This is a genomic window from Bradyrhizobium sp. USDA 4452 (assembly GCF_054063575.1).
Genome location: NZ_JBSSGK010000001.1, coordinates 5,914,459 through 5,972,129, shown reverse-complemented (window position 1 = coordinate 5,972,129; position 57,671 = coordinate 5,914,459). Strand labels below are relative to the sequence as shown.

General features: G+C 60.5%; 38 protein-coding genes, 1 tRNA gene and 6 pseudogenes (1 of these 45 running past the window's edge). 13 read left to right on the top strand and 32 right to left on the bottom strand.

Annotated elements, in window-relative coordinates; genetic code table 11:
- Positions 1-576: 576 nt before the first annotated feature.
- Both ACVISU_RS28325 and ACVISU_RS28320 read right to left on the bottom strand, forming a co-directional pair.
- On the bottom strand, positions 577-1,839 hold the full coding sequence (locus ACVISU_RS28325) for a serine hydrolase domain-containing protein (protein WP_456709055.1): 1,263 nt from the start codon (positions 1,837-1,839) through the stop codon (positions 577-579).
- A gap of 102 nt (positions 1,840-1,941) precedes the next feature.
- On the bottom strand, positions 1,942-2,622 hold the full coding sequence (locus ACVISU_RS28320; protein ID WP_456709054.1) for a molybdate ABC transporter permease subunit: 681 nt from the start codon (positions 2,620-2,622) through the stop codon (positions 1,942-1,944).
- Positions 2,623-4,529: 1,907 nt separating this feature from the next.
- Between ACVISU_RS28320 and dctA the strand changes: the two genes are divergently transcribed.
- From dctA to ACVISU_RS28300, 4 genes are all read left to right on the top strand, one after another.
- The gene (dctA, locus tag ACVISU_RS28315) at positions 4,530-5,834 is read left to right on the top strand and encodes a C4-dicarboxylate transporter DctA (protein ID WP_456709053.1); all 1,305 of its coding nucleotides are present in this window, start codon (positions 4,530-4,532) and stop codon (positions 5,832-5,834) included.
- Positions 5,835-6,916: 1,082 nt separating this feature from the next.
- On the top strand, positions 6,917-9,589 hold the full coding sequence (locus ACVISU_RS28310; protein WP_456709052.1) for a PAS domain S-box protein: 2,673 nt from the start codon (positions 6,917-6,919) through the stop codon (positions 9,587-9,589).
- On the top strand, positions 9,586-10,254 hold the full coding sequence (locus ACVISU_RS28305; protein ID WP_456709051.1) for a response regulator transcription factor: 669 nt from the start codon (positions 9,586-9,588) through the stop codon (positions 10,252-10,254). Before ACVISU_RS28310 ends, ACVISU_RS28305 begins: the two co-directional genes overlap by 4 nt.
- A 93-nt stretch (positions 10,255-10,347) precedes the next feature.
- Entirely contained in the window at positions 10,348-10,734 is a 387-nt protein-coding gene (locus ACVISU_RS28300) for a response regulator transcription factor (RefSeq protein ID WP_456709050.1), read from the top strand.
- A gap of 737 nt (positions 10,735-11,471) precedes the next feature.
- Here the strand turns inward: ACVISU_RS28300 and ACVISU_RS28295 are convergent.
- The 5 genes and pseudogenes from ACVISU_RS28295 to glmS form a co-directional block, all read right to left on the bottom strand.
- Positions 11,472-12,685: pseudogene (locus ACVISU_RS28295) on the bottom strand (IS5 family transposase); the annotation flags it as partial.
- Positions 12,686-13,140: 455 nt separating this feature from the next.
- Positions 13,141-13,938 (bottom strand): effector protein NopP, encoded by a 798-nt coding sequence (locus ACVISU_RS28290; RefSeq protein ID WP_456709049.1) that lies wholly within the window; start codon positions 13,936-13,938, stop codon positions 13,141-13,143.
- 455 nt (positions 13,939-14,393) lie between these two features.
- On the bottom strand, positions 14,394-15,137 hold the full coding sequence (locus ACVISU_RS28285) for a hypothetical protein (protein ID WP_456710916.1): 744 nt from the start codon (positions 15,135-15,137) through the stop codon (positions 14,394-14,396).
- Positions 15,129-16,357: pseudogene (locus tag ACVISU_RS28280) on the bottom strand (glycoside hydrolase family 127 protein); the annotation flags it as partial. The pseudogene ACVISU_RS28280 and the gene ACVISU_RS28285, both read right to left, overlap by 9 nt.
- Before the next feature lie 1,138 nt (positions 16,358-17,495).
- Positions 17,496-19,322: a glutamine--fructose-6-phosphate transaminase (isomerizing) gene (gene glmS, locus ACVISU_RS28275; RefSeq protein WP_456709048.1), complete on the bottom strand. Its 1,827-nt coding sequence runs from the start codon at positions 19,320-19,322 to the stop codon at positions 17,496-17,498.
- A 906-nt stretch (positions 19,323-20,228) separates the two neighbouring features.
- Here glmS and gmd point away from each other — a divergent pair.
- Entirely contained in the window at positions 20,229-21,314 is a 1,086-nt protein-coding gene (gene gmd, locus ACVISU_RS28270; RefSeq protein ID WP_456709047.1) for a GDP-mannose 4,6-dehydratase, read from the top strand.
- Positions 21,295-22,320 carry a GDP-L-fucose synthase family protein gene (locus tag ACVISU_RS28265; protein ID WP_456709046.1) on the top strand — a complete coding sequence of 342 codons (1,026 nt, stop codon included), beginning with the start codon at positions 21,295-21,297 and terminating at the stop codon, positions 22,318-22,320. Before gmd ends, ACVISU_RS28265 begins: the two co-directional genes overlap by 20 nt.
- A 246-nt stretch (positions 22,321-22,566) precedes the next feature.
- On the opposite strand, the gene ACVISU_RS28260 is transcribed toward ACVISU_RS28265, so the two are convergent.
- The 5 genes from ACVISU_RS28260 to ACVISU_RS28240 all read right to left on the bottom strand — a co-directional run bounded on the left by ACVISU_RS28260 (position 22,567) and on the right by ACVISU_RS28240 (position 29,723).
- Positions 22,567-23,706 carry an MFS transporter gene (locus tag ACVISU_RS28260; RefSeq protein WP_456710915.1) on the bottom strand — a complete coding sequence of 380 codons (1,140 nt, stop codon included), beginning with the start codon at positions 23,704-23,706 and terminating at the stop codon, positions 22,567-22,569.
- A 612-nt stretch (positions 23,707-24,318) separates the two neighbouring features.
- Positions 24,319-24,519, bottom strand: a complete 201-nt coding sequence (locus ACVISU_RS28255; RefSeq protein WP_456709045.1) for a hypothetical protein — start codon at positions 24,517-24,519, stop codon at positions 24,319-24,321.
- Positions 24,520-24,589: 70 nt separating this feature from the next.
- On the bottom strand, positions 24,590-24,859 hold the full coding sequence (locus ACVISU_RS28250; protein ID WP_456709044.1) for a hypothetical protein: 270 nt from the start codon (positions 24,857-24,859) through the stop codon (positions 24,590-24,592).
- Positions 24,856-25,806 carry a sulfite exporter TauE/SafE family protein gene (locus tag ACVISU_RS28245; RefSeq protein ID WP_456709043.1) on the bottom strand — a complete coding sequence of 317 codons (951 nt, stop codon included), beginning with the start codon at positions 25,804-25,806 and terminating at the stop codon, positions 24,856-24,858. Before ACVISU_RS28245 ends, ACVISU_RS28250 begins: the two co-directional genes overlap by 4 nt.
- Before the next feature lie 812 nt (positions 25,807-26,618).
- Positions 26,619-29,723 (bottom strand): efflux RND transporter permease subunit, encoded by a 3,105-nt coding sequence (locus ACVISU_RS28240; RefSeq protein WP_456709042.1) that lies wholly within the window; start codon positions 29,721-29,723, stop codon positions 26,619-26,621.
- Positions 29,724-30,531: 808 nt separating this feature from the next.
- Here ACVISU_RS28240 and ACVISU_RS28235 point away from each other — a divergent pair.
- Positions 30,532-30,607, top strand: a tRNA-Ile gene (locus ACVISU_RS28235).
- A gap of 711 nt (positions 30,608-31,318) precedes the next feature.
- Here ACVISU_RS28235 and ACVISU_RS28230 read toward each other — a convergent pair.
- Positions 31,319-32,104, bottom strand: coding sequence for a class I SAM-dependent methyltransferase (locus tag ACVISU_RS28230; RefSeq protein ID WP_456709041.1), 786 nt, complete (start codon positions 32,102-32,104; stop codon positions 31,319-31,321).
- 135 nt (positions 32,105-32,239) lie between these two features.
- Here ACVISU_RS28230 and ACVISU_RS28225 point away from each other — a divergent pair, with 135 nt between their 5' ends.
- Positions 32,240-32,524, top strand: a complete 285-nt coding sequence (locus tag ACVISU_RS28225; protein ID WP_456709040.1) for a hypothetical protein — start codon at positions 32,240-32,242, stop codon at positions 32,522-32,524.
- A gap of 1,056 nt (positions 32,525-33,580) precedes the next feature.
- A complete protein-coding gene (locus tag ACVISU_RS28220; protein ID WP_456709039.1) occupies positions 33,581-33,928 on the top strand; it encodes a hypothetical protein in 348 nt (115 codons plus the stop codon).
- Between the two features lie 632 nt (positions 33,929-34,560).
- Here the strand turns inward: ACVISU_RS28220 and ACVISU_RS28215 are convergent.
- From ACVISU_RS28215 to sfnG, 7 genes are read right to left on the bottom strand one after another with little or no spacing between them, the layout of a single operon-like run.
- On the bottom strand, positions 34,561-35,757 hold the full coding sequence (locus ACVISU_RS28215; protein WP_456709038.1) for an acyl-CoA dehydrogenase family protein: 1,197 nt from the start codon (positions 35,755-35,757) through the stop codon (positions 34,561-34,563).
- A 22-nt stretch (positions 35,758-35,779) separates the two neighbouring features.
- The gene (locus ACVISU_RS28210; RefSeq protein ID WP_456709037.1) at positions 35,780-36,568 is read right to left on the bottom strand and encodes an ABC transporter ATP-binding protein; all 789 of its coding nucleotides are present in this window, start codon (positions 36,566-36,568) and stop codon (positions 35,780-35,782) included.
- 60 nt (positions 36,569-36,628) lie between these two features.
- Positions 36,629-37,960 carry an ABC transporter substrate-binding protein gene (locus ACVISU_RS28205; protein ID WP_456709036.1) on the bottom strand — a complete coding sequence of 444 codons (1,332 nt, stop codon included), beginning with the start codon at positions 37,958-37,960 and terminating at the stop codon, positions 36,629-36,631.
- Positions 37,953-39,023, bottom strand: a complete 1,071-nt coding sequence (locus tag ACVISU_RS28200; protein ID WP_456709035.1) for a branched-chain amino acid ABC transporter permease — start codon at positions 39,021-39,023, stop codon at positions 37,953-37,955. The genes ACVISU_RS28205 and ACVISU_RS28200 overlap by 8 nt, the downstream gene beginning before the upstream one ends.
- Positions 39,024-39,026: 3 nt before the next feature.
- Entirely contained in the window at positions 39,027-39,917 is an 891-nt protein-coding gene (locus ACVISU_RS28195) for a branched-chain amino acid ABC transporter permease (protein ID WP_456709034.1), read from the bottom strand.
- Positions 39,917-40,834, bottom strand: a complete 918-nt coding sequence (locus tag ACVISU_RS28190; protein ID WP_456709033.1) for an ABC transporter ATP-binding protein — start codon at positions 40,832-40,834, stop codon at positions 39,917-39,919. Before ACVISU_RS28190 ends, ACVISU_RS28195 begins: the two co-directional genes overlap by 1 nt.
- 16 nt (positions 40,835-40,850) lie before the next feature.
- On the bottom strand, positions 40,851-41,951 hold the full coding sequence (gene sfnG, locus ACVISU_RS28185) for a dimethylsulfone monooxygenase SfnG (RefSeq protein ID WP_456709032.1): 1,101 nt from the start codon (positions 41,949-41,951) through the stop codon (positions 40,851-40,853).
- 821 nt (positions 41,952-42,772) lie between these two features.
- Between sfnG and hisN the strand changes: the two genes are divergently transcribed.
- The 3 genes and pseudogenes from hisN to ACVISU_RS28170 all read left to right on the top strand — a co-directional run bounded on the left by hisN (position 42,773) and on the right by ACVISU_RS28170 (position 44,193).
- Positions 42,773-43,564 carry a histidinol-phosphatase gene (gene hisN / locus ACVISU_RS28180; protein ID WP_229160701.1) on the top strand — a complete coding sequence of 264 codons (792 nt, stop codon included), beginning with the start codon at positions 42,773-42,775 and terminating at the stop codon, positions 43,562-43,564.
- Positions 43,565-43,708: 144 nt separating this feature from the next.
- Positions 43,709-43,825: pseudogene (locus ACVISU_RS28175) on the top strand (DeoR family transcriptional regulator); the annotation flags it as partial.
- A gap of 86 nt (positions 43,826-43,911) precedes the next feature.
- The gene (locus ACVISU_RS28170) at positions 43,912-44,193 is read left to right on the top strand and encodes a hypothetical protein (RefSeq protein WP_456709031.1); all 282 of its coding nucleotides are present in this window, start codon (positions 43,912-43,914) and stop codon (positions 44,191-44,193) included.
- Positions 44,194-44,975: 782 nt separating this feature from the next.
- On the opposite strand, the pseudogene ACVISU_RS28165 reads toward ACVISU_RS28170, so the two are convergent.
- The 10 genes and pseudogenes from ACVISU_RS28165 to ACVISU_RS28120 form a co-directional block, all read right to left on the bottom strand.
- Positions 44,976-45,243: pseudogene (locus ACVISU_RS28165) on the bottom strand (IS5/IS1182 family transposase); the annotation flags it as partial.
- Positions 45,244-45,422: 179 nt separating this feature from the next.
- Positions 45,423-46,325, bottom strand: a complete 903-nt coding sequence (locus ACVISU_RS28160) for a terpene synthase family protein (RefSeq protein ID WP_456709030.1) — start codon at positions 46,323-46,325, stop codon at positions 45,423-45,425.
- Complete coding sequence (locus ACVISU_RS28155) at positions 46,322-47,872, bottom strand: hypothetical protein (protein WP_456709029.1); 1,551 nt, start codon at positions 47,870-47,872, stop codon at positions 46,322-46,324. The genes ACVISU_RS28160 and ACVISU_RS28155 overlap by 4 nt, the downstream gene beginning before the upstream one ends.
- A 277-nt stretch (positions 47,873-48,149) precedes the next feature.
- On the bottom strand, positions 48,150-49,148 hold the full coding sequence (locus ACVISU_RS28150) for a polyprenyl synthetase family protein (RefSeq protein WP_456709028.1): 999 nt from the start codon (positions 49,146-49,148) through the stop codon (positions 48,150-48,152).
- Positions 49,149-49,280: 132 nt separating this feature from the next.
- Complete coding sequence (locus ACVISU_RS28145; protein ID WP_456709027.1) at positions 49,281-50,624, bottom strand: cytochrome P450; 1,344 nt, start codon at positions 50,622-50,624, stop codon at positions 49,281-49,283.
- On the bottom strand, positions 50,624-51,469 hold the full coding sequence (locus ACVISU_RS28140) for an SDR family oxidoreductase (RefSeq protein ID WP_456709026.1): 846 nt from the start codon (positions 51,467-51,469) through the stop codon (positions 50,624-50,626). The genes ACVISU_RS28145 and ACVISU_RS28140 overlap by 1 nt, the downstream gene beginning before the upstream one ends.
- Positions 51,456-51,764 carry a ferredoxin gene (locus tag ACVISU_RS28135; protein ID WP_456709025.1) on the bottom strand — a complete coding sequence of 103 codons (309 nt, stop codon included), beginning with the start codon at positions 51,762-51,764 and terminating at the stop codon, positions 51,456-51,458. The genes ACVISU_RS28140 and ACVISU_RS28135 overlap by 14 nt, the downstream gene beginning before the upstream one ends.
- Position 51,765: 1 nt before the next feature.
- A complete protein-coding gene (locus tag ACVISU_RS28130) occupies positions 51,766-53,055 on the bottom strand; it encodes a cytochrome P450 (protein ID WP_456709024.1) in 1,290 nt (429 codons plus the stop codon).
- Between the two features lie 94 nt (positions 53,056-53,149).
- Positions 53,150-54,352, bottom strand: coding sequence for a cytochrome P450 (locus tag ACVISU_RS28125; RefSeq protein WP_456709023.1), 1,203 nt, complete (start codon positions 54,350-54,352; stop codon positions 53,150-53,152).
- 1,296 nt (positions 54,353-55,648) lie between these two features.
- Positions 55,649-55,856: pseudogene (locus ACVISU_RS28120) on the bottom strand (DUF3606 domain-containing protein).
- A gap of 104 nt (positions 55,857-55,960) precedes the next feature.
- Here ACVISU_RS28120 and ACVISU_RS28115 point away from each other — a divergent pair.
- Positions 55,961-56,114: pseudogene (locus ACVISU_RS28115) on the top strand (DNA ligase); the annotation flags it as partial.
- A 219-nt stretch (positions 56,115-56,333) separates the two neighbouring features.
- Here ACVISU_RS28115 and ACVISU_RS28110 read toward each other — a convergent pair.
- A complete protein-coding gene (locus ACVISU_RS28110; RefSeq protein ID WP_456709022.1) occupies positions 56,334-56,516 on the bottom strand; it encodes a hypothetical protein in 183 nt (60 codons plus the stop codon).
- A gap of 154 nt (positions 56,517-56,670) precedes the next feature.
- A protein-coding gene (locus ACVISU_RS28105; RefSeq protein ID WP_456709021.1) for a methyl-accepting chemotaxis protein crosses the window boundary here: on the bottom strand, positions 56,671-57,671 show its 3' portion. It continues 985 nt past the right edge of the window; the window shows 1,001 of its 1,986 coding nt (coding positions 986-1,986); its start codon lies off the right edge, out of view; it ends in the stop codon at positions 56,671-56,673.

Here is a 57,671-nt window from a genome sequence, read left to right as displayed (position 1 = left end):
ATGATTTGCCAATCCTGGCGACCACGTCATACTCGCTTTTGCGTCGGAACACGCGCGCGCATGCCCTAACTAAAAGGAGTGGAGCAGGTGACGAGCACCGCGCCAGCCGTCCGTCTCAATCAGACTTGTTCTCCGCGGACCAATTGGGGGTCGACCGCGTCCTTGTCCGACTGCGGAAACACGCCAAAGTGGCAGCCCAGCGCCGAACAGAGGGCGATACCGAGTCGTGCAGCGCACATGCTTTAATTTGCAAGGCGGATCGATCCGATCTGTCTGTCTTGCAATGTGGCTACGCACGGCATCACCACGGGATCGGGTGCGAAGGGCTGGATGTTCTTGAGTCTAGGAGCGCACCGCGCGAGCCAATCGATGGCAAGCCGCGGTCCTCTTAGCGTATCACGACACCGCACTCGCCTCGAGAATCGCTTCGCGATGCGGAGGCGTCGCGTTCGTCCTAGCACCGCGCAATCCGGCCGAGGATAGTGGGAGCCGGCGCTGACGTTCAGTCATCGGTGTCCAGCTCACCGGTTTCCAACCACCCCAAACTGTCGTCGGGCTCTTTCAACGCCGGGCGAACTATCGAATTATTGCGGCATAGACGATGTACTGGACTTGTTCGCGATAGTACTTCCGGATTTCTCCGGGCGCGGCCGTTCCGACCACCACGACCAGACGTTCCTTTGGGTCGCAGAAGAATTGTGTTCCGTAAGCGCCGGTCCAGGTGAACTCACCTGGATTGCCCGGAACCGCCGAGAGACCCTCTCTTATGCGTACAGCCACTCCGAGTCCAAAGCCGAAGCCGGCACGATGTGCCTCCACATTGGAGACCTTATTCCTGATCTCCGGCCCGAGGTGGTTGGAGATCATGTGGCGCACCGTCTTCGGGCCGAGAATGCGCTGCCCATCGAGCTCCCCACCGTTGAGCAACATTTGTCCGAAGCGCACGTAGTCACCGACTGTCGCAAACGCGCAGGCTCCTCCGCAGTCAAACTTTGTCGGACTCTCGAGGAGCTCGATCTCTTGTGGCTTTCCCGTCAGCGGGTCGTCTGGAAACGGATGCGCGAGGCGCTCGCGTTGCGATATGGACAAATGGAAGGTGGCATCCTGCATGCCGATCGGCTTCCACAGGTTTTTGGCAAGATAGTCACCCAATCGTTGTCCGCTGACCTGTTCCACGACAGCTCCGAGCACGTCGGTTGAGAAGCCGTATTCGAATTCCGTCCCCGGTTGGCGGGCTAGCGGCAACTTGGTAATGGCATGGATGAAAGCCTGCTTGTCGCCCTTTACCGGCGGGGCTGCAAATTCCGGGTAGAGACGCGCCACTTGGTCTGGGCTATCTGGAGGCGCGCCATAGGTGAGACCTGATGTGTGTCGATAGAGATCGTGGATGTAGATCGGAGAACTCTGCCCTAGATATTCTAACGAACCGTCAGGCCGTGGCACCGCCACCTTCATGTTTGCGAATTCCGGGTAATAGTCCGTAAGCCTGCCCCGTAGAGGCAGGCGACCTTGCTCCATGAGGGTGAGGCCGGCAACGGCCACCATCGGCTTAGTCATAGATGCGAGCGCGAACATCGCATCGAGCCGCATCGACGATCCTTTTGCAGGATCAAGTTGGCCGTACGCCTTGTAGTGGATCAGCTTGCCGTCTCGGGCGATTGCAACCACCGCGCCCGGCACGCGTTTGTCTTCGATCTCACGAGCGAAGAACTCGTCTAGCTTGGCAAGACGCTGCTGAGAAACTCCGACATCATCGGCCATGACCTCGGGCAGAGGCGCTGGATGCACTGAATTAAAACTGATTCCAGCAACCGCTGCGGCCATAACAAGCTTGTTCATTCTATCCTCGCCATTAGACGGAGCTGGCTTGGGCTGCTCCAGCTCTGGCAAGTCTGGTTTGGCAAGCGGAAAGCCCCTCGATCCGGCTTGGCGTGCCTACGCTCATGTGCTTCTACTGGCACAGCGTCTGTCGAGGAGAGCTAAAGTGAAGATGACTGCAAAAGCGAACATCACCATACCGCCCGCAACCACACTCGCCTCGCGCCAGCGTGATGCTTGGACGTAGTCTATGACGTAGGCTGACAACACCTTAGTGCGCCCGGGAATATTGCCGCCGATCATCATCACGACGCCAAATGTGCCGATCGTATGAGCGAAGCCAATCACAGCGGCTTTGACAAACTCCAATCGCGCCAGCGGCAAACCGATTGTAATGAAGGCATACAATGGAGAAACCCGCGCCGCAGCTTCCAGCGGAGGGCCGCCCATCGCAACAAAGGCGTTGCGGATTGGCTGCACCACCAAAGGCAATGCCGAGAGCACCGATCCGACTACGATTCCTGCGAAGGTAAAGGCGAGCGAGCGTTCGCCCCAGAAAGAAGCGAGAAGCCCGCCCGGCCCGCTGGGGCCGAGCAGCACGAGGACGCAGAAACCGAGTGCCGTCGGCGGCAGCACCAGCAGCAGCGTGATGATCGCTGCCACGGCCTCGCGCAGAGCAGTCTTTGAACGCGCTAGCCACCACGCGAGCGGCGCACCAATCACCAGGAGGATCATGGTCGTCACGCTGGCGAGCTCGACCGTAAGCGCAACGGATTGCCAAATCTCTGCCGAAAACGCATTCATCGCCGTCAGCTCCCCAACGAGAGACGGCCGCCGTCTCGGGGCAGTGATCGCCTGCAGGTCCGGCGCGCCGAGGCATGGGGCCCACAGCGCCTCTTAGTCGCGCGGAACTTCGTGGCGGCCACCACGTTGACGTGCGTCGTTCTCGCAACCAAGAGCAGCGTCGCAAGCTTCATAGGAAACTCCTGTTACGGGGCCGCTTCGACCGATCTTGACGGACCGATCTTGACGGCGGCAGCTCCTCGCTCATCGTCCAGCAATCCCTGTGCCGCTTGCGCAATCTGGTGCACCCTAGGCCCAACGTGAAAAAAATACGCACGGACGACGAGTTCGCGGTGGAGTTGATCCTGCGCTCTGTCAGGTTTCCGGCATCTTTGTTCCCGAGCAGACAGCGACCGCACAATGACTGGCGGAGTTTGACACCCTCAGGGTTGCTATTGGATCTTACGGCGCTTGATGATCAATCGACGCGATCCTCAAGTGGATTCTGTTTCGAAAAGTGCCCCGGCCGCTTAAAGTTCGCTCGAACGCGGGCGCGGCTGAGCGCGAGCACAACCCGCCCCATTTCCATTTACGATAATGGACGCGGGCTGGTAGCAAGGATATCGGAATTAATGCCTTTGCTTGACAGTGCCGGAAACGACCATCAAGCAGAGATGCCTCCATCCGGCAATCATGTGCGCACCATAATCAGCGGCCGCATAACCTTGCGACATGCAGCTAGTTGCGCTGGGACCGGGACCTGCCGCCAAGAACGGTTTGCAGCGAGCCTACAGAGCGTCCGGGAGGTGCCGTAGGTGATAGTGCTTCGGGCGCGAATATCTTTTCGTTCGCGCGTTTCTGCGACTCGCCGAAGAAGACGTCACGGTGGTCAAGATCAGCGTCGGTCTTGACGATGTCGATGGTGCAAACGCCACACCCGCGGCGCACCAATTGCCGAAGCGCGCCTCTGCGCGATTTGCGATAGTGGCAGCCCCCCGGGGTGCATGGATAGCGTGAAGGCGCGTTGCTCAAGCATCGTGCATGCTTGGACAATCCGATAAAAAAACGACGGAATCAGCGCGCCCATTCCTCTTGCTCCGCGCCGCATGCGCTGTGCTCGGAGATTCTTATCAAACCACGATTCGGCTCTGTAGTGCGCGCCCACATGCGGGAGCTATAGAGCATGTGCGGTATTCCCATTTCTGGCCAACCGCGCGTCGAGCAGCGACGACGGTAGCCCCGTCTTGAGGGGCCACGTTGCCGCTGAACTCGGCAACACACGGCAGGACTCTCAAGGGCCATAAGATTCCTTCTTCTTGGACGACCTCTGCGGGCTCCCAGATGTCCGCCTTCTGCTGAACTGTGCGGTCACTTCACCTGGAGACAAATGCCCCGCGAACGGACATGCTTTGCCGCTAGCGAAAATGTGGCGCCTCCATCACAGAATTTGGAGGCAATCGGGTTTCAGATCTTCTGATGTGCCAGACTTCCATCGTGTGAATGCCTACGATCGAAACTATCGATTTTACCAATCTCACGCAGTGTTGCATCAGTCTCATCAGTCGGCGCATACCGATCACGCCAAGCTTCTAGGTCGAGACGAGCCCGCGCTACCCCCGGCCGACCAAAGATACGCATTATGCTGCAACGTCATGTTCGGGCTTGCAACCGTGGTCCGAGCACCTGGACCGAGCCAATGGCCAGAGACGGCTTATCCGCGGACACTTGATTCGCCGCAGATCGGACATCTGGTGCATATCTTGCTTAGCGAAAAAAGATAACGTAACTGAACGCCTGCCTTTGGGATGACGCGCCGCCTCTCGGATCGTCTTCACTCGACACGGCTAAAACAACGAGCCTCGCATGAATGCTGTCGCCTCTCAACGACGCGGCGGCTTGCATTCGTGCATATTCGGGAAGGAAGCGTCATGACCACCATGGCAACCGCGGCACCCGCGCGCGCGTCGCAGACTTGGTATAAGATCCTCTACGTCCAGGTGTTGATTGCCATCGTGGTTGGTGCCTTGGTCGGTTGGCTGTGGCCATCTGTCGCGACCAACGATTGGGTCAAGGCGCTCGGTGACGGATTCATCAAACTCATCAAGATGGTGATCGCACCGATCATCTTTTGCGCCGTTGCATCCGGCATCGCGCACATTCAGGATGCAAAGAAAGTCGGTCGCGTGGGCGTCAAGGCATTGGTCTATTTCGAGATCGTCTCCAGCTTTGCGCTGCTATTGGGCCTTATTATGGGTAATCTGATCCAAATCGGTCGTGGCCTTGCACTCAAGCCGGACGCGGCAGCGGTCGCCAATTACGTCAAGCAAGCGGAAGCGTCTAAGAGCGTCGATTTCATCCTCAACATCATTCCCGATACCGTGGTCGGCGCGTTCGCTCGCGGTGATGTTTTGCAGGTACTCCTGTTCGCGATCCTGTTCGGTTTTTCTCTGATGGCACTAGGAGAACGCGGGGAGCGGCTGCGCGGTATGATTGATGACGTCGCGCACGCGGTGTTCGGCCTAATCGGCATCATCATGAAAGCGGCCCCGATCGGGGCCTTCGGCGCCATGGCCTTCACGATTGGCAAGTTCGGGCCGGCAGCGCTCGGCAATCTGATCGGTCTGATCGCGCTATTTTACGTGACGGCTGCGCTTTTTGTGGTGGTGGTGCTCGGCGTTATCGCACGCATTGTCGGCTTTTCGATTTTCAAGTTCATTGTCTATATCAAGGACGAGCTTTTGATCGTGCTCGGCACTTCGTCCTCGGAAAGCGCGCTGCCGCAATTGATGGAGAAGCTTGAGCGGCTGGGCTGCTCCAAGCCCGTGGTCGGCCTGGTCGTCCCAACTGGGTACTCCTTCAACCTCGATGGCACCAACATTTATATGACGCTTGCCACATTGTTCATTGCCCAAGCGCTCGGAGTCGATCTCACCTTTGGCCAACAGCTCACGATCTTGCTCGTGGCAATGCTGACCTCCAAGGGGGCAAGCGGCGTCACCGGCGCGGGCTTCATCACGCTCGCCGCAACATTGTCGGTCGTCAACCCAGCGCTAGTACCGGGTATGGCAATCGTGTTCTCGATCGACAAGTTCATGAGCGAGGTACGCGCCCTTACCAACATCACTGGCAATGGCATTGCAGCCGTGTTCGTATCCTGGTGGGAAGGCGAGCTAGAGCACGCGACGTTGCAGGCCCGGCTTGACCGGCCTACCACTTTCGACACAGGGCGGTAGACCCCGAATGTTGGTCGCCGTCATTGCAAGACGCGTCGAATTCAAGCGCAACCGCATTTACGATACTTCGTAGTTCAAGTCGGCACCGTGCCTGATCTGCGAATCGGAGCTTTCTCCCACGGCATCCCAGAACGCAGCTCTTGCTCCGCGTTACGCCCCCGGCGGTCGCCGGGGAGGGGTGACCGCACGCGATGAGGAGCCGCAGTTTTAGAAAGTTATTTTCAAGCGTAATCCTTCGAGGTCAGGCTTCTGGCCAGCCGAGCGCCCGTGCAACATTGCCGAGCCAGGCAGGAAGACTACGAAGGAACGTATCCAGCGTGACGGACCAAGGTGTTGGCCTGCCCACAAATGCCCATGTGCGTGGTCAACACACTTGCCTCGCCCGGCCGACGTGGCGGTAGCATCTTCCGCGTGCAACTTAGTACTACGGTGCGTATCAGATCCGATGGATGTGATCAGCGTGGACTAGATTGTCACCTTGACTGAGACGAGGCGGCTCGCAGAAGCAAGTGTCGGCTCGGCCCTCATATACTCGCTCTGGATTCCGGCTGACGGCTCGTCGGCACCGAGCCTGGGCGTACATGGCCGCGAGGCATAGATAGCAGTTGCATAAGTTCGCCTTGCTATCTCGGCACATCACATTACGCTCCCTTCCGCATGATCGATCGCGAGATGCGTGGTCCTGCAGCTTGCACCTGCCCTTTCCGGGTTCGATAAGGGGGCTGCTTTTTCAGCCGCGACGTCCTGGCTGAACTGAAGTCCTTGTCCTCGTCGTGGATGCCACTGGGTCGCGGCGGCGGTCCTCGGCCGCAGCCTCGAATGCCTGCCCCGAGGTCACCGGCGGCGGAGGGAAGACCGACAACCCAGCCTCGATTGTACAGAGGTCAGCGCGCAATATTGAAAGGTTTAGGACAACTATACGTACGTTTGTAATGCGTCTTCCTTCGGCGCGTGCTGAGTTCAACACTAGGCAATCAATCTCGGAACCGCGCACGAGCGTCTGTCGGCACGGAAAGGATTGCCTTATTTTTGCCTAAAATGTTATAGCTCTCCCGCCGGAGAAAAGGCCGGACGATATAAAAATGCCTAGCCAGATCAGCAGCTTGAAAGTTTCAGCACCTCAGTTTACCTTCGGCAGCATAACGTTAGCCGTAGTAACGCTGGCTTGCCTGTACCTTCACGCGCCGTTCGCTGCGACGGCGTTCGCCTATTTGTTAGTCGTATTGCTGTTTTCGTTGATGGGCAGCCTCATCGCGTCATCCGCGCTTTGTGTCGTGGCCATCGCAGCTCTCGCTTACTACTTTGCGCCGCCAGCGTTCAGTCTGCGGATCGATGATCCACAAGATCTTCCGGTGGTCGTTGCGTTCTTCATTGTCTCGATCATCGGAACGCACCTGATCGGAAAGGTCCGCCAAGAAAGCCAAGCCGCGCGTGAGGCCGCAGCCAAGCTCCGGATCAGCGCGGCCGATCTGGAGGACCGCGAGAAACGCTGGCAAGCAATCTTTGAACACAATCCAGCGATGTACGTCATGGTCGACGAAGCCGGTACCGTCCTCAATACCAATACGTTCGGCGCGGCACAGCTCGGCTATGCGCGTTCCGAACTGATCGGCCATTCCATCCTGGGAGTCTTTCTGGAGGAGGATCGCGAGTTAGCTCGCGAATGCATTCGCGCCTGCCTTGAAGATATTGGTCAATCGCGAACCTGGGAGGCCCGGAAGGTCAGGAACGATGGCTCGGTACTGTGGGTACGTGAAAATGCCAAAGCCATGCTGTGGGCTGATGATCGGCCTATTGTTCTGATATCCTGCGAAGATATCACGGAACGGAAGCGGACCGAGTTTGCCCTGCAGAGGAGCGAAGCACATTTGGCCCAGGCGCAGGAGCTGAGCAATACGGGCAGCTTCGGCTGGAACGTTGTCACCGGCGAGGTCTTCTGGTCAAAGGAGACGTTTCGAATATTTGAGTTGGACCCGCAGACCGTTCCGTCGCCGCACCTCGTCGTCGAGCGCACCCATCCAGATGATAGGGCTTCGGTTCAAGAGGTCATTGATCGGGCGATGCGAGATCTGAAGGATTTCGAACATGAATACCGGCTGCTGCTGCCGGACGGCTCCGTGAAGCACATCCATGCGCGGGCACGAGCCACGAGAACCGCCAGCGGTGATATTGAATTTGTCGGAGCAGCGACGAATGTTACCGCGGAGCGACAAGCAGAGCAGAAGCTGCGCCGCAGTGAAGCCTACCTCGCCGAAGCCCAGCATCTCAGCCACACGGGCAGTTGGTCCTGGGACGTTCGTGGGCTCGATTTTGTGTATCGCTCCGCCGAGGTCGATCGTCTGTTTGAGTTTGATCCGCAAGAGACTGTATCAATAGAGACCATTCGCTCGCGCATCCATCCAGACGATCTCCCCGGGCTCCAGGAGGTGCAGCGCCAGGCTATCGAGCTCAAGGAAGATCGCTTCGAGTATGATTTTCGACTCCTTCTAAAAGACGGCGGGATAAGGCGCATACACTCCGTTGCGCACATCGTACTCGGCAACGATGGTTGCGTGAGCGAACTGATCGGAACGCATATGGATGTGACCGAGCAATACGCCGCCAGAGAGCGCCTGGAAAACACACTGGCTGCGCTGCGCGAAAGCGAGCAGCGCTTTCGCGATTACGCCGAGACGGCTTCCGATTGGCTCTGGGAGACGGGGCCGGATCACCGGGTTACGCGCTTATCCGAGCACACCAGCGCTGCGGGAATCTTAGCGACAGGATTGATGGGCCTGCTCCGCTGGGACATTGCGTGCGATGTCGAAGAGGAACCTGAGAAGTGGCAGCAGCACCGGGCTACACTGGAGGCGCATCTGCCGTTCCGGGATCTCATCTACCGTACTGTCAACCGGACCGGATCTCCGATCTACGTTCGGACGAGTGGCAAGCCCTTTTTCGATACGAACGGCAAGTTCCTCGGTTACCGCGGCGTCAGCACCGACATCACCGCCATTATTCGCGCAACTCAAGCCGAACAACAGTTGCGAAAGGCACATGCGGAACTTGCGCATGTGACACGTGTAACAACGTTAGGAGAGCTGACAACCTCCATTGCCCATGAAATTAACCAGCCACTCGCCGCAATCATCAGCAACGCCGACGCGTGCCTTGGCTGGATGGGCCGCGAAACTCCCGATCTATCGGCGGCGCGCTCTTCGGTTGAGTGGATCATCGAAGACGCAATACGGGCAAGCGAAGTGATCCGTCGCGTGCGCGCTCTTGCGAAGAAAGGCGAGATCGAGATGGTGCGGCTCGATATCAATGAGGTTGTTAGAGACGTCATTGCGCTGGTGACCCGAGAGCTTGTGAGCCACCAGGTGGCGTTAAGAACCGAGCTGATGGCAGCGCTGCCTACGATTCTGGGTGACCGGATTCAGCTGCAGCAAGTGATCATCAATCTGGTGATGAACGGGATCGAAGCCATGGACGCAGTTAGGGATCGAAAGCGTGAGTTGCTGATTCAGTCGTCTATGGACGATATGGGGCATGTGCAGGTGGCCGTGACAGACTGGGGCGTCGGGATCGCCGAAGATGATGCGGACCGCGTGCTAGAGCCTTTCTTCACCACGAAATCCAGCGGCCTTGGAATGGGTCTTTCGATCTGCCGGTCGATCGTTGAGGCTCACGGAGGACGGCTGTCAGTGGTGCGCAAGCAGGAGCCGGGCGTGACATTCCAGTTTGCCCTGCCGTTGCATGAGGAGATCGTCTCATGACGCGACGCTTTGACTCGTCAAGCAATCCCGAGGCTTCGACAAAGGCCATGGTCTTCGTCGTCGAGGATGACATTTCCATGCGTCGGTCGCTCACCAACCTTTTTCAATCGGTAGGATTGGACGTCGTTGCATTTGGATCGGCCCGCGAAATGCTGCAGAACGCACTTCCGGATGTTGTTAGCTGTCTGGTTCTTGATGTCCGGCTCCCAGGTTTGAGCGGCCTCGAGTTCCAAACCGAACTGGCGAAGTTGAACATACATATTCCGATCATTTTCATTACCGGCCATGGTGACATTCCCATGAGCGTCAGGGCGATGAAAGGAGGCGCGGTCGATTTTCTTACCAAACCGTTTCGCGATCAGGAATTGCTTGACGCGGTGATCGCCGCGACCGAGCGCGACCGCAAAAGACGGGAGGCCCAGCAAACCGTCGCAAACCTGCAGTCCCTTCTTGAGACCCTAAGCCCGCGCGAACAAGCGGTGATGAAGCTGGTCGCTTCCGGCCTGATGAACAAGCAGGTAGCCGCTGAGCTTGGGCTCGCCGAGATTACGGTCAAGATCTACCGGGGACACGTAATGAGGAAGATGCGTGCCCGCTCGCTGGCCGATCTGATCAGAATGGCTGAGACTCTGGGGATCGGCGCCAATCGTCCTGAACAAACCTAAGTATGATTTTACAATTTCGTCCCTCGAGCCCACTTTTCATCCAGGGTGGCTAATGCCTCGGCAGCCGTTAGTCCCGCGCCAGGAGGGATCGTCTTGTCCACGCCTTTGATTTCTGTCGTAGACGACGACGCATCCGTCCGTGCGGCGACGGAGAACCTATTGAAATCGCGCGGCTACATCGTTCAAACGTTTACATCGGCGGAGGACTTTTTGAGATCGCCGCGGTTGAAGGAGACCTCCTGCGTAATTACGGACGTGCAGATGCCGGTTATGAGCGGCTTGGATCTGCTGGCGGAAGTGCGGAATCGCGGTTACGGGGTGCCGTTCATTTTCATTACTGCCTTTCCGAACGATCGCGTGCGCGCCTCAGCTCTGAGCGCAGGAGCGGTTGGCTTTTTGGCCAAGCCCTTCGCCGGACATGCACTGATCGAGCACCTCGATGCCGCACTGAAAGAAAACCGCAACGGAGGATGCACTTGAAACGATCAGCCGGCAGCGAGTCATTTCAGCCCGAATGTCGAGATCCGGTCGCGAGCTCGGTACGATCTTATTGAAGCGGCCTGTGCGAAATCAGGTGGCCCAGCGCCAGTCGATGTCGCATTGCCTTCTTGGCCCGTGAGCTGCCCAGGCATCAGGCCGCTCAGAACGACGTTGCCACCAAGGGTCGGAGTACTTGGCACTTCTAGGCTCCGCTCGTCCCTTCTTTTTGGCACTTCGGGGAACATTGCGCAGAGGGTGTTCGACAAAGCTCAAGCGCGAAAGTTCTGCGCGAGCTGCTTCCGCCACAGCGCCAGTCGCCGCATTTTTCCCTGCCTGCCATCGCTCCGTGCTTTCTTCAGACCACCCTTAGAGCGGCCTCCTCGACGCTCCCCAACCCCTGCACATGTTAGATGGTGTACAAGACCTCCGCAGCCAAGCCGTCCAGATACTCAAGGGAAACGCGCGGCCGCCAGCGGCGGCCGGGCGCATCTTGTTCTGATCTGACGTAGCCCATCGCCGGATGCGAGCAACTCCATCTATTGGATTGCGCACCGGATCGGCTGCTCAGTAGGAGCGAAGCCGGGCGACGCAGCTGTACTCTAAGCGGTATCTCGCTCAAAAACACCAGGCTCTCTTCCGGCGGCGGGCCGCAATAGGCCGCTTAGTTACTGAAGATTTCGCGAAGAGCGGCGCTAGCTAGTCTAGATGACGATCTTATGTAAGATCCTCTCGTTACAGTTGTGGCGGACGGCGGAGAGGATGACGTTGGCGGCATCGCCGGCGCGGCGTTTGAGGTCGCAGCGGCCGAGGTGACCATCGGTCTTCGATGGCGGAGCGGCCGCCAGCTCGCGCTTGGTGACCCCGAAGACGCCGCGCTTCTGGCCGGAGATGAAGACCCGGCGGGGATTTTATGCGTCATGGCCGCGGTACCCCTTGTCAACATAGGCCCGTTCGATCGCACAGGCGGTGAGTGTCTCGGTGCAATCGATTACGTCCCGCAAGGTGCGACCGTCGTACGGGTTATCGGGTAGCGCACTGGCATGCAGCACGAACAGGCCGCCGGGAGCCCGGCGGTTGTTGGTGACGATGGAGGCTTTGACACCGAACTCGTAAGGCGCGGCTGCTTTGCCCTTGCCGCTGCACTCGACCTCGGAAGCATGGAAGGAATACAGCTTTCAGCCGCGCTGGCGCTGCTGCTGCGAGCGGATCTGGGAAGCCGGCTGAGCGAGAGGGCGAAGGTGTTCTCGAGTACGGCCAGGCCTTCGATCTTGCGGCGGATATCGCGGATGATCCGGCCCAACCGGCTGCGCAGGATGCGAACTGCCGCTGATGCCGCTTGAATTGCTTGGCGTGGGCGTAGCGTCCCGCCATCATGGCCGCGGTCTTGGCAATGCGAAGATAGGACTGCCGCAGCTTGACCCCATGCTTCCTCGCCAGGCGGTTGAGCCCATTGATCGCCGCGTGCAGCAGCTTGACATTGGTCGGGAAGGTGATGGCCTTCGGCTGCACGGCGGTATCGACCGTGACCCGCTTGAAGTCCTGACTGGGCAACGCGCCGGCCTCGTGCACCACCCGCAGGCTCTCGGCCAACAGCAGCTCCGGCTTGTCGCCGAGCCGCTTGCGCCAGTGGCTCAGGTCCGAGCGCTTGTGCAGGAACGCATGCTGAAAGAACTCTTCGCCGGTGAAGTACTGGAAATATAGGTCGTGGACCCAGCGCTCGCCCCTCTCATCGGACAGGCCGTAAATGTGCTTGAGCAGCAGCAGCCCGATCATGAAGCGGTCGCCGTCCCCGGTCGACCGTTCTCGCTATAGAGCGGCGAGATCTCGCCGTCGATCCAGTCCCAATCAACCCACCCTGCCGGCGAGCTGAAACAGCTCGTGCTTCATGTTGATGATCCCTGGCCCGGAACAGATCGCCCGATCCCGTTGCTTTGGGCTTCTTCGGTCGCATCGCCACCTCCGATGCGAGCACGGAATCATGACTGGCGATTCGACCGATTCCTGAAAATGAATTTGCAGGGTTCCGATGCCCGAAACATCAAACTTCTGCAGCCCCAAAACAGGCCACAACGAATAATGCAATCTCACCTCAGTCGCTTAGCCGCTCTTCACGGTCGACGCGTTAAATGGCCGGAAGCGGACACGATGACGCTCGCGCCTGCCATAGGCAATCCGCTCGTGCCGTCTGGCGGCAGTCGAAAACCCCGGCTGCAAGCCGGGGTTTTCTGCTGCGCTATTCATAGCCAACCAACTCTCGTAACCGCCGCGGTGCGGTGAGCCACGGTGCACCTCACGCATTGAGCCGAATTGGATTCGGCTTCGTTCAGTCCTGGGCTCGATCGTAAGCCGCAGGTGTTGGTTTATCTGCGCTCCTGCACCTCCTTTCATGGAGGTGCAGATCTCACGTCACATAAAGTCTCCATCCGAGTCGGGCTCTGAAGAAGATTCGGTATCGCTCTCCACTTTGGAGAGATACCTCGAAGAACTGGTTGCACGCTGCCATCCACCATCCCTGTATCGCCATTGGCTGGACTGGCTGGGATCGAGCACCATATCATTTTGATCCACTTCAACGAAGCCCATTTGTTCTGCACGAGTTCTCGCTTCGTCATTAGCAGGACGCCAGTTCACCAGCGGCCGTTCGCCGTCTTGCCGTAGCTGGTGCTCGAGCAGAATATCGCCAGCGTTGCCGACGAGCGGATGAGCAACCTGAAAATCCACGATCGAGGTGACGTCAGTGCGTCCGGGGAACCGTTCTCGCCACTGTTGGCTGTAGAACTCACTCTCCATGGAAAATCCCGCTTCCGTTCTTTGAAGACCGACGCTCCTGTTTCCTAGTTGGTAGCTGTAATATCGGGCGGCGTCAGAATCCCTTCGGATCCCAAAATTGCTAGCGACATCCGCCGTGCGCCTGGCTCTTTCGGATACATATTCCGAGTACTCCTGCGGATTGTTGGCGATATGATTGATTTCGTCGCCATGAAAGTTCCTCACCTCTCGCCGGAATCTGGCTTGGTCGATTTCAATGACAGGAGGGCTTGAGCTGAGATAATAATTCGGCTGCGACGATGAGCTGGCACCGGACTCGTGCAATCGCATTCTAGCGAACGCGTCGGAAAAGTCGTCGGCATTCCCGTGACTGCCTGAGTGATGATACTCATCATCGGATGGAACACCCGACCAGTTGTTAATTCCATTGTACATGACGACCAGACTCCTATCGATGTCGCATTTTGTTCAGGTCCCTCCGACCTGCCAAGGCCTGTTAGGCCGTGTGGAGCTGATAGGCAGCCTGGCTTACGAAAACCTGACGTGGATCCCTCTAATCGTACTTCACTCTGGCTTGTCACCGTGCTTGCTTCAAAACACTCACGGCTGACACGCTCAAGCCATCGGCATTTAGTTGGCTTGATAAGGCCGAGAGCAAGTCCGAGAATGCCTCTTCACCAACAACTGGGTCGTTCGATGTTGGCCTGCTGATTCAAGCGGCTCGTTCGCGTTCCAACGGCTCGTCGCACCGCCTGATATCCTGTTCTTCGTTTCGATAGTTCAGTGGAGCTCGAGGACGGGCTGACTTAAATAGATTGGCGACGTCCTGGCTTTGACCGGCGATATCGCCTAGCTAATTGCGACTCATGGCAGCAGGCCCCTTGTCAGCGTCAGCGCTCATTTATCCAAATCCGCATTTCGCCTTCACCGCGGTTCGCCCAGCTGAACCAGGGGATGAATGTCAACCGCTTCGGTTCTAGCTGTCCAGGCACCCTGTCGTAATGATAAAGTGGCGCTTCTTCGGATTGCGTGTGTTGAAGTCGCGCTCCGTCCGCCTGCAGCAAAATCTTGCCGTTGAAGAGACCAGTTCCGTCGACAAGGGAAAAACGGCTGCCTGCATGAAGCCAAACGTTGTGTAACTCGGTCCCGTTGTCGACTTCCTCAAGGCAATAAACTAGCGGGCCACGCTCTATGGCCACCTTGCCAGCCAAATTACGAACTTGCGGATGGCCGTAAACGCGACGTACTTGCATCGGCAGCAATAGTTTGACGCGATCTCCCTGCCTCCATGTCCGGTGAATATGCAAATAGCCACTTCGGGGCTCGCAATCGATACGCTCTCCATTCAGACTCGCCTCCGGCGCGCTGCACCATTGTGGTAGGCGCAGAGCGAGTGTGTGGGAAATTGGCAGCGCGGATTCGACGGCGATCTCCACTTCGTCTTTCCAGGGATAGTTGCCGCTCATGAGCAGTCGCAGCTTAGTCCCGCCGACCGGTATTTCCACCCTATTGCCTACGTAGAGATTTACATAGAGCGCATCGGCGCGGGGTGTATAGATATAATGACCAATCGATGCGAAAAGACGTGCGATGTTCGGTGGACAGCACGCACAGCCAAACCAGTGCCTTCGCACCGGCGAGACATGATTATAAATGCCATTGGACCTCAGCGTTTTGGGATGCATTTCGAGCGGATTAACATAGAAATAATGACGACCGTCGAATGCGATACTGCCGAGAACGGTATTGTAGAGCGCGCGCTCCATCACGTCGGCATAGTGACCATCCAGCTCCATCTCCAACATCCGACGCGCAAACATCCTTAGGCCAATGGACGCGCAACTTTCCGCATACGTCGTATCATTCGGCAGATCGTAATCGCAGCTAAACGCTTCGCCCGCGCTCTGCGAGCCGATGGCGCCGGTGATATAGATCTGGCGCTGCACCATGTTTTGCCACAGCCGTACGCAAATCTGACGTTGCTGATCGTTCTGACGCAGCCAGGCAAGATGAGCTACCCCGGTCATGAGGTATACAAAGCGAACCGCATGGCCGGTGGCAGTCCGCTGCTGCGAAAGCGGCAAATGCGCTTGGCTATATGCTTTGTTTCTCAACATCCATGGCGGGCCGCCTGATTTGGTCGCACAGGATCGCCGGCGCTTCTCGTACTCAATGTCGTAAAAATGGGGCTCCGAGCCCCGTTGCTCCACGAAAAAATTGGCTAGCGCGAGATATCGCTGCTCATGCGTCACTTCGTAAAGACGCACTAACGCAAGTTCAATTTCCGGGTGGCCATCGTAGCCATGTAGCTGATCGCGCTCCGGGCCGAAGACTCTGTCGACGTGGTCAGCAAGTCTGCAACCAACCTCGAGCAATCGCCGTTTACCGTCGCCTGAAAGAAAGCGACACCCGCTTCAATCAAATGGCCGGCGCAGTAAAGCTCGTGGCACTCTGCTAGGTTGCTCCAGCGCTCCCGAGGCGCGTTCAATGTGAAATAGGTGTTAAGATAGCCATCGCCACATTGGGCGGTTGCAATCAATTCAATCAGCTCGTCGGCGGCCTTCTCCAGCTCTGGATTGGGTGCCTGGCATAGCGACCAAGCAACCGCCTCCAGCCATTTTGCGACGTCACTGTCCTGAAAAACCGTTCCATGGAACTCGCCTCTTGCATCTCCGGCGGCGATGCGGAAGTTCTCCACCGCGTGGCTCGGGACCGCCTCTGGATCGCGATCGTTCAGCACCTCCCATTGGTAGGGAATTGCCACTTCCCTTACCAACTGCTGACATTTCCCAATCAGTGGATCCAAGACGTGGAGGTTGTGAAGATCGATTTCGGCCACATCCCGCTCACTCATTTCAATCCTCCCTGGTGGGACGGAAGGACGCCTAGCCGGGCAAGCCGACGCACCATGATTGCGTTGCTGGAGTTGCGGCACTGAGGTTTGCAGCTGCACAGTCCTATTCCCGAAGCGAGTGTTGCAGTGATAGAAATTGGAGAGGGTTCTCCTGCGGAGTCGCACTACCAAACATGTGCTGGCAGCGGCTCGTTCGAGGAGCGGGCCAGCAATTCCCATGCCGAAAATGAGGGGTGTTCTTCTGGTCGATCCGATCCGCGGCTCTGCGATAAGCGTCCGTCGCGATCGCTGGTCCACCAACCGGATTAGCCAGTCGAGGTAAATCCCCCATCGCTGCAGCGCTGGGGCGATCCTGGTACACGAACCGATCGGCTGTCCCCAGGGCAGATAATGGCCCACTCGCTGGCCGCAGATACAGCCGGAACACCGCTCCTTTCGTCGCGACCAGCCGCCCGCACCTGATTCGAGGTCTTCAATATGCTGCGCGGGAATGTCAGGTTTCGGACAATCCTTTGATGACGCGTGGCAGGTGGGAGGGGTGCGCAGGGCGTGTGAAACCCAAGTCGGATCGAATGGGCCGCTGCTACGCTGGATTCAACGGAAAAACTGGGCCGTTAATCCTAGCCCCCGGTCGAAGTGTATATACAAGTTGGCCGAGATGGCTCGCATGCTGGCATTTGGAAAAAGTAAGTTGCCGCGCCTACGCCCTGCCAATGAGCCAGCTGCGACGAAGCAGCCCGGAGCTCTTTACGCTGGTCTGCTCGTTGGCTTTGCGAGGATGCGGAGCATCCGTTCTGAATCGGCTTCAGTCTGATTTGGCCCTGTGGGCAGGCGGGCCTCGCTCCCATCGCGTTAGTTAGGGTTACGATCCAAGTAAGAATCAATCTGCTCGTCCAACTGATCGGGCTATGATTGACCCGTTGATGCCGGGAATCGTTCTCCATCGAGACTTACCGTCTGGCCGATCGGCGGAGCCCCGGGGCGGCGGCGATGGCATTGCCTGAGCGAGCAACCAGCAGAAACTACGAGCAACTTCGGATTCAACTGGATCAAGGACTTGTCCTGCTCCGTCATCCACAACCAACGGAACGGAACGCAAATCCAACAGCCCGATACCTTGGCGGGAGGCTCTGCGGCTTCATTCGACAGTCACCGATTTGGCGAGATTACGTGGCTGATCTACATCCGCTCCTCTTACCAGGGCGACGTGGTAAGCCAAGAGCTGAAGCGGAATGGCATAGACCATCGGCGTAAAGTTTGCGACCATCTCCGGCAGCACAATGGTCATGAGTGTGTCCAGCGTTGCTTCCAAAGCGCCCCTCGCATCGGTGATCAGGATGATCTTGCCGCCGCGAGCTGCAACTTCTTGCATATTCGATACGGTCTTCTCGAAGAGCTCGTCGTAAGGCGCAATCATCACCACAGGCACGGCCTCATCGATCAAGGCAATCGGTCCGTGTTTGAGTTCGCCGGCGGCATACCCTTCTGAGTGGATATAGGAAATTTCCTTCAACTTGAGTGCGCCTTCCAACGCCAGGGGGGCGGACGTGCCACGGCCGAGATACAGCACGTCCCTTGAGTTGGCGATATCACCCGCGAGCTTTTCGATCTGCGGCTCGATCAACAGCGCCGCAGCAATCAACCGCGGCACTTCAATGAGCTCGCGCACGAACTTCGATTCATGGATCTCTGACAGCTTACCGCGCTCTTTTCCTGCTGCGACGGCAAGCACCGCCAATACCATCAACTGGCAGATGAATGCCTTCGTAGAAGCGACGCCGATTTCTGGCCCCGCCAGCGTCGGCAGCACGGATTCGCTCTCGCGCGCAATCGTCGACGTAGGGACGTTAACCACAGAGATCGTGTGCAGGCCCTGGCTTTTGGCGTATCGCAACGCAGCTAGCGTGTCAGCGGTTTCGCCGGACTGCGAGATGACGATCGCGAGATCGCCCTCGCGCAAAGGCGCCTCCCTGTAGCGGAACTCGGATGCTACGTCGATCTCGACAGGCAAGCGAGCCAACCGCTCGAACCAGTATTTGGCGATGTGACCGGCATAATTTGCCGTTCCGCACGCAGTAATTGAGATACGCTGAATGGAGTTAAAATCGAACGGCAATGTGAGCGGCAGAGCTACGCGCTCGCCTGCGGTATCAAGATAATGCGTCAGTGTTTTGCAGGCTACTCTCGGCTGCTCGTGAATTTCCTTGGCCATGAAATGGCGATAGTTCTCTTTATCCACAAGCAGTGACGATACGCCGGGCTTTGATGTCTCCCGCTGAACGACGGTGCCGTCTGCGCTATAGATCACGCAGATCGCGCGGGTAAGCACGGCCCAGTCGCCGTCTTCGAGATAGGTAATGGTGTCGGTCAAGGGCGCGAGCGCGATCGCGTCTGATCCTAGGTATACTTCGCCGTTGCCATGTCCAATCGCGAGGGGCGATCCCTTGCGCGCACCGATCATAAGGTCGTCGTGGGCCTTGAAGAGGAATGCAAGCGCGAAGGCTCCGCGCAGCCGCGGCAGCGAAGCTTGTACTGCATCCTGCGGCGAGTAGCCATTCTTGAGATAAGATTCGACGAGATGCGCCACCACCTCGGTGTCCGTCTCTGAGTAGAAGTTGGCCCCATCCCGCTCCAGCTCGGCTCGCAACTCGCGGAAGTTTTCAATGATTCCGTTATGAACGACCGCGACATTTTCCGTCGCATGCGGATGAGCGTTGCTCTCGGTCGGTTTTCCATGAGTCGCCCAGCGGGTATGACCGATACCGGTGCGCCCCTCGGGCGGACAATAGCGCAGCCGCTCCTCAAGGTTTCTCAGCTTACCTTCAGCCCGCCGGAGCTCGATACGTAGCCCTTCGAGCGTCGCAAGGCCTGCTGAGTCGTAGCCACGATATTCCAATCGCTTGAGTGAAGCGACCAACTGCCCGACGACTGGACCACGCCCCAAGATGCCGACAATTCCACACATATCGATTAATGCCGCCCGAGTTCAAAGAGCCTGACGTCCCCGACAGGAAATCTGGTCATGAAATTCGCTTTCGACAAAAACTGACTTTCTCTGGATAGAGACGATGGCGTCGTTGCCGCATAAGGCCGCCGCAAGGATACGTCGCGCAAGTCGTGTGGCGTCACCTTACAACTTCCTGCTCTCGCATTCACCCAACCGTTCTAGGGTTTGTCGCGCTGGTATAATAGGCTCATCAGCCTCCGACGGTTTCCAGCTATGTTGGTCGGGATGAGACTAGACGATTGGTACCGAAGCTCCATTGTACGGACGTAAGCTTTCGATATCGAACTTGTTCGAAGAACTATACCAACGTTTGCTGCGTTCTCACATTTCGTGCTTGCGTCAACCATCCGCTGCTGACGAGCGGGCCGCCAGCAGAAAAGCGATGATCGTCGTCGATGATCCAGCGGCTCAGGCTACAAGTTCCGTTCAGAAGAAGGATCGGGGCATTTTGTTGGGCAATCGTTATTGATGCGCAGGCTCGCCGTGCTCTTGCTTACGTGCCAGAGTTCAGACGAATGCATCAACTACCGCGGCTTCAGCAAGTCACCCTCTTGCGCAATGGTTACACCGAGCGAATGCACGCATGCGCCCAATGAAAGATAGAGGACACAGACTTCGGCCTATCTCATTGACGTTTGCACATAACCGACGTTGGCTTTCGTTTTGAGGCTCGATGGTATTCCCCCTCCAGCACGATATAAATCAATGTATATAGTGTGCATTCCTGCACGATGTGTATGACTAGATCTAAAGATAGGTTTCCTCTGATTGCCAGTGAAGTGCGCCGGCGGATTTCTCGAGAAGCCCGTCTCGCAAAAGACGATTCGAAGGGACGCTTTCTTTCCAGCGCAGCTAAGAGAGACCATGGCGGCTCAGGACTCAAAGCGGCGCGTTGCGCTGATCACCGGCGTGACGGGGCAGGACGGCGCGTATCTCGCCGAATATCTGCTCGGGCTCGGCTATACCGTGCACGGGATCAAGCGTCGTTCGTCCTCGCTGAACACCGCGCGCGTCGACCATCTCTACCAAGATCCGCACGCCGGCAACGTGCCGTTCCTGATGCACTACGGCGACATGACCGATTCGACTAATCTGATCCGGCTGGTGCAGCAGGTCCGGCCGACCGAGATCTACAATCTGGCCGCCCAGAGCCACGTCCAGGTCAGTTTCGAGAGCCCGGAATACACAGCCAATGCCGATGCGATCGGCGTGCTGCGCCTGCTGGAGGCGATCCGCATCCTCGGCATGGAAAAGGAGACCCGGTTCTACCAGGCCTCGACGTCGGAGCTTTACGGGCTCGTGCAGGAGGTCCCGCAGAAGGAGACCACGCCGTTCTATCCGCGCTCGCCCTATGGCGTCGCCAAGCTCTACGGCTACTGGATCACGGTGAACTACCGCGAGGCCTATGGCATGTTCGCCAGCAACGGCATCCTGTTCAACCATGAGAGCCCGATCCGCGGCGAGACGTTCGTGACGCGCAAGATCACGCGCGCGGTCGCCCGCATCGAGGCCGGCCTGGAGGGCAAGCTCTATCTCGGCAATCTCGATGCCAAGCGCGACTGGGGCCATGCCCGCGACTATGTCGAGGGCATGTACAGGATCCTGCAGGCGGACGAGCCCGGCGACTTCGTGCTGGCAACCGGCGAGACGCGTTCGGTCCGCGAATTCGTCGAGCTGGCATTCGCCGAGGTCGGCCGCAGTATCGAATGGCGCGGTAAGGGCGTCGAGGAGATCGGTGTCGACAAGGCCACCGGCAACACCCTGGTGCAGATCGATCCGAGCTATTTCCGTCCGACCGAGGTCGATCTTCTGATCGGCGACGCCAGCAAGGCGCGCGCCAAGCTCGGCTGGGCGCCCAAGACGCCGTTCGCGCAACTGGTGAAGGAAATGGTCGCCAGCGATCTCGTCGAGGCCAGGCAGGATGCAGCCAATGGCAAGCACGGCGTTTGAACTGAAGGGCAAGACGGTTTTCGTCGCCGGCCATCGCGGCATGGTCGGCTCGGCGCTGCTGCGCCGGCTGGCGCCCGAACAGGCCGATCTCTTGACGGTGTCGCGCAGCGAGGTCGATCTGCGCGACCAGGCCGCGGTCAATGGCTGGTTTGCCGCGAAGCGGCCGCAGGCCGTGTTCCTCGCCGCCGCCAAGGTCGGCGGCATAGTCGCCAACAACACGCTGCGGGCCGAGTTCCTCTACGACAATCTGGCGATCGCGACCAATGTGATCCAGGCGGCTCACGCCAATGGCTGCGAGAAGCTGATGTTCTTCGGCTCGTCCTGCATCTATCCGCGGCTCGCGCCGCAGCCGCTGCGCGAGGATTCGATGCTGACCGGCCCGCTCGAGCCGACCAACGAGCCCTACGCGATCGCCAAGATCGCCGGCATCAAGATGGCCGAGGCCTATCGCAGCCAGTATGGTTCGGACTTCATCAGCGTGATGCCGACCAATCTCTATGGTCCCGGCGACAATTACCATCCCGAATACAGCCATGTCGTGGCCGCCCTGATCCGCCGTTTCCACGAGGCCAAGGTTTCGGGCGCCGGCAGTGTCGTGGTGTGGGGCACCGGCACGCCGCGCCGCGAATTCCTCTATGTCGACGATCTCGCCGACGCCTGCATCCATCTGATGAAGACCTACTCCTCGCCGGAACTGGTCAACATCGGCACCAGCGAGGACATTACCATCGCAGACTTCGCACTCATGGTCGCAGCCGCCATCGGCTTTCGCGGCGAGATCAGCTTCGACCCCTCGCGCCCGGACGGCACGCCGCGCAAGTTGCTCGACGTCAGCCGACTGGGCAGGCTCGGCTGGCGCGCCCAGACCTCACTGCAGGAAGGCATTCAGTTGGCGTATCGGGCGTATCTCGCCGACAGCAGATGGACGGCCAGAGTAACCGAATGTCCCGACAAGCGGGCGCAGGGCCGATCCAAGAATTACTCGGCGGTAAATGTGCCAACATAGCCGCGCTAGCCGCTCACGCAGATAATCAACTCGCCGCACAGCTAACCCAGTTCGTTAACAACGACGCTCGGTGGGACGCCCAGCACCGAGTGCCCTGTTGTACCAAAGCCGACTTGCAGGGACGGAGGGATGATCGACGTGCTGTTCTACGCCGATCAAGTTGCGAGCTATCGACGCCCGGCACGAACGCCGCCTTGCGACCGGCCATTAGCTCGACGCGCGGCGCGATTCCCTCTGGGCCGACGCTTAGAGAGACTCTGCCATCACCATCCGCGCCGACAGCGTCGCGATGCACATGAGCACACCTAACATCGCGAACGCCAACGGCAAGCCGACCATGTGTGCGACGAGCCCGATGCTGGCAGGACCGACCAGTATACCAGCATACCCTGCTGTGGTGATGACCGCAATCGCAACGCCTACGGGCATCACTTTCTGCTTGCCGGCACGTCGACACAGTACGGGTACAACATTTGAAACACCCAATCCAATGAGCACGAACCCCGCCATGGCAATCAACGCAATCGGCGCGGCCACCACGGCCAAGAAGCCGATCAAGATTGGCACGGTCCCCAGCATCAACATGGTACGGTCGCCAAGTCGAGCTACCATGGTATCTCCGCTGAGACGGCCTGCGGCCATCGCAATTGAGAAGAGCATACAACCAAGGCCGCCGTGGGCCTCTGCGAGCAGGCCTTGCCCAACGAGAAGCAAAGCACTCCAATCAAGCATTGCACCTTCGACGAGAAAGGTGATAGCCGCGAGTACGGCTACTAGCAAAACACTGCGATCGGGCAAGGCAAACAACGGTTCCTGCCGTCTCGAACCCATGGCGAGCAACCGCGGCCAAGCTGATATAACCGCGATCATCATTAAGGCCGAACAGACTAACGTCGAGATAAGCGGGCCACACTGCAACGAAAGAACCGTGGTCACCGCGGCAGAGCCGGTGAATTCGCCAATGCTGTACTGGGCGTGGAAGCCGGACATCAATGGACGTCCAGCGGCGTGCTCCAATTCGATCGCATGAATATTCATGGCTACATCGATGGAACCAAGTGAAACACCGAAAGCAAACAGCATGGCACCGAGGCTGAGAGGTGTGCCGGCAACTGCAAGCCACGGCAGGATGAGCGCGATGCCAAGCCCACTCGCGATAATGATGGGCTTGCTGCCGTAGCGCGCGTTCGACACACTGGTCAAAAGCATAGCGATGACGGACCCCGCTCCGAGACAGAGTAGCAGAAGACCAAGCACGCGGTTATCCACCTCGAGCCGCTCCTTCGCGAGCGGCACCAAGGGCGCCCAGGCCGCGAGGCCGAAGCCGGCCACAAAAAATGCGAGCCGAGTCCCGAGCAGGCCCGCAGACCAGTTGGCAGATGGTATCACAGGCACTCCTGAGAGGACGGCTCGCGAGCGCGGCTCCCCTCATCCGGTGAAGCTCGATGATGGCGGCCTCAAGTTGATAATCCTCAGCTCTGCAAATGCTATGCCGTCGTAAAACGGGGCCCAGGTCCTGGCGCGAGAACGCCTAAAGAGCGTGATTGTCGAGCACCGTCCGGCGCGTCGCGCAATCTTTCTGGGACAAGCCCAAAAGTGACAATCGTCTTTGCTAGTACCAACGGTCGGGAGCGCAAAGCTCAAGGAACCCCTGTCGGAAAACATACAAAGCCCAACGCGCCCTTCCATGCACTGATTCACCTCGAACACGGTCGTCAGTTTTTATGACATCACTTTTAGCCAATCCGGAAGCTCTCATCATAAGCAACGACACTGCGTTGCAAGATCAATACAACGAGCGTCACTAGCGCGGGCTTTCCAGATCAACACCTAGCTTTATTCGGCACTGTCGCGGAGGCCAAGGCCCCTTCATTCGTACGGTGTGCGCGACGCCTCGGGCTTTGCGTCTGGCTTCTGCGCAAGCGCTTCCGTCAGCCCAATGAGCTCAGCGAACTCCCCTCTCGTTATCTAGGACAGATTGCGCCGAATGCGACGATGCTAGAAGCTGAGCAGGCTGAACGTGCGCGCGGGGATCTCGCGGACGAGCTGAGACGTAATTAAATCCCCGCTGATGACGAAAAAGACATCTCTGCCGATAAAGCGGCGGGGGACGATTGAGCCGTAGTGAAAGGTGATGACCGATGGGACGGCGATCGCGCGCAAGCCGTCAATGCCGGTCCAACACTTGCGAGATCCCATTTATTCCCAACTTCAGGTTGGTGATTCCCTACGCCGTGCCAAATGTCTTCGTATTTCGGGTGATCCGGTCTTAGTGTGCACTGACGAAGATCACCGCCATTTCGGGTCGAACGGCGAGAACATCAGGTCCAAACGTTCTGGGCTTTCCTCTGATATTGGATATCTTGCCCGTGGGCTGGGTTGTCTCTGGAGCAATCAGCTGGATGTCCATGTCGTTCTCGTCGACACCGAAAGGGGCCGCGCGGTGCCGCGACGACATCAATTCAATTGGCCCTGCGATCGCTTGGCCGGGTCCAGGACGGGTGCCTTCGACATCAAGGCGCCCGCTGGCATTGTTCAAGCGCTTATACCCGCGACTTGCCGACGTCGCCGATCTGACCAGCTCGAACGGCGCCTGGTGAGGAACGAGTATAGTAACCAAAGATCGATCAATATCGTCGCGGCCATCACGCTATACGCCCATGCGCTCTGCATTAGATTGAGCTCGATCAGAACCCGTGACAAACCGAAGCCCACGATCCAAGCATCGAAGCTCATGCAGATGCGTCGAAATATCTCCGGATCAAGTCGGCGAATGACGTAGGATCCCAGCGGGATGCCGAATACAACGCTGGGCACCAAGACATGGAGAAGAGCGCCGCTTTCGGAAATGAACAGACCGAGCTTGTGATAGATGAACGCGGTCACGCTCGATTCCGCCACGCGTACCAGGGCAAGGCTGGCGCGAAATTCGTTTTTAACCAGGCCCTGATTATTAAACAGCATCGCCAAGGGCGGGCCGGAGATAGTCGTCACCGAATAGAGGATGCCCAGCATCGATCCGAATGGCAGACCGATCAGCCAGCTTGCCTCGATAGGGCGGCGCCAACCGGCCGCTTGCAGCAGGATCAAAGGTAGAATGATCGTGAAGGTGGCTAATTTGATCCAGCCGGGCTGCAGTGAAGCCAATGCATAGCCGCCAACCGCAATGCCCGGCAACAGTCCAACCAAGATAGGAAACACGCGCCTCCAAACCGCCGGTGCGCCCTTCAGATTGATGACGAGCACGTAAACGTTGACGAAGACTTCGACGATGACAATGGCAGGATTGAGAACGCGATTGGTGTAGAAAACCAGCGCAAGCGGCACAGTGAGCGACGAAAAACCGTAGCCGATGGCTCCGTTTACGAAAGCCGCAAAACACGTCGTTGCGGCCAGGAACCAGATAGAAGCATCAAACCCAGGCATTTCCTTAACTTTCTCACGCCAGAGGGCGCCCAATCCCGCCAAGGAATCAGACGTAAACATTGGTCTTCAAGATTGCGAAAGATTCTGACCACTCGCTTACGAAATCCGGCCGTCTTGATAATGGCGATGACCGCGGTCAAGTGCGGAGCTTCTACATTTGCTCCCTGTTATGGGCTGCAGTTGTGCAACAGAAAGTGGCGCTGTACTTCCCGCTACCCAACTACATCACTCAGCATGGGCCTCTGATTGCTCCACCAATGGGTTTCGTATCGAAACCTCAACTGCGTCGGCATCCGTATAAGTGCGGACAACCAGTTCTCCAACCCCACAGAATTTCCCTTATCGGCAGCACTTGAGGCGGATCAGACTGGAGTTTGTCTATTTCAGCTAGCAATTCAAACGCGATCGGATGAGAGAAAGTAAATTTTCTATCATCGCAATTTGCGACGATGCGAAAGCTGCTTTTGCTCGAGAGCACATTAATTCGCTCCGCGCCTGGCGGTGAGCCGGCGTTCGGCTGCGGTGAATGTGCGGCAATTCATCGTGGCGAAGCAGCATCGGATTGCTGATGCGTTCTTTAAACGCCCGATACGCACCAACCTCGGCAGCAATAGCGCGAAGATCTCGATGAAACGGAGCGTTACGACTCTCCTAAGGCTCCGCCGTTCACCACGCCGATAGCTCGAGATGATCTTCTTTCCCTTCTATGAGGTAGTCCTTTGCCGCGGGTTAACGATAGGTCGACAAGAGCACCACGCGAGCGATCATCCTTCGGTCCCGCCGCGAGTTTCAGGGCGCATCAGATCACCACGTTGTGCAAGAAGCGTACCTATCGTAGAGCCCCAATCGGTCGATCCGACCTGATCCTGGCGTCATTGCTCGGCCGGCTGGGCCTCGGCAGCGCTGGTGAGGTCGAACTTGGGGCCCTTCTTCGCCTGACCGACACTCGCATCGGCACGGTGATCGGAGGCGATCGCGACATAGACTGCCGGCAGGACGAAGAGCGTGAACAGCGTGCCGATAGACATGCCCGCGACGAGCACCAGCCCAATTGAGAAGCGGCTCGCGGCGCCAGCTCCTGTTGCCGCCAACAATGGGACCACGCCAGTGACCATCGCCGCTGTCGTCATCAAGATTGGACGAAGTCGGACGCGAGCCGCCATCTCTATCGCCGAGCGACGGTCTAGTCTCTCCTTGAGCTGCAGCTCGTTGGCGAACTCAACCATCAGGATCCCGTGCTTGGAAATTAAACCGACCAGCGTCAGCAGCCCGACCTGAGTGTAGATGTTCATCGTCGCCCAGCCAAAGAATAGTGGTATCAAGGCGCCGACAATTGCCATGGGTACACTGATCATAATAATGAGGGGATCGCGCAGACTCTCGAACTGCGCCGCAAGCACCAAGAATATGACGACCAGTGCAAATGCGAAGGTGATGGCAAGTTGGTCGCCCTCGTGCACATATTGCCGCGCATCGGCAAGGAAGTCGTGGCCGAAACCCGCCGGCAGCTTCTTTGCCTCTGCTTCCAGGAAGTCGACGGCTTGACCGATCGTGACCCCAGGCATCGGCACGGCCTGAAAGGTCGCACAGCTGAGCTGGTTGTAGTGGGTGAGCGCGTTCGGATCAGTCGCAGTCTCCACCGAGACGACGGTAGATAGCGGAAGCATCGAGCCCGTCGCAGTCTTCACATAATAGTTCCCAATCGCTTCCGGAGCCATGCGTTTCTCGCGCGGCACCTGCGGGATCACCTGGTAGGAGCGGCCCTGCAGATTGAAGCGATTGATGTAGTTTCCGCCAAGTAGGGTGGCAAGCGCGTCGCCGATATTCTGCATGGTGATGCCAAGATCGTTGGCCTTGGACCGGTCGACCTTGATTCGCACCACCGGCTGGTTGAATTCGAGGTCAGAGTCGCTAACCATGAACAGACCGCTCTTGCGCGCGGCGTCCTTCAGTTTCGACATCTGCTCGTAGACGAACTGGAAGCCAAGCGTCGAATTGATCACCATCTGAACGGGCAGGCCGTCCGATCCGCCCGGAAGCGCCGGTAAGCTAAAAGCAAATGCGTTAATGCCTTCGATTTTCGACAGCTCGGCTTGAACAAGGGACCTAAGCGCGATCGATGATCGCTCGCGTTCGTCCCATGGCTTCAGCAACATTCCGGCCATGCCTGATTGCGAGCCGCCACTACCGTTGAGCACGAAGCTCAAATCGGTCTCGGAAAACTTTCGGAATGCCTTTTCGAGCTTGGCACCGTAATAGTCGAGATAGTCGATATTGGCATACTTCGGCGCCCTCGTTAGTGCGAATACGATACCTTGATCCTCCTCGGGTGCAAGTTCCTTAGAGGTATGCACATAGAAAAAGCCGACAAGGCCCAGCATGGTCAGCGCAAACAGCCAGGTAATTGGGCGATAGTCGAGCGAGCGATCGAGCTTGCGGCCGTACCAGCGTGTCATGGCAGCGAACACGCGGTTCGCGACTCTTGCAAACCGCCCCTCCTCGGCGCTCTTTAGAAAGATCGAGCACATCATCGGCGACAGCGTTAAAGCGATCACGCCAGACACGATCACCGCCCCGGCCAGCGTGAACGCGAACTCACGGAACAGCGCACCGGTGAGGCCACCGAGAAAGCCGATGGGGGCGTATACGGCCGCCAACGTAATCGTCATGGAGACAACGGGGACCACGATCTCGCGCGCTCCCCTCGTGGCGGCCTGCAGGGGCGGCGCCCCTTCCTCTAGATGACGATGGACATTCTCCACCACGACGATCGCGTCGTCGACCACAAGACCTATCGCGAGCACCATCGCAAGGAGGGTCAGGAGGTTAAATGAGAACCCCAGCGCCAGCATCAAGCTGCAGACGCCAACGAGCGACAGCGGAATGGTGACGACGGGAATGATGACCGATCGCAGCGAGGCCAGGAACAGGAAGATCACTACCACTACGATCACGATGGCCTCGATGAGCGTCTTCTCCACTTCATCGATCGACGATTGGATGAATTTCGTTGAATCGTACGCCACTTTCATCTTGAGCGATGGCGGCAGGTTACGCTCCATTTCTGGAAACAGCGCGCGAACACCTCGCACTATGTTCAGCGGATTGCCTTGTGGACCTGCCTGCACGCCGATGACGACCGCGTGCTCGCCGTTCATGACGGCACTGACGTCTGTCGTCTGCGCGGCAAGCTCGACTGTCGCAATGTCTTCAATGCGCACAAAGCCACCATCATTGGCTTTAACTATCATTCGCTTGAAGTCATCTACACTCCGCAGGTCGGTATTTGCCGTGACGTCGGAGATAGTGAAATATCCCTTGGTCTGGCCGGCCGCCGCCTGGAAGTTATTGGCGGCGATTGCGGCCGAAACATCAGCCGGCGAGACGCCGCGCCCTGCCATTTTCGCCGTATCGAGCCATAGCCGCATCGCAAAACTTTGGCCGCCCAGGATGTCTGCCGCGGCGACGCCGTCAACGGTTGACATAACCGGTTGCACGACGCGCGAGAGATAGTCGGAAATCGCGCTGGTCGTCAGTTCCTCGCTGGAGAAAGCGATATACATGACAGCGGTGGCCTGACCCGTTGCCTTAGTGACGACTGGATCGTTTGATTCCTTCGGGATTAAATATTTGATTGAGTTGACCTTAGAAAGCACCTCGGTGAGCGCTTCGTGGGGATCGACATTCAGCTTTACGTAGACTTGGATCGTCGACGTACCGAGTACCGATGAGGAAGTGATGTAGTCGACGCCCTCGGCGGAAGCGACGGCCTGCTCCAGTGGAGCGGTGATGAACCCCTGGATCATGTCGGCGGAGGCGCCAGGATAAGAAGTCGTGATATTGACGACCGTATTGGACAGCTTGGGATACTGCCGGATCGGCAGAACGGTGGCCGCACGAAGTCCGATCAGCAGGATCAGGAGACTGAGGACGACAGACAACACCGGGCGTTTGATGAAAAGTTCGGTAAATGCCATCTGGACTCGCATTCAAGGTAACGCAAATCGCGAGCAGGTCGTGCTGCCCGCGGCTAATGCGCGTAAAATTTGGGAACTGGAAACGCCCGATCCAAAGGCACACGCTCCCAAGCAGGGAGCTCAGTCCTGCGCTTGTTACATCGTGGTTGCTTGGATGAACATCGGTCCTACCCTTCTCATCACTGACCGCGACCTCGAATTGCGGGAGCACCTCCCAAGTTAAACATCCATGTCTTTTTTGCGCCTAAACAGCCTGCAGGCCGCATCGAGACGTGGAATTGAGCTCACCTGTTTCCATGTAGTTTCGTCCTCAGACCTTGATGGAACACAATGACTTCCAGCAAGGAATCAAGCCAGCTCAAGGCTTCGCTTCGATCGCTCGTTCGAATGATCCGGCTTCGATGTCGAAAGTAGAAACGATCTGATGGATGCTCAACTCTACAAAGGTGAGTGGGTAATATAGGATGGGCTGTCAAACCTATACCAAGGTTTTGTCGAAACGGAACGGTGAAGCCTCCATCGCCCGCCTCAACACCAGTTAAGAGCTCGCCAGGTTGGAAAACCCTATCTTGCGACTCCGCGCCGGCGCAGCCTGCTGATTCTACACACGTCGCGCCCTTGATAAGGACACATGATAACTGCGCCAAAGCAGGCCTTCGGACCGAAGGCACGCTTCGAGTTACAGACCGGGAAAGGAACGTATGCGGAGAAGTCCGAAGCGCGGGTGCGGAAGTATGACTGAACCTTGCGGGAGCGGCAGACAACCTGTAACGATGCCAGCATGCCGCGCCGCCGCCTTTTAGTAGCGGGGCCTGTAGCTCAATGGTTAGAGCCAACCGCTCATAACGGTTTGGTTGCAGGTTCGAGTCCTGCCGGGCCCACCAATTTCGTTGAATAATAATATGTGAGGACACTTTTAGAACGACTCAATTTGCTCTTTTAGAGCGACTCGATTTCGTTTTACGAACGACTCGTCACTGAGACGACGGCCGAATCTCCGCTCGTTTCTTTCCCGAGATTTGAGCTTGAGAAAACCGAGGGTGGTGCCCTCAGGAAATCCGCCTCATGAAACCTGCTGGTCGACGTGGCACCACAACCGGCGATCCGGGCTGGTCGAACTGCGTCTCCTGCGGCACGGCGGTTGGCAAGTCTGCCCGTTCGCGCGAACACATCATCCGATGTGGCTCCTGAGCGCCACAGGACCCCCATCGCATGATCGCACCGGCCGTTTCTATGCTGCTGCAAACCAGCGAACGCCCCGGATCCATGGCCCGCCGCCGCCTCGCCGAATGCCTTTGGCTAAAGCGGCCAAACCTGACGGCAAGCAGCGGCCTTCTAGCGTGCGTGCGCCCACCGAAGCCGTGATAGCGGCTTCGTCGACATGTCGATGAGGCTCCCTACTCCGCTGCGGTCCCCTCTCAGCCCGCTCGACATGCAGATGCTGCTGCTCGGTGGCGCCGGCATGTCATCCCGACATTTGGCATGATCGGCACCGATCATGTTGCCCACCGTGCGGGCGATCGTGATCATGCCGATCGCGATCATTGCCCTCTTGCCGCCGCCGAACACGCATTTCTGCGGTCCGACTGTAGGCGCTACGCACCCATCGTCAGTACACAAGCGGCCTGTTGCCCCGAATACGATATCCAATTAACACCATAGTTGGTCTCACGGATGAATTCGTCGAAAGCTAGTCTTTCATGCTTCTCGAACCCTACGTAGTTGAAGTATTCGTCAAACGCGATAACGCATCCTGGACGAATCTGAGACTTGAGTCCCGTAAAGATACTTCTAGTGCTTGAATATATGTCGCAATCGACGTGGATGAACGCAACGGGCAGCTTGCGCTGAGCAAACACCGGAATCGTCTCATCAAACAGACCAACAATAAGCTCTACGTTCTGCGGAACGTCAGGCGCCTTGCCTCCACGATCGAAGTCCACTGGAAGGTATCCATTCCAGCGCTCCGGCAGACCATTAAAGCTATCGAAGCCATAAAACTTCCGCTCCGGGAATCGCTGGGCCATGGTGCTGATGGTGTAACCGGCATAGACGCCGAACTCGAGAGCAACACCCGCATCCGCTTTTGACAAGGCATCAAACCTGAACTCATCATGATCGGCAAAAAAGACAGCATCAGGCATTTCTGTACGGATTATCTCAATGGCTCGTTCTTGTGCAGTCACAGACAAAGTACGAAACAAGCTATGATTTGTTCTGGGTAGCCCGTACATCTCCGCAGCGGTTACAAGTTTGCGCAGGTGTTCATTTGCAATGTCCTGCTTGCTCAGCATTGTCGACAAAGCTTTGGCTACCTCGCTGGAAGATTTCGCTAACCGATCAATTGCTGCCAATAGGCAATCATCAACCGTTTCTTTCATCGCGTCATTCCCCTTGACTACACAAAAATCAATTGCTCTCGCCGAGCCTGCCGAAATTATCTCCTCGATCCTCAAAAACGGTTGTTTCGAAGAAGCATTGTCATGAGGCAGGTAAGAGCGACTCGATTTCGGACTATGAGAACAACTGATTTGCTGCTGCGACTACCAATTTCAGCAAAGTCCAAGATTGACGCGGCAAAGATCCCGCCGCAGGTGCAATTCGAAGAATGGCGCCGAATTTCGCATGGCCAGCAGGCGGCTCGCGCCGGTATCAGGCGGGGGATGAGCCAACTCTTCTGCTCGTGCTGCTGCTGGTCACCGCCGACACTCGACGATGCCGAAGACCGGTATGTCGATGATTATTGCGAACAGATGGTGATGCCGTCGAACAGCACGCTCATAGTGCCGCTGATTAGTTGATCATCGGGTATCTGCCACTTTGGCCTCGGCCCCGATCGACGTTCAAATTCAGTCAGGTCTCAGCCGCACTACGTCGCGATCGGGATGGTAGGCCGATCCGAGAGAATCCTGTCGTCGAATGAGATCGAAAGCTTCGTTTTCGATCACCAGAAGCGCGATATCTGCTTCACCGTACCATTTTGCGCTTCGGTCACGGGTAACTAACGCTCGCGGTCTGACAACGGGACACGCCGACGTACTTTCTGACAGTCAGATTTCTACTCAACAGACTTGTAATCCTCGTTCGCTTGAACTCGAGATTGCGCCTGACGGGCCCGTTCGTCGATCGCGCGTCTGGCCGCGGGACGCGCGTCCAATTCCGCGGCAGCGGCGCTGTTGGCGAACGCCAAGCCGTTCCCTCTTGCGGTCCGTATCAGGAAACCTCGCTTTTCGAGGAAGCGGCCTGGTAGTCCGCCCTGATCCTGCAAACCTGCCAGATGTCGCCGCCGATGCGGGAGGCCATATCGGAAGGGATCTGCGGCGGTGCTCAACTAGACCAAAACGAAATGCAACCCGGCATCATAGATGACGGTCGACCAGTTCCTGATAGATCCTAAGAACCTTCCGGTTGAACATATGCAAGGACTTGATGCTTCTCGACCACCTCTACGATCCCACTCTTCAGCCCCGGGGAGGCATCACCTGCCTCACCAACGCCACAAGCCCTTCATCCCTAGTTCTCACGTCGGCGCCGTATCCATGCCGCTGGTGACACGTTCCGCCTCCAAAAGCTTAAGCTGGAACGCCGCCCGCGATCCTGACGGAATGCGCGTTCGAGTCTTCCTCAACGAATCCTTGGGAAATCGCCAGAGCCGAGGTCTCGAAGGCAACGGATTCTTTCCCATTAAATGAACCGGCCCCGCCCTACGCCGGAACGTTTCAAATTGTAGCGAGCGTTCGCGGCACTCGTTCACCGCCGCCGGCCAATCCTCGAAGCACACGCGAGAGCTTCTCCCGCGCACGACGAAACTTTGCCGCAGGCGACGTGCCTGGCCGGCGCCAAAATGGAAGTGCGACGTGTCCTCGGCCCACTCAAGCATCTGCAGGCGGAAACTGCCTTATCGGGACTGCCACGTAATCGTCTCGGGACCGGAAGATCCGGCGGGCTGGGGCACCGTCACCTGTATCGACGTCGAGACCGGCACGTTCGTCGGTAACGCTCGGATCGCCGATCGGTACGATCGTCCGATCGAGGACGAGGAAGTCACGCGGATGGTCGGGGGAGCGTACCGATTGGCCTCGATCGCGGTGGATTTGGAGACGGATCTCCTGTCTCGCCGCAGCAGGCGCATTTCGGATATCCTGCGGACCCGCCGACGTCTCTGGCGTCGCCGCTGCAACGCCCGACTGCACGCCCTCGGCTGATTTTTCGCGCCGCCCGCGTCTTGCAGGGCCGAACCATTAAAATCTTGAGCCGAATGTAGCGCGATCACGGCCACTTCGGGCCGGCCGAGAAATCATCCGGATCAGGCTCGTCCGGATCGACCTCATCTTCCTGACGGCCGGTCAGCCGAGCGCAGGCATCGTCGAGTAGCCGCTGGCCGACCTCCTGCCAGACCGACTCGGGACCGTACAGCCGTAGCGCTAGCGCCCGCCGGTCCTTTGTTCGAATCCTGGATGTCCCGATGGCGCCATTACATTATCTGCCCCTCTCTCGGGAGGCCCTCAATAGCGAGTTCGGGAAGGCAGGCGATGATGAATATCATCATCGACCTCAATATCGAAGCAAAATGGCGGATCCAATTATCGCCAACAGAATCGCTCTTGATCTCGGACGCGCCCTAGCTGCTATTCGACAGATAAGGCTCCGTTTAAGGCGTCCTGAGAAGATGGCGGGAGTCTTGCTGTAGACATGGACGCCGCTGGTCTGATCGAGACCGTCGACCTCCCGACAGCACACGTCCCGGTCGCTCTAGCATCGCCACCGGCAATGGAGAGCTATTCCACAAGAGAGACATCTCATGTGCGCCAAGGTCGGCGATGTCCCCCTATTCGACTTACTCTCCCCCCTCGTAGAAGAGCTCCAGCGGCAGGCCAACCACCGCCTTTCCGATCCAGTCGCGCGCGATCACATTGGACGGCCCCATCGCGATCGCTGCACGAGCGTCGCGATAGGCGCGCTCGATCGGGCCGCGGTGATAACCGTAGCCGCCCGTCACCGTCAGCGCCGTCGCCGCGACCTTGTTGGCGACCTCGGCGGCCTGCACCTTGAACTCGGTCAGCGGGATCAGGATTTCGCTTTGCGGCTTGCCGGCGCGCCAGAGTGCGTCGAGCCTGGCCGCGAGCTCGTTGCGCCACGGCCGCAACGTCTCGACCAGCACCTTGGCCGCGCCGAGCTCCTGGCGGATCGCCTGATAATCCGACAGGCTCTTGTTCCTGTCCTTGTGCACGAAGCTTGTGGTATGGGCGATCGCCGCGTTCAACGCGCCGCGTGCGACGCCTTCCCAGACCGCGCCGAGCCCGATCAGATAGACCGGCGAGACGCCGTCATAGATGATCTCCTTGCCCTGCCCTTCGGCGCCGAGCCGGTCGCGCTGCGGCACATGCACATTGCTGTAGCGGATCGCCCCGGAATGGTTGGCCCGCACGCCCAGCGCATCCCAGGGCCGGGACTCGATGCCCTCGGCCTTGCCGTCGACGATGAAGAAGATGATGTCGGCCTGGTCCTTGGCGCCGGGCGTGCGCGTCTGCACCACGTAATAATCGGCCTGGCCCGAACTCGTGGTGAACGACTTCTCGGCGTTGACGCGATAATCGTCGCCGTCGCGCGAGGCCTCGGACAGATTGTACCACCAGTGCCCGCCGGTGGCGCGTTCGCTGGTCGAATAGGTGCCGAGCAGGCTGCCATTATTCGCCTTCAGCCAGCGCCCCTTCTGATCGGTGTTGCCGAACAAATTGATGGTCTGGGCTGCGCCGACATGCATGACGTAGATGAGCCCAGTGGAGGCATCCGCCTGCCCGATCCGGTACGCGGCTTCCGCGAAGTCCAGATGGCCGAGGCCGAGCCCGCCGAACTGCGGCTCGTTCAGCACGCCGGTCCAGCCGGCCTCCGTCAGTGCGCGAAGATTCTCGCGCGGAAAGCGGCTCTCGCGGTCGTTGCGGTCGGCATTCACCTTCACCGTCGCATCGATGGCGGCATCGAGCCTGGCGTAAACGTCGTCGTCGATCTTGCGTGCGAGATTGTCGTTGGCCATGGTCGGTCTCTCCGGGTTGCAATCATGCGACAGCCTCGCGCGGCTGCCTTCGGCCCTGATCGCCCTGCGACGATCCGCCGAGATAATGGGTCTTGATGTCGGCGCGCTGCCGCAGTTCGGCCGCGCGGCCGGCCAGCACGCTATGCCCGTTCTCGAGCACGACCGCGTGGTCGGCAAAGCGCAGCGCCACGGTCGAGTTCTGCTCGGCAACCAGGATCGACAGGTCCTGCTCGCTGTTGAGCTGTTTGAGCGCGCGAAAGATTGCCTCGACGACCAGCGGCGCGAGGCCCATCGACGGTTCGTCGAGCACCAGCAGCCGCGGACGCGACATCAGGGCCCGGCCGATCGCCGTCATTTGCTGCTCGCCGCCCGAGGTCAGTCCGGCGAGCGTGCGGCGATGCTGCTTCAGGCGCGGAAACAGCTGATAGATGCGATCCAGATCAGCGGCGATCTCCGCCCGGCGCGCATCGCGCCCCATCGCGCCGGTGATGAGGTTCTCCTCCACCGTCAGCGAGGCAAAGCAATGCCGCCCCTCGAGCACCGGCACGAGCCCGGCGCGCACCAGCGTCGCCGCCGAGGTGCCGGCAATGTCACGGCCATCGAATACGACCCGCCCGGCCGTGATCTGGCCGCGACGCGCCGAGAGTAGCGCCGAGATGGCCTGCAACGTGGTCGACTTGCCGGCGCCGTTGGCGCCGAGCACGGCGACGATCTCGCCGCGCCGCACGGTAAGCGAGACGTCGCTGACCGCCGCGATCGCATGATTATAGGTCGCGGCCAGTCCTTCGACCGAAAGCAGGATTTCACTCATCTGCTGTCCTATGACGTTAAGGGGCGCGGAAGCCGGATAGCTCCCGCGCCGGTCTCGGCGTCAGTTGCTGACGGCCTCGTCGCCGGAGGTCCGCACCTTGATGCCGTGCTCCTTGGCATAGGCGGCCGCCGACTTCTCGATGATCGGGCGCAGGAAGGCCCAGTCCGGCGCGATCCAGCCGGAGACCACCTTCCATTTGCCGCCATCCCACTGCTGGAAGGTCACGCGGCCGTCGCCCTCGTGATTGTCCCAGGTGACGTTGATCGAGTGGAACAGATCCTTGGCGCCGAGCGCGTCGACCCGCGCCGGATCGAGCTGGAGATGCTCGAAGCCCCAGCGCACCTCGTCGCCGGTCAAGGTGCGCTTGCCGAACTTCGCCTGTGCGATGCGGATCGCCTCGACATTGAGAATGCCGTTCACGATGCCGAGGTTGTGGTAGACGCTGCCGATCCGCTTCTTGTCGTCGAGATTGCCCTTGCCGGCGCTATAGACCGTCTTGATCACCTCCTGCAGCACCGGATATTGCTCGCCAGAGGCCTGCGTCGTGATCGCGATATAGCCCTTGGCGGCGTCGCCGGCCGGGATCACGTCTTCCTCGGAGTTGGACCAGACGTTGCCGATGATGTGGTCGGCGGGGAAGCCGACCTTCTGCGCGGTCTTCAGCGCCACCGGATTCATCACGCCCCAGCCGCGCAGCACCACGTAATCGGGCTTCGCGCGGCGGATCGACAGCCATTGCGACTGCTGCTCGTTACCGGGATGCGGCACCTCGATCTGCTCCAGGCTGAACTGGTACTTGTCGGCCAGCAGCTTGTAGATCGGGATGGTCTCCTTGCCGTAGGGCGAGCCGTGATAGAGCACGACGATCTTCTTGTCCTTCAGCTTGTCGACCCCGCCCTCGCGGCTCGCAATGTAGTTCACGATTCCCGAGGTCTCGCTGTAGGGATTGAGCAGCAGCGGGAAAACGTAGGGAAACACGCGGCCGTCGGTCGAATCGGTGCGGCCGTGATTGATGGTGATCAGCGGCACCTTGTCCTTGGTGATGCGGTCGATCATGGCATAGGCGATACCGACCGACAGCGGATTCCAGGCGGCAACGCCGGGCCGGCCCTTCAGCCGTTCATAGACCTCGACGCCGCGCTCGACCTCGTACTGGGTCTCGCCCTCGTCCCAGGTCAGCTTGACGCCGTTGACGCCGCCGTCGCGGATGTTGATCAGATTGAGATAGTCGATGAAACCGCCGAAGAAGCCGGTGCCGCCGGCTGCATAGGGGCCGACCCGGTAGCTTTGTAGCGGAAAGAACTGTTCGTCGGCGCGCGCCGCCGGCGCTGTGGCCAGCACGGAAGCTACCGCTGCGGCAAAGGCAAATTTCAGATATCGGGACTTAATCATCTTTGGTCTCTCCAGTGGTGCGAAATGTCAGGTGTTGCGGATAGCGGCCGTCCGCGCGCCAAAGCCGGTCCCACAGCGCGATCAGGCCGCGCGGTTCGGCGATCAGGAATGCGATGATGAGCGCGCCGACGACGATGCGCTGGCTCATCTCCAGCACGCCGGAATCGAACACGCCGCCGAGCAAGGCCGCGCCGGCGCGCGACAGGATCAGCGGAAACACCACGATGAAGGCCGCGCCGAGAAACGCGCCGCGCAGCGAAGCCAGCCCACCGATAATGATGATGAACAGGATCTGGAACGAGCGATCGAGATTGAAGCCGGCCGGCTCGACGGTGCGCAGATAGGCAAAGGCCCACAGCACGCCGGCAATGCCGATCAGGAACGAGGAGACGCCGAAAGCGAGCAGCTTGGTGCGCAACAGCGGCACCCCGATCACCTTGGCCGCGATCTCATGGTCACGCACCGCGATGAAGTTGCGGCCGCTCTGCGAGCGCAATAGCCGCAGCGTCAGGAAGGTCGCGACCACCACGACGCTCAACGAGAACAGGTAGCGCCCCGCCGGGCTGGTGAAGGTGAAACCGGCCACGCTGAGCACCGGCGCATCGATCACGCCGGACGGATTGTCGTTGGAGAACCAGCCGAACTTGGTGAGCGCCCATTGCACGAAGAACTGCGCGGCGAGCGTCGAGACCGCGAGGTAGAAGCCGCGCAGCCGCAGGCTCGGCAGCCCGAACACGATGCCGATCGCGGCCGCGATCAGGCCGGCGAGCACCAGATCGACAAGCAGTGGCAACTGCGGCAGCCGGAGGTGGAGATTGTAGGTCGCATAGGCGCCGACCGCGAGGAACGCTGCGGAGCCCAGCGACACCTGCCCGGCATAGCCGGTGAGCACGTTGAGCCCGACGGCGGCGAGCGCCAGCGCGAGAAACGGCGTCAGCACCGCGTCGAGCAGATAGTCCGAGCCGGCGAATGGGATGACGCCAAAGGCGACGACCGCTGCGGCGATAGTCGCAATGGTCCCGACGCCGGGCGGGAGCTGTCCTGCTGATGATGCGTTGCTCATCGCCTAGACCCTCTCGACCAGCTTCTGCCCGAACAGCCCCGACGGCCGCAGCAGGAGGAGCACCAGCGCCACGACATAGGCGGCCCAGGCCTCGATGCCGCCGCCGAACAGCGGCCCGACATAGACCTCGGCGAGCTTCTCGATGGCGCCGATCAGAAGTCCGCCGATGATCGCGCCGGCGATCGAATCGAAGCCGCCGAGCACCAGCACCGGCAGCGCCTTCAGCACCACCAGCGACAGCGAGAACTGCACGCCGAGCCGCGCCCCCCACAGCAGCCCCGCCACCAGCGCGACGATGCCGGAGGCGGTCCATACACTGGCCCAGACCCGCGGCAGCCGCAGGCCGACAGCCAGCGCCGCGAACGGATCATCGGCGACCGCGCGGAACGACAGCCCGGTTCGGGTGTAGCGGAAGAACAGCGCGAACAGCGCCACCAGGCTGCCCGCGACCGCCGCGGCGAACAGGTCGAACCGGCTGATGAAGACGCCGGCGATGTCGAGCGGCACGTCGCTGATTCCGATGTCGAGGCCGTGAACCTGGGTGCCCCACAGCAGTTGCGCCGCGCCCTCGATCACATAGGACAGCCCGAGCGTTGCCATGAACAGCGTGATCGGCGGCTGGTTGACCAGCGGCCGCAGCACCGCGCGCTCGACGCCGACGCCGAGCACGACCATGATCGCCAGCGTGATCAGGAACGCGAGGGGAAACGAAACGCCGCGCTCGATCAGGCTGACGAAGGTCAGCGCCGCGAACAGCAGCATCGCGCCCTGCGCGAAATTGAGCACGCCCGAGGTCTTGTAGATCAGCACGAATCCGATCGCGACCAGCGAGTACATCACCCCCGACAGCAGGCTGCCGACCAACACCTCGATCAGGAACTGATAATCGAACATCAGACCGCGAGCTCCGTGACGTCCTGATGCGCGACGCCGAGATAGGCGTCGATCACCGCCTGGTCGGCCCTCACCTCGTCGGGCGTGCCGTCGGCGATCTTGCGGCCGTTGTCGAGCACCGCGATCCGATCGGAGAGGCCCATCACCACGCCGATGTCGTGCTCGATCAGCACGATGGTGGCGCCATAGCTGTCGCGCGCATTGCGCACGTGCTCGGACAGCTCGAATTTTTCGTTCAACGTGACGCCGGCGAACGGCTCGTCGAGCAGCAGCAGCGTCGGTCGCGCCACCAGTGCCCGCGCCAGCTCAACCCGCTTCTGCAAGCCATAAGGCAAGCTTCCGGCGACGCGCTCGCGGACGTCACCGAGATGCAGGAAGCCAATGACGTCCTCGGCGGCGGCGCGATTCTCGGCCTCAATCCGGCGCACCAGCGGCGAGCCGACGATCTGGCGCAGGAATCCGGCGCGGACGCGATGCGCGAGCCCCATCAGGACGTTGTCGAACACCGACAGCCCCTTGAAGATCGCGAGGTTCTGGAACGTGCGTGCCACTCCATGCGCCGCGAGCTCAGCGGTCGGCACCTGGGCGAAGGCGCGCTCGCCGAGCCAGACCTGGCCGCGGTCGGGCCGGTACAGCCCGCTGATGACGTTGAGCAGCGAGCTCTTGCCGGCGCCATTGGGCCCGATGACGGCACGGATCTCACCCGGTGCGACCGCAAGCTTGATGTCACGCAGCGCGGCCACGCCGCCGAATGTCAGCGCGATTTCGCTGAGGGCCAGCACCGGCTGTGCCGCGCGATCCGCCGCCTGCGCAAGCCGCCAGTCGGGAGCATCGGCCGTCGCTGTTGTTCGCAGCCTGCCTTGCGCCGGAGCCGCCTCCAGCGCAAGGACTTCAGCGTTGGTCGCTATCGCCGTCACGTCGCGCGACTCCCCGTCACTCGGCCGCTTGGGCGTGCACGGCGGTCTTCGCCTCCAGCGTACGGACCAGCGGAATGACCCGGCGTCCGAAATATTCGACCTCCTCCTGGAAGTGCAGGAAGCCGAGCAGCACGAGATCGACCCCGACCTCCTTCAGCGCGACGATGCGCTCGGCGATCTGCTCCGGCGTGCCGATCAGATTGGTCTTGAAGCCGTCATTGTACTGGACGAGATCCTCGAAGCTCGATTGCGCCCAATTGCCCTGGCCTTCGGGCGAGGCCTTGCCGGCATTCTTCACTTCATGCCCGAACGCGTTGACCGCCTCCGGATCGGCCTTGACGATGATCTCGTCGAGCACGGCGCACGCCTCGGCCTCGCTGTCGCGCGCGATCGCAAAGGCGTTGACACCGATCTTGACCGAGTGATCGTTGGCGCGCGCCTTCGCCCTGATGTCGTCGACCTGCTTCTTGATCTCCGCGACCGAATTGCCGTTGGTGAAGTACCAGTCCGACACCCGCGCGGCCATGTCGCGCGCGGCGCGAGAGCTGCCGCCCTGGAATATTTCGGGCAAGGGATGCGCCGGTTTCGGCTTCAGCGTGTAGTCGGAGAAGCGGTAGAAATCGCCACGGAACGTGAAATTGTCCTGGGTCCAGATTCCGCGCAGTGCGCGGATGAACTCTTCGGAGCGGCGATAGCGTTCGTCGTGATCGAGCCATGGCTCGCCGATCGCGGTGAACTCGCCGCGGAACCAGCCGCTGACGATGTTGACGGCGACGCGGCCCTCGGTGAGCCGGCTGATGGTGGCGATCTGCTTGGCCGCGACCGCCGGATTCCACGGTCCGGGCAGCAACGCCGCGATCACCTTCAGCTTCGTGGTCGCGGCGAGCAGCGCGTGGCTGAACGCGACCGGCTCGTGCTGGAACTCGGCACCGTATCCGGCGGTGAAACGGATCTGGCTCAGCGCATAGTCGAACCCTGCCTGTTCCGCGATCTGCGCAAGGCGGCGGTTATAGTCAATATCCCATCCGGTTCGCTGCTCGATCTTGCTGATCACAAGGCCACCGGAAACATTTGGAACCCAGTAAGCGAATTTAACCTGATCATGGCTGGTGGTCATTGGAATTGCCTCAAACGTTGGACGTGAAGGGGTGAGTAAGGCAGCACGAAGCGTTCGCGGGTGCCCATCCAGCGGGTTACAGCGCGGCTCATGCGAGCTGCCGGCAGATTTGAACTAGGGGAAGAGTGGCCGATCAGTATCCGTGATACGCGCCGGCACAGGCTCGCTGCATCAACAACACACCGCTCGACACGATGTCAGCGGCGCGGCGCGACTTCGAGATCGGTCAAACGGGCCATTGCAAGTCATCCGCATTCCCCTCGCAGGCAGCATCGGCGAACGATCAATAGTCTCAGAGAAAGGAGAGACGAGCGAGTCCAAGGCAATCTCTTTTTCAGCCAGTCCGGGAAAGCGGTATTCTTTTGTTGATGCAAAATGCATCGTTTGATGCTGAGCGGTCGATTTTCTTCGGATTGAACGCGCCGCTAAACACCGAGCGACGCTTGTAACGCGCTGGTATTGCGTCTAGCCAGAGCCTTGCTGCTCCATTCGTAAGGCGAGCATGCATGCGCGAAGAGATGAGGAGCTGACTATCGCGAACCAATGTGGCTTTTGCGCACCTCCAGGAGATGTCGGCAAATTCTTCCAGCGATTGGTAATTGCCCGATGAAGCCAAAAGCATTTCTCTGTCGAAGCCAATATCAATTACCGCATGGTAGGCCGGAGTGGCCGTCCGGTTGGAAATGCGAGCAATATTCGGGATGGCTTTTTTTTGCTTTTGGGTTTCTGCGTGGCAACCGAAGCCACGGCATCAAAAGCGATATGGCAATATGTGTTTTTGTATCTTAAGCTGTATCTGCAATGCTCAGGAGGTTGCCAGCATGGATGGTGCAGACTCGATGTCTGATTTGGTCGATTTCGCGTTCGAGATCGCTGGAAGCGCAGGTTCTCACGCGACCGAATGGTTTCGACGGCCGATAGACATCAACACGAAGGATGACGAGAGCCCCGTTACGGAGGCGGATCGGCGTGTCGAGGAAGCCATCAGAAAGGCGATTTCCGCTCGATTTCCAGAGCATTCGATTTTCGGTGAAGAATACGGGATCCAGGGTGATCTCGATTCGCCGACGTGGGTGGTCGATCCCATAGATGGCACGCGCAGCTTCATTTCCGGGTCTCCGCTTTGGGGAACGCTGGTCGCGCTCGCTATCCAAGGGCGTTCACAGATTGGCGTCGTCGAGATGCCCGCATTGCGGGAACGCTGGACGGGCGCAACCGGCCTGGGTAGCTGGTTTGTCAACTCGAGCGGCATTCGCACAAAATGCCAAGTTCGCGACTGCCGGCGCCTCGCCGATGCGAACTTCTACACCACGTCGCCCCTCTATTTTGCAGAATCAGAACGCGATCAAATCCTGGGCATCAGCCAAACTGCCCGGATGTGTCGCTTCGGCGGCGATTGCTATAATTATGGGTTGCTTGCATCGGGGCACATCGACCTCGTCATCGAGACGCGGATGGAGCCTTACGATTTCATGGCGTTGGTGCCGGTGATCGAAGAAGCCGGCGGCATTGTCACCGACTGGGAGGGCAAGCCGCTCACGATCACCTCCGGCAAGCGGGTCATCGCTGCAAGCACGGCAGAACTCCACGCCGAAGTTCTGCCGTTGCTCTAGAAACGATAGAAGCGCGGCTGAATCGGTCAGTACGTGGAAGGATGGGCACCAGCATCATGTCGATTGGACGCATAGAGCCTATTGTCGTATCGCGCTATGGCCCGAAGCCGACGATAGAAATTGCTAAGATACTGGGGAGCATCTATGGGGCAAGGGGAACGACGGCGTTACATTCGAGCGATCTTGGCAACGTTCGGCACGCTAAGCGTTGATCGGCTGACGGAAGATTTTGGAGTATCGCTCGAACCGATACGCCGCGATCTCATGGAAACGAAAAGAGCGGAGAGCTCCGCAGGGTCCGCGGCGGAGTCATTCCGGTTGCCAAGGACAAGGAGGCTCCCTGCCAATTGCGCACTGCCGTACGTAGCCGCGAGAAAAGAGCGATTGCCAGGGCAGCGGCAGCAATGGTCGAGGCCGGTCAGACGATCTATCTCGACGCGGGAAGCACGACAACCACCCTGGCCCAACGCTTAGCTCAGATGGAAGGGCCCATTGTCGTCACCAGCTCGGTGAATGCCGCCAAGTGCATGACATCCGTGGGAGATTGCACACAGCGCGGAAACAGGGCGGTGATCCTGGGTGGGGACAGACGATCCGCCCGCAACGCTCTGGGCCATTACCGTCAATGAGATAGCTCGCTACCGAGAAGATTTCGCGATGGCCTCTCCTTTCGGTCTCGATGCGACCGCTGGTGCGACGAGCCACATCCCGACGAAGCAGAGATAGCAAGAGCGATGCTTGCTCATGCGCGGAAGCGCGTTATTCTCGCCGACTATTCCAAAGTAGGTGTCGTTAGCCGGGTTTCATATTGGGCGCTGGTAGACGCTGACTGCGTGATCGTCGACGTCAGAGCCCGTCAGAACGCCATGTTTTCCGCAACTGTGCTCAGTCAATCCGAACGTAGTTGTCGCTGGGGGACCGCGGCGCATCGAGAGGCACGTGAGGCATTTCCCACATCCCCAACATACCTAGGCTCCAAATTTCTAAAAACTCAGCAGGCCAGTATCCAGCCCGATACGATAGAGAGTCCATTGTCGAAGAAGATCGTAGTTTGTCTTGAGAAACTGGACCCTGACGCCTTGGGCTTGGTCCCGTACCAAGCGGCGGATGTTCAAGGTTGCGGGCCAAGCGGATCATAAAGTGTCCCTTTCGCATGTAGCCGATCACCTGCGCCGTTTCCTTGGCGAGGAGAGATCGATGAAGGAGCGGTGAAGGTGTATACTGACGAACTGACGATCGATTCTGAGGGTGTCTAACCCATCATAACAACCTGCCACGTCCTACCCTTTCAGCGACTCACGTGCTGTCAAGAAAATCTGAAACGAACCCAGTTGTGAGCTGCGGCGGAGGCTCTAGCGACCGCTTGCGGCTCGCGCCATTGTACGGCCATCGAATTGCTCAGAAGTGAGCGGAGCGCGTGTCCGATGTAGCGCAGCGCTGTGCTGCCTGTGCGGATATAGCCGCGCACCCGGATCGCTCGTGGGCACGTGCACGTGGTTGCTGCGCGATTGTCCGCGGAAGTCGCTGCCGCCCTCCTCATCGCCGTCCTCCTTGAAACCGCTCTGCCCGGCCCAGGCCTAGATCAACGTGCCATCCACACTGAAATGTTCGCCCGACAACCATCCCGGGTCATCGGCGATCTCCACCACTTTGTTGAACAGCGCGACCACCGCATCGTGCTAGATCGATCGCTCGCAGTTCTTACGACCGTAGCCGGCCGTTTACTGATCCAGCATGACGTCCGGATAATCGGCCTTGCGCCGGCTCAGGGCGGTGTCGCTCATGTTCGCTCCATCGGTTGCATCGGGCGACGAATCGGACCGACGGCAGTGCGCGCACGCCCTCGCATCCCGCGCGTTCAGGCCGGCGCACGATGGCCTCCCCCCACAGCGTCGCTGCGGTAGCGGCTGGTCGAGGTCTGGTAGTACTGAGCGCGGATGGCCACCATGGCCTCGATCAACGCGCCCCACGGCGCGGGAAAGCGTTCTTCCGCCATCACCCCGTGCAGCATGCGCGTATGGCCGGCCAGTTCGTTGTTAAGGAACTCCACCACAGGCATAGCCGGATAGCGCTGCAGCAGCAGGATCGCGGCGTTGTCGGCCTCGCCGGCCGACGTGTCCTTGTCCCGTCCATGCAGATCGTTCTGTAGGCGCCCTATCGCGGAGATGAGTCGCAGGACCTGACGAAACGCCGGACGCGCGCGCAAGGTCGCCATGTCCAGCCCCCACAGCAGCGACAAGCAACAGAACACATTCACATAGGCGATCGAATCGATGCCGTTGTGCAGGTACTCGGCGTAAGACCAGCGTTCTGCCTCTGCCGCCCGCGCCTGTCCGGCGCGCAGCGCAGCGCAGTAGCGCCGGGTATCGTCGAGAAGCTGAGCATAGTCGCGACGATCGTAGGCAAGTGCCGCCAGCGAAGCGCGCAGCACAGAGCAGCCCTCGAATCCGGGGAGCGCGCACGGCTCGCCCTGCCCCAGCGCCTTCTCCACCGCGGCGAGTTGTTCCGGCGCGATCAGGCCAAGGTCGTTGCAATCGTCGAGCCAGAACAGCAGCGCCAATTCGCGATAGAACGCGACGATCAGCGTTTCGTCCTGCGGATCGCGGCCGGTGCGGGCGCTGGTGTCGCGTAGGCTCGGGTGGATGCACTGCAGGATGTACTGGCCGCCCCTGACCGCTTCCATGGCATGCTCGTCGGCGAACCCGGTCAGGGAACGCCCCCACTCCAGCACCTGCTGGAGCGCGCGTTGGGGCTGGATCATGGCGCCGCTCCTGCTTGCTCGGCCTGGACGCGCCGCCCCCATTTAAGCGACAGCCACAACCCGGCGAGTTCGGCCACGCGCACGACCCGGGTGGGGCAATACAGTTCCTTGCCGATCCACAGCGGCGTTTGCGGCAGTGCATGCGCCGCATGGCGGGCGAGCATCCACTCCCGCGCACCCGCGACCGCCTGCGCGATGCGCCAGCGCCCTGTCGGCTCTTCGCCGCCGTCCATCACGCGCAACGCAAACAACGCATAGGCGGTTTCCTCGAATGTGGACGCGCGGCCGGCGCCCCAGCCGCCGTCGTCGCGCTGCGCCTGTATCAGCGCCGCCAGCGCGCGCTCGTCGCGCCACTGGGGCTTGCCTTGCGCCAGCGCAGCGATCGCATGCGCGGTGGGATACAGCCACGAAACGTGCCATTTTTCGTTGTTCCATAGACCATGCGGGTTGCGATTGGCCTCGACGTAGGCGCTGGTGCCGGCGGCCGGCTTTCCCAATAGTCGCAAGGCATGCAGGGCATGGATGTTGGTCGACACCGAAGCATTGCGCTCGCCGGGGAAGGTGGCAAACAGATCGCCGATTTCGAAATGGCGCAACGCATCGACCGCCGGGTCACGGCCAGCAAGGTGCAGGACGCATAACGCAACGGCGGTGTCGTCCGCATCGGCCGCGAAGTGCAAGGCCGGCCCCAGACCGCGCCCGCTCAGACGCGCGTCGAGCTGCGTGGCTATCACGTGCACCGCCTCGGCGAGCGCGGGATGCGCGAACAGCCCGGCCAGATGCAGGGTGTACAGCGACCAGCATGGCTCGAACACATTGATCGGCCAGACGTTGGGAACGACACCTTCGATGCCGCTGCGCGTTGCCCGCGATGCCGTCTGCAAATACGCGTCGGCGCGCGCGACCTGCGGCATGCTCCCCTGTGTCACGGCATGCGCGCGCCACGCGGCGGTGGCCGCCGGACTGATGCCGATGCTGCCATCCTCATCCGGGCGTGCAGTGGTCGGCGACGTCCCCCAGGCTTCCCAGGAGTGCAGCAGCGGATGGCCGCTCGGCAACGTCGCCATCGCCGCCAGCTTGACCAGGCAGGCTTGCCGCAACGGCAACAGCGCTGGGTGGCGCGGAAACGTCATGCCGCCCAGCAAGGATGCGGCCTCGCCGCAAAGCTGTGGCAGAATGAGTTCCGCGCCGATCGGCGCGTCTTCCGGGACTGCATGCGCATAGGGATCGGGCTGGCGCTGGAGGAACCGGCTTGCAGCCTGGATTGCGTCGGCAGCGCCGGAAAGAGGACAGGCGCGCTGCAATGCCAGTAATGCCGCCCACGTAGGCGCATGGCGGAACAGCGGGAAGTCCGCGCTTCCCCATCCGCCATCGGCCTGTTGCTGCGCGATGACCCACGCGTATGCGTCCTGCCGACCGGTGACGTTGCCGTGAAACCGCAGAGCTCGCGCCGTGTCGTAGACGGACGGACCGACGCTGCCGCCATCGCTCATCTCGCTTAGCAGACGACGCAATTCGGAAAGGATCTGTTCGGACAGCGCGTTCACGCGGGATGCCCCTTCTGCAAACGGATGGGCAGACGTCGCGCATGTCGCCGCGGGCCGTCGCATAGGCAGTGCCGGACGGCCGCCCTGCTCCGGCGCGGGCGCCCCGATGCTGGCGCTGGCCCGCCGCATAGGCTTGCGCGCAGTGCGCCGCGAGCGCCGCGGCCGTGCGGGGCAACCGCTGCGATCGGTGCCGGAGACTTCGCACATAGTGCAGCTTGCACCGCTGCCGCCAGCCGATCGCAGCGGCACACGGGCATCTCCAAGCGGACGGGCACGCTCATGCGCATGGCGCGTGCTTGAACAGATACGCGTTGGCCTGCTGCAGGATTTGCGCCAACCGTTCTGTACCCGGCCCCAGCGGCGCGATGGCCTCCCCGGCATCGCGCAACAGATCCAGCGCGAACTGGCGCGCTGCCTGCAGGCCCATGATCGACGCGCAGGTCGGCTTCTGTGCCTCCGCGTCCTTGCCGGGGGTCTTGCCCAGCGTCGCGGTATCCGCTGTCACGTCGAGAATGTCGTCGATCACCTGCAACGCCAGGCCGAAACAGGCGCCGTAGCGATCGAGCGCCCGGTACAGCCCAGCGTGCGCGGCATCCTCCGCGATGGCACATAGCGCGCCCATGCGAACGGACGCGCGCACTAGCGCTCCGCTCTTCATCCGGTACATCGCCACGATCCTATCCAGCTCCACGTGCTTTCCAACCAGCGACAGATCGATGGCCTGCCCGCCTGCGGCACCCTCGGCGGACACCGCCTGCGCCAGTTCGCGCACGAGCGCGATACGGTGGTCGCCCGGCGCATCCAGGCTCGCCAGGGTCAGAAAGGCGTGCGCCTGCAACGCATCGCCGACCAGGATCGCAGTAGCTTCACCGAACTTGACGTGCACGGTCGGAAGGCCGCGGCGAAGCACGTCGTCGTCCATCGACGGCAGATCGTCGTGGACCAGGGTGCAAGCGTGCATCATCTCGATGGCAGCGCCGACGCCCTCGAGCATGTGCGCCGGCGTGTCGGACAGTGCGCCGGCAGCCAGGCAGAGCAAGGCACGGGTGCGCTTCCCGCCATGCAAGGTGGCGTAGCGCATCGCGGCCATCAGCTCGGTCTCGCCGTCACGTTCGACAAAGAGAAGGCGCGCCAGCACCTGTTCGACCCGCTTTGCACCGTCCTGCATCCAGATCTCGGGCAGCAGCCCGCCGGATGCGCCGCGCGCCGGCGCGCCCAATCCCCCGAGCGCGGAATCACCAGTTCTGTCGTCCTGTGGCGTGGAAGCGGTCTGCATGTTGTTAATGTCCTTGTCCCCGACAAGCGAGCCACCGAGGTGTTGTCGGCGTCGCACCGTGCGCGCGCCGAGTGCAGCGTTGCCGCGCGGCGCCGGCGCCGCTGCCTCGCCACATGCGCTTGCGATGCCAGCTCATGAGAATCCGATGCGCATAATCATGGACGGATGTGCGGTCGGGTAATAGCGCCGGCCTTTTTCGGCGTCGCTCAGCAACCGCGGCCGCACCCCGGCCTCGTGCATGGTCAGCGCCAAGGCGATGCAGAACTGCACCAGTTCCAGCCATGCCAGGTGGTACCCCATGCAGACGTGCGGACCGGTACCGAACTGCAGCATGTCCATCGGACGGATCGGCTCGGTGCGTTGCAGCCACCGCGCCAGCCGAAACTGATCAGGCGCCTCGTGCAGCAGCGCCGAGGTCGAGAAATGCAGCAGCGGGACGCACAGATCGGTGCCCGCGGGAATGCGCCGTTGGCCGACGCGCAATTCACGCACTGCGCGACGCACCAGGAGCGGCGTCGCCGGATGCACGCGCAACGTCTCGCGGAACAGCGCCTCGGCAACCGGGCACTGCGCCAGATCCGCGTGCCGGGTCGGCACCGCACCCACGCGTTGCGCCTCCTCGACCAGGGCGTCCCACAGCCCAGGCTGCCGCGCCAGCTCGATCACCATCCAGGCCATCGTCGAGGCGGTGGTGTCGTGCCCACCAAGCAGCAGCAAGCGGATATTGGCGACCAGGACGTCATCGGAAAGCGCATCATTGCTGCGATCGAAGGCGCTCACCATGTCGTTGATCAACCCGGTGCGCGAGGCATGTTCACGCGCGGCGCGGACGAACTCGCGCAACCGCGCATCGATCCAGTCGCGGGCAGCGCGGCCGCGCCGCAAGGGCAGTCCGGGCAGGTCGACCCGGGGGGCGACGATCAGCTGCAGCAGTTGCCGGTATTTGCGATGCCATCCCGGCAGGTCCTGCGCGGGGATTCCCATGAGACTGAAGATGAGCTTGAGCATCAGATCGCCGGTTTCGCGCAGGATGGTTACGTCGCCGTGGTCGCGCCACCTCTGCACGCGCGCCCGGATGACGGGCGCGAACAGCTCGCCGATGCCGGCCTGGGTCAGTCCCTTGGGCAGAAGCGCCACCTGGATCGCGTCGCGCGCCTGCCGGTGCGCGATGCCGTCCTGGGCAACCAACGTTCCGCCAAACAATTCGGGCGCGATATCTTCGATCAGCGCCGAGGACACGTCCTTGTGCCGGAGCAGTGCGAGAGCGTCCGGATCCAGACTGGTCATCAGATGTCCGGCAGGGCCGAAATCCAGCCAGAAGTGGCTGCCCAGCGTCCGTTCCGCGCGCCGCAGCAGGCGCGGCAGGTCGCGGACGACGGCGGGAAGATGTCCGACCAAGGGGAAAGCGCCCGGCACGACCGGGATGTCGTGCCGCAGCCGATGCCGACGGTTCAGCGGGTTGAGCAACATGTCCATCAGCAGCCCCGCGTCGCGTCCGCTTCGGCGGTCTTGCCGGAAGGCCGCGCGGCGGGGCTGTTGCCACCATCGGCGTACGTCGGCACATGCGCCAGCATGCCGCCGTCGATGCACAAGACCTGGCCAGTAATGAACGCAGCATCGTCGGAGAGCAGGAACGCCACCAGCGCGGCCACGTCTTCGGGGCGGCCGACGCGCGGCAGGAGCTGGTGCCGGCGCAGATGCCATTGTGTGCACTCGTCCAGCTTGGCGAGGAGACGATCGGTCATGATGAGACCCGGCGCAACCGCGTTGCAGCGGATCTGCGCATGACCGTACTGGGTGGCGAGCGAGGCGGACAGCATGTTCATCGCCGCCTTCGACGCGGCGTAGGACGTCTGCGCGGTGTCACCGCTGAGCCCCTGGCACGACGACATGTTGACAATCGCGCCACCACCGCGGGCGATCATCCGTGGGATGGCCTGCCGGCAGCATAGCAACGTGCCGCGCAGATTGGTCGCCATTGTCTGATCCCAGACCGCCAGGTCCAGGTCGAGGATCGCGCGGTCGCGCGGAGTCAGATGCATGGCGCTCGCGTTGTTCACCAGCAGGTCGACCCCACCGAAGTGCCGCTCCGCCGTTTCGAACAGCGCTGACACCGCCTGCGCATCGGCGATGTCTGTAGCCGAGGCCAGCGCGTGGTCCGCCTCGGATGCAATTTGCGCGGTGCAGGCGATAGCCGCCGAGCCATCAATGTCGGCGACCACCACCCTGCCTCCCTCGCGCGCGATAGCGAGGGCGCATGCCTTGCCGATGCCGGCGCCGGCACCGGTCACCACGGCCACCTTGTCTTCAAATCGTCCCATCGTGCCCTCCTGGGTGGCGTTGGTCTCTTGCGGCATGCCGCTCGGCCTTCGGTGTAGAAGGCGGAGGATCGGCGCTGCCGCGCTCGTCGTCGCCAGCGTCGCTTTCGATGACCCGAATGGCGGCGACTGGGCATAGGCTCGCCGCCAACCTCACGGCGGCGTGCAGCGCCTGCGGGACCATCGCCACGCACACTTCGGCCACGCCGTCCGGTTCGCGCTGGCGAAAGGTGCCCGGCAGCGTCAGCACGCACTGCCCGCTGGTTCCGCACAGATCCTGGTCGACCACGACGCGCATCTCAGCTCCGCTGTGCATGCAGCCGCACCGGCAGCGCGCGGAACGTCCGAAGGAACGCGGAGGGCTCCCGGGTCGGCTGCCCGGCCAATGCGAGCGTGGGGAAACGGGCCTGGATCCGCGGCAGGCTCTCGGCCAATTGCACCCGGGCCAGTTGCGCACCGAGGCAGAAGTGAATGCCGTGGCCGAAGCTCAGCATGATCTGCCCGTCGGTCGAGATACCTGGACTGGTGCCGTAGAACCGCGCCGGATCGAACCGATCGGGATCGGCGAAGGCGTCCGGGTCGCGATTGCCGGACGCGATCAGCACGCGCACGTCCGCGTTCTTCGGGATCACCACGCCGCCCAGTTCGATGTCGCGCTGGGCGATACGCGGAATGGAGCTGAACATCGCGGGCGCGTCGCAGCGCAGGACTTCTTCGACGAACGCCTTCACCCCCACGGCGTCTCCCTGCAGCCAGCGCCTCTGTTGGGGATACGCCGACATCGCCAGGACCGCATGGTCGATGGTGGCAGCAGTGGTGGCGAAGCCGCCGAGCAGCATGCCCCACAACATGCTGATCAACTCCGCATCCGACAGCGTGTCGGCATCATCGTCGTGTGCACCGACCAGCATCGACACGATGTCGTGGCGGGGATCGGTGCGCTTGCGCTGGATGAGGCCGCCGAAATAGGCCTTCACTCTGGCACTGGCTGCGTCCGCCGCGGCGAGCTGGGGATCGCTGGCGCGCGGGCTGAGGCCTTCCAGAATGGCGCCGATGCCGGCGGCGAGCCCGAACATGTCGTCCTGGGGCATGCCAAACAGTTCGGCGAAGATTAGCATGGGCAAGGCCAGCGCGAATTCCCGATGCAGGTCCACGGCCTCCCCGCGCTCCAGTGCGGGCGCCATGCTGTCCAGGCGCGCGGCGACGATGCGCGCGATGCTCGGCCGCAGGTCGTCGATCTGGCGCATGGTGAAATCGCGCGAGATCAGCCGGCGCAGACGCGTATGCGCCGGTGGGTTCTTCATCGCGAGCGTGGACGCCAGCAGATTGAGCGACAGGCTGGTCGCCGCATGCGGGAAATAGCGCGCCAGTTCGCCTGGCGCCGGTCCGAGAAACGCATCGCCCGTGGCCTTGAGCGCCCAGTAAATGTCGGCGTGGCGGCTCAACAGAAAGAGGCCCGACGCCGCGCGATGCACCGGATCGTGCTCGCGCAACCACCGCATGAACGGATACGGGTCGTGGATGCACGCCGGCGACGCTAGTTCGGCGAAAGCGTCCGGGCATGCTGCCGTGGTTTCTTGCACGTCCATCCTGATTACCTGTCGGCGGCTTGACCTGAGCGGCGCGCCCCAGGCGCGCCGGCAAATTGGGGAGAGGATCGCGATCCGCGGTGGCGTCCGCGCATCACCAGAGCACCGGGAACTCCTCGAAGCCGCCAGTAATGATCTCCTTGCGCAACTTCAGCTCTTCAGGCGCCACGGCCAGACGCAGCGCGGGAAAGCGCTGGAAGATCGAACCGAACACCGCCTTGAGCTCCAGCCTGGCCAGCGCCCCGCCGATGCAGGAGTGCGGCCCGTAGGAGAACGCCAGATGTGGTTCTTCCTGGCGTTCGATATCGAAGATTTCCGGGTCATCGAAATGGCGCGGATCGAACGACGTCGCCGGAAGGCCGACCAGCACTTTGCTCTCCGCGGGAATATCCACGCCCGCGATGGTCACGTCGGTCCTCGGATATCGCATGATGCCGTCCCAGCCCGCGCCCGGTGGGTACATGCGCAGGATTTCCTCCACCGCCTTGTCCACCAGGGACGGATCGCCGACCAGGCGTTCGCGCTGTTGCGGATGGCGGAACATGGCCAGCAGGCCGAATTCGATCTGCGCGACGGTGCTCTCGTGCCCGGCCACCAGCATGCCCGCCGCAAGGCCGACCGCCTCTTCCTCGGCCGCCTTGCCCTGGTCGACCGCCGCGAGCAGATCCGTCAGCAGGTTGTCGCCCGGAGTCTGGCGCTTGTCGCGCATCTTGCCGCGCATGTAGGCGCGCAGTTCTTCCCAGGCCCGGCGCGACGCACTGCGCGGGCCGCTTTCATGCTGGTGCGTCATCACCTCGTCGGACAGCCGGGCAAAAAAGGCGTGATCCTCGTAGAGCACGCCCATCAGCGCGCTGATGACCATGGCCGGAAGCGGAAAGGAGAGGTGGCGCCTCAGGTCGGCGGGCTGAGGCTGGGCCGCTAGTTTCTCAAACAACTGCGCGGCGATCGCTTCGACCTGCTGCGCGAGCAGCTTCAGCCGGCGGTTGCTGAAGGCCGGCGCCACGATCGTACGTAACCGGGCATGCTCGCCCCCCTCGTGCGAGACCAGCCAGCCCGGCGAACCGAGAATCACCGAATCCGGGGTGAATGCCGCCGGCGGCATTCCCGCGGGCCGGAATGCCGCGTCGGACAGCACCGCCTTGGCCTCGTCATAGCCTGTCACCCACCAGCCTTCGTGTCCGGACGGGAAGCGCACGCGGTGGATCGGACCGTTGGCGCGTAGCGCCAACATCTCCGGCGAAGGCTCGATGTGATCGACGCGCCACATCGGCAGCGTCGGCAAGGATTGTTCGGACATCTTGGCGCATCACTCTCTAAGCGATGAAGGGGCGGAAGGTGACCGATAGAAGCCGCAGGCAGCGAAGACGGTAGGTAGACGACAGCCTCCGCGACGTTGGTCCGCACCAGATCCCCCATCCGCACGAGTGGCGTGAAGAAGGCTCACCGCAATTCCAGTCGTCCCAGCGCACGCTCAGGCAGAAGGGGCCCTAGCCGAACGGCAGGTGCGGGTTGCGCCGACGCATGACATCGAACCTGTCGGCATCGCCAAGATGGACTGACCGTACGGATTGGTGAAGGAGGCTCGAGGTACCCGCCATCAACTTGCCCGCCAATATAGCCTGCGGCGCAGTCGCACTTTTCCGGTGGCAGTTTCGCTGGCTCCCAAAAGAAGAACTCTAGATCGCATTCAACCCTTCCCTGCATTTCTCGGTCCACTACCGAGCGCCAAGTCATGCCACAGCAAACCGTCGGAATGGACCAAACGCGAACAGCGACGCGCGGCGTGTCCGCCCCAAAGATCATCGCACCGCGATCGGTGATGATGCCGTGAACAGAGCAAATCGCGTGCCGAGGTGAGTTCGCAGGCTCAGCAGGCACTTCGTAGCGCGCACATGTCAGGTTTCTGGCATTGTGTCTCAATGCCGACAATGGCGCAGCAAGTGCCCGACAAAGGCCTGCTCTCGCGCTGAATGTGCGGGGGGCCTTGCGCGGATTTCAAGCAACCGGATTGGCTGTGGAATGTGGTTCGCAGGAAACCACTCCGATGTCGGCGGTAGTTATCTCGAAAATGAAACCCGCATCTCATGCGGCCCAGACTTTTCCCGACCGCAAGCGGCCCGACAGATTCGGCATCAAGGTATAGATTCCGAAAGTTGAATGCGGATCGCTTGGTCCCTGGCACGACGAGCGCGAACTCGGTCACTTGCGGCTGCAAGTCAGGGGCCGTCTCCCCCCAACACGAGAGCGCGGTGCGGCTCAGGCTGCACGCGCAAAGACCTAAAGGAACGTGATGGAGGCCATCCTGCAAGAGCCGCCTGGCACTACGGACGCTGTGGGGACGGGCGATCCACGTGCCCCAGGAAGCGGGCGCCATCCGCGAGTGCGAGGAGCACGGTTGGATGCAGGACCGCGCCGATCCGCATGCACGAGAGCGGGCCTTCGATATCGCCCGTCGAGACCCTTCAATAGGCGTTTCCGCTGGGGCAGCGGAAGCCGCGGTTCGCGACGTGCTGGACTCGATTGGAGACACCTGTCCAGAATGCCCCCAACGAGGAGGACCGGCACTAAGCATCCACGCCAATTCGTCTCCGACTCAGCGGCCTGACTGTTTCTCCACCCGCTTGCGCGCGTTGCCGACCTTTTTGACGGCCTTCTTCACCGCCGGTGCTGACTTTCCGGTCTCCTTCGCCTCGTACTGCACTTCGTAGTCCTGCCCCTGCCACCCGCGCCCGATCCTGCTTTCGTCCGCGCGCCGTCTTGCTCTTCTTCGCTGCCGCCTTCGGTGCCTCCTGTTGTGACATTCAAGCAACGCGACAGTGATTCGCAGGTTCCGGAACGATTCGAACCGTGCCAATTTGAATCGGCTGTAACGCGGAGTTCTTCCAGTGGCGTTTCAGCGTAACAAGCCGACGGCACCACCGACTTCTCCATCCTGCAGAACGAGCGCTCAAGGGCAAATCGAAGAGCATCGTCCTCGTAGCGTTCGATCTGTTCTATCTGAACGGCCGCGACATCCGACTCCCGCTCTTCAGCGCAAAGCCGAACTCAAGAACATCCTAATAGCGGTACCCGGGAACGGAGCAGTGATAGCGACGCCGGCATACGCCATAACGGCGGCCCCTTTCCCGAGTGCCCCCGGCGAGGAGCTTCATGAGTCCTTGCGCGAGGGATCGAACCCGCATGGCCGAGACGCTGCGCGGCTCGGTTCAGGAGAGCCCGTTGCGGCATCGGCTGCACGCGCCGAGCGGAAGAAGTGGCCCGGGCTTGAATCGGAGGATCTAGATTTCCTCACGCGCATGCGTCTGCGCGTCATAGATCCTGACCCGAAGCTTGGGAAAGCGTCTCTTCAGTTCTTCTCCGCCGGCCCTGGCGCCCTCTTTGGTTGCAAACTCAGTTTTTAACAGGCCATCGACTTCGAGCGCGAAGCCTGAAGTCGGCATCTTGCGGGCGGCAGCAACCATCTTGTTTCGTCTCATATTGGAGTTTGCGCACAAACTGCTTAGCCTGAGTCGGCGAGAAGCCGCCAGTCACAACGGCCATTGTTGACCACGAAGTGGCGCCTTTCTGCAATTCGCATGCTGGTCTGGATGCTCTTCGGTCTACGCCTCCCCCAACCTAGGCCGCCTGGATTCTAGCGAGGAAGTCGTCCAGCTCGCGCTTCAGCCGAGTACCTTCCTCAGAAAGCAGTTCGGCAGACCTTAGCACTCCCGCCGAAGCCTCCCCGGTCAGCTTTGCGCCCTTAGTGACCTCACCGGCGCTTGTCGCCACCAGCGTCGTCCTGGCTGCGGCTTCCTGCACATTGAGTGCGATGCTTTGGCTGGTCATCTCCTGCTTTCCGATCGCCTCCACCACGGTCCCCGCAATCTCCGAGATGCGTCCGATGAGGCCGCCAATTTCAGCAATAGTCCCAACCGAATCGCGTGTCGCAGCCTGTATCCCGCCGATGTGTTCACTGATCTCAGCGGTCGCATGGGCGGTCTGCGTCGCGAGAGATTTCACTTCCTGCGCGACGACCGCGAATCCCTTGCCGAAGCCTTCGGCGCGTGCAGCCTCGATGGTGGCGTTCAGCGCGAGCAGATTTGTCTGCCGCGCGATCGCGGCAATCAGCTGGACGACGCCGCCTATCCGCTCGGCTGCGACTGCCAAACCGGATATTCGCTGGTCGCTCAGCTGCGCCATACGAACCGCTTCGTGCGACATACTGGCCACCTGGTCGACCTGCCGGCCGATGGTGGCGATGGTTCCCGCCATTTCGCCGGTTGCGTCCGCGAGGCGTTGAACATTGGCGGAGGTCTCCTCCGATGAAGATGCAACCTCGACGGAGAGTTGCCTGCCCCGATCGGCCGTGCCGGTAAGGCTGCGCGCGGACGCTTCGAGCTCTGATGATGCGGATGAGACGGTGCCGATAATCTCGCCCACAGCGTTTTCGAACTCACCGGCGAGCCGCGCAATATCGGCCCTGCGCTGCTCGGCCGCGATACGATCCAGTTCGGCGCTCGCATCGACATCGGCCCGTGCCTTCTGGCTGGCTGTCAGTTTGAACATTTCGACCGCTTCGGCCATCTCGCCGAGCTCGTCCTTCCGGCCAAGACCCGGCAAAACCACATCGAATCTCC

Coding starts and splice junctions, on each gene's coding strand:
- dctA (WP_456709053.1), top strand. CDS start 4,530: ATGACCACCATGGCAACCGCGGCACCCGCGCGCGCGTCGCAGACTTGG.
- ACVISU_RS28130 (WP_456709024.1), bottom strand. CDS start 53,055: ATGGACGTGCAAGAAACCACGGCAGCATGCCCGGACGCTTTCGCCGAA.
- ACVISU_RS28265 (WP_456709046.1), top strand. CDS start 21,295: ATGGCAAGCACGGCGTTTGAACTGAAGGGCAAGACGGTTTTCGTCGCC.
- sfnG (WP_456709032.1), bottom strand. CDS start 41,951: ATGACCACCAGCCATGATCAGGTTAAATTCGCTTACTGGGTTCCAAAT.
- ACVISU_RS28240 (WP_456709042.1), bottom strand. CDS start 29,723: ATGGCATTTACCGAACTTTTCATCAAACGCCCGGTGTTGTCTGTCGTC.
- ACVISU_RS28150 (WP_456709028.1), bottom strand. CDS start 49,148: ATGCAGACCGCTTCCACGCCACAGGACGACAGAACTGGTGATTCCGCG.
- ACVISU_RS28140 (WP_456709026.1), bottom strand. CDS start 51,469: ATGGGACGATTTGAAGACAAGGTGGCCGTGGTGACCGGTGCCGGCGCC.
- ACVISU_RS28200 (WP_456709035.1), bottom strand. CDS start 39,023: ATGAGCAACGCATCATCAGCAGGACAGCTCCCGCCCGGCGTCGGGACC.
- ACVISU_RS28125 (WP_456709023.1), bottom strand. CDS start 54,352: ATGTCCGAACAATCCTTGCCGACGCTGCCGATGTGGCGCGTCGATCAC.
- ACVISU_RS28225 (WP_456709040.1), top strand. CDS start 32,240: ATGAGAACAACTGATTTGCTGCTGCGACTACCAATTTCAGCAAAGTCC.
- ACVISU_RS28305 (WP_456709051.1), top strand. CDS start 9,586: ATGACGCGACGCTTTGACTCGTCAAGCAATCCCGAGGCTTCGACAAAG.
- gmd (WP_456709047.1), top strand. CDS start 20,229: ATGGCGGCTCAGGACTCAAAGCGGCGCGTTGCGCTGATCACCGGCGTG.
- glmS (WP_456709048.1), bottom strand. CDS start 19,322: ATGTGTGGAATTGTCGGCATCTTGGGGCGTGGTCCAGTCGTCGGGCAG.
- ACVISU_RS28290 (WP_456709049.1), bottom strand. CDS start 13,938: ATGTACAATGGAATTAACAACTGGTCGGGTGTTCCATCCGATGATGAG.
- ACVISU_RS28110 (WP_456709022.1), bottom strand. CDS start 56,516: ATGGTTGCTGCCGCCCGCAAGATGCCGACTTCAGGCTTCGCGCTCGAA.
- ACVISU_RS28310 (WP_456709052.1), top strand. CDS start 6,917: ATGCCTAGCCAGATCAGCAGCTTGAAAGTTTCAGCACCTCAGTTTACC.
- ACVISU_RS28195 (WP_456709034.1), bottom strand. CDS start 39,917: ATGTTCGATTATCAGTTCCTGATCGAGGTGTTGGTCGGCAGCCTGCTG.
- ACVISU_RS28320 (WP_456709054.1), bottom strand. CDS start 2,622: ATGAATGCGTTTTCGGCAGAGATTTGGCAATCCGTTGCGCTTACGGTC.
- ACVISU_RS28230 (WP_456709041.1), bottom strand. CDS start 32,104: ATGAAAGAAACGGTTGATGATTGCCTATTGGCAGCAATTGATCGGTTA.
- ACVISU_RS28160 (WP_456709030.1), bottom strand. CDS start 46,325: ATGATCCAGCCCCAACGCGCGCTCCAGCAGGTGCTGGAGTGGGGGCGT.
- hisN (WP_229160701.1), top strand. CDS start 42,773: ATGGATGGTGCAGACTCGATGTCTGATTTGGTCGATTTCGCGTTCGAG.
- ACVISU_RS28145 (WP_456709027.1), bottom strand. CDS start 50,624: ATGGACATGTTGCTCAACCCGCTGAACCGTCGGCATCGGCTGCGGCAC.
- ACVISU_RS28135 (WP_456709025.1), bottom strand. CDS start 51,764: ATGCGCGTCGTGGTCGACCAGGATCTGTGCGGAACCAGCGGGCAGTGC.
- ACVISU_RS28210 (WP_456709037.1), bottom strand. CDS start 36,568: ATGAGTGAAATCCTGCTTTCGGTCGAAGGACTGGCCGCGACCTATAAT.
- ACVISU_RS28325 (WP_456709055.1), bottom strand. CDS start 1,839: ATGAACAAGCTTGTTATGGCCGCAGCGGTTGCTGGAATCAGTTTTAAT.
- ACVISU_RS28215 (WP_456709038.1), bottom strand. CDS start 35,757: ATGGCCAACGACAATCTCGCACGCAAGATCGACGACGACGTTTACGCC.
- ACVISU_RS28255 (WP_456709045.1), bottom strand. CDS start 24,519: ATGGGATCTCGCAAGTGTTGGACCGGCATTGACGGCTTGCGCGCGATC.
- ACVISU_RS28205 (WP_456709036.1), bottom strand. CDS start 37,960: ATGATTAAGTCCCGATATCTGAAATTTGCCTTTGCCGCAGCGGTAGCT.
- ACVISU_RS28245 (WP_456709043.1), bottom strand. CDS start 25,806: ATGTTTACGTCTGATTCCTTGGCGGGATTGGGCGCCCTCTGGCGTGAG.